General features: G+C 61.9%; 60 protein-coding genes, 1 tRNA gene and 1 pseudogene (2 of these 62 running past the window's edge). 34 read left to right on the top strand and 28 right to left on the bottom strand.

The window, feature by feature from the left end; all coding sequences use genetic code 11:
- A protein-coding gene (locus tag B7Y43_RS01895; protein ID WP_374129916.1) for a glycosyltransferase family 1 protein crosses the window boundary here: on the bottom strand, positions 1–255 show its beginning. The gene continues 894 nt to the left of window position 1, outside the view; the window shows 255 of its 1,149 coding nt (coding positions 1–255); it begins with the start codon at positions 253–255; the stop codon falls past the left edge of the window.
- 72 nt (positions 256–327) lie between these two features.
- On the opposite strand from B7Y43_RS01895, the gene B7Y43_RS01890 reads away from it, so the two are divergent.
- From B7Y43_RS01890 to B7Y43_RS01865, 6 genes are all read left to right on the top strand, one after another.
- Complete coding sequence (locus tag B7Y43_RS01890) at positions 328–1,032, top strand: glutathione S-transferase N-terminal domain-containing protein (protein ID WP_374129915.1); 705 nt, start codon at positions 328–330, stop codon at positions 1,030–1,032.
- A 90-nt stretch (positions 1,033–1,122) separates the two neighbouring features.
- The gene (gene radA, locus B7Y43_RS01885) at positions 1,123–2,496 is read left to right on the top strand and encodes a DNA repair protein RadA (RefSeq protein ID WP_374129914.1); all 1,374 of its coding nucleotides are present in this window, start codon (positions 1,123–1,125) and stop codon (positions 2,494–2,496) included.
- A 51-nt stretch (positions 2,497–2,547) separates the two neighbouring features.
- Positions 2,548–3,114: a CvpA family protein gene (locus B7Y43_RS01880; protein ID WP_374129913.1), complete on the top strand. Its 567-nt coding sequence runs from the start codon at positions 2,548–2,550 to the stop codon at positions 3,112–3,114.
- Positions 3,111–3,560: an iron-sulfur cluster assembly scaffold protein gene (locus tag B7Y43_RS01875; RefSeq protein ID WP_374129912.1), complete on the top strand. Its 450-nt coding sequence runs from the start codon at positions 3,111–3,113 to the stop codon at positions 3,558–3,560. The genes B7Y43_RS01880 and B7Y43_RS01875 overlap by 4 nt, the downstream gene beginning before the upstream one ends.
- Positions 3,557–5,311: a cation:proton antiporter gene (locus B7Y43_RS01870; protein ID WP_374129911.1), complete on the top strand. Its 1,755-nt coding sequence runs from the start codon at positions 3,557–3,559 to the stop codon at positions 5,309–5,311. The genes B7Y43_RS01875 and B7Y43_RS01870 overlap by 4 nt, the downstream gene beginning before the upstream one ends.
- Positions 5,308–5,646: a DUF423 domain-containing protein gene (locus B7Y43_RS01865; RefSeq protein WP_374129910.1), complete on the top strand. Its 339-nt coding sequence runs from the start codon at positions 5,308–5,310 to the stop codon at positions 5,644–5,646. Before B7Y43_RS01870 ends, B7Y43_RS01865 begins: the two co-directional genes overlap by 4 nt.
- A 4-nt stretch (positions 5,647–5,650) precedes the next feature.
- Here B7Y43_RS01865 and B7Y43_RS01860 read toward each other — a convergent pair whose 3' ends face one another.
- The 4 genes from B7Y43_RS01860 to B7Y43_RS01845 all read right to left on the bottom strand — a co-directional run bounded on the left by B7Y43_RS01860 (position 5,651) and on the right by B7Y43_RS01845 (position 9,360).
- Positions 5,651–7,387: a GAF domain-containing protein gene (locus B7Y43_RS01860; RefSeq protein ID WP_374129909.1), complete on the bottom strand. Its 1,737-nt coding sequence runs from the start codon at positions 7,385–7,387 to the stop codon at positions 5,651–5,653.
- 178 nt (positions 7,388–7,565) lie between these two features.
- A complete protein-coding gene (locus B7Y43_RS01855; RefSeq protein WP_374129908.1) occupies positions 7,566–7,709 on the bottom strand; it encodes a DUF2256 domain-containing protein in 144 nt (47 codons plus the stop codon).
- Positions 7,709–8,806: a 3-dehydroquinate synthase gene (aroB, locus tag B7Y43_RS01850; protein ID WP_374130183.1), complete on the bottom strand. Its 1,098-nt coding sequence runs from the start codon at positions 8,804–8,806 to the stop codon at positions 7,709–7,711. The genes B7Y43_RS01855 and aroB overlap by 1 nt, the downstream gene beginning before the upstream one ends.
- Entirely contained in the window at positions 8,806–9,360 is a 555-nt protein-coding gene (locus tag B7Y43_RS01845; protein ID WP_374129907.1) for a shikimate kinase, read from the bottom strand. The genes aroB and B7Y43_RS01845 overlap by 1 nt, the downstream gene beginning before the upstream one ends.
- Before the next feature lie 83 nt (positions 9,361–9,443).
- Between B7Y43_RS01845 and B7Y43_RS01840 the strand changes: the two genes are divergently transcribed.
- The 4 genes from B7Y43_RS01840 (at position 9,444) to B7Y43_RS01825 (ending at position 13,245) form a co-directional block, all read left to right on the top strand.
- Positions 9,444–9,581 (top strand): hypothetical protein, encoded by a 138-nt coding sequence (locus tag B7Y43_RS01840; protein ID WP_374129906.1) that lies wholly within the window; start codon positions 9,444–9,446, stop codon positions 9,579–9,581.
- A gap of 202 nt (positions 9,582–9,783) precedes the next feature.
- Positions 9,784–11,382: a hypothetical protein gene (locus B7Y43_RS01835; protein ID WP_374129905.1), complete on the top strand. Its 1,599-nt coding sequence runs from the start codon at positions 9,784–9,786 to the stop codon at positions 11,380–11,382.
- Entirely contained in the window at positions 11,379–12,284 is a 906-nt protein-coding gene (locus tag B7Y43_RS01830) for a tyrosine recombinase (RefSeq protein WP_374129904.1), read from the top strand. The genes B7Y43_RS01835 and B7Y43_RS01830 overlap by 4 nt, the downstream gene beginning before the upstream one ends.
- A 13-nt stretch (positions 12,285–12,297) precedes the next feature.
- Complete coding sequence (locus B7Y43_RS01825; RefSeq protein WP_374129903.1) at positions 12,298–13,245, top strand: acetyl-CoA carboxylase carboxyltransferase subunit alpha; 948 nt, start codon at positions 12,298–12,300, stop codon at positions 13,243–13,245.
- 85 nt (positions 13,246–13,330) lie between these two features.
- Here the strand turns inward: B7Y43_RS01825 and B7Y43_RS01820 are convergent, their stop codons facing one another.
- Together B7Y43_RS01820 and B7Y43_RS01815 are read right to left on the bottom strand one after the other, a co-directional pair.
- Positions 13,331–13,498, bottom strand: coding sequence for a Flp family type IVb pilin (locus B7Y43_RS01820; RefSeq protein ID WP_374129902.1), 168 nt, complete (start codon positions 13,496–13,498; stop codon positions 13,331–13,333).
- Between the two features lie 127 nt (positions 13,499–13,625).
- On the bottom strand, positions 13,626–13,808 hold the full coding sequence (locus tag B7Y43_RS01815; RefSeq protein ID WP_374129901.1) for a Flp family type IVb pilin: 183 nt from the start codon (positions 13,806–13,808) through the stop codon (positions 13,626–13,628).
- A 61-nt stretch (positions 13,809–13,869) separates the two neighbouring features.
- Between B7Y43_RS01815 and B7Y43_RS01810 the strand changes: the two genes are divergently transcribed.
- A complete protein-coding gene (locus B7Y43_RS01810; RefSeq protein WP_374129900.1) occupies positions 13,870–14,316 on the top strand; it encodes a (deoxy)nucleoside triphosphate pyrophosphohydrolase in 447 nt (148 codons plus the stop codon).
- Here B7Y43_RS01810 and B7Y43_RS01805 read toward each other — a convergent pair.
- Positions 14,308–15,153, bottom strand: coding sequence for a class I SAM-dependent methyltransferase (locus B7Y43_RS01805; RefSeq protein WP_374129899.1), 846 nt, complete (start codon positions 15,151–15,153; stop codon positions 14,308–14,310). The genes B7Y43_RS01810 and B7Y43_RS01805 overlap by 9 nt on opposite strands.
- On the opposite strand from B7Y43_RS01805, the pseudogene B7Y43_RS01800 reads away from it, so the two are divergent.
- The 6 genes and pseudogenes from B7Y43_RS01800 to B7Y43_RS01775 form a co-directional block, all read left to right on the top strand.
- A pseudogene (locus tag B7Y43_RS01800) lies at positions 15,096–15,344 on the top strand (double zinc ribbon domain-containing protein); the annotation flags it as partial. The gene B7Y43_RS01805 and the pseudogene B7Y43_RS01800 sit on opposite strands and share 58 nt — an antisense overlap.
- A gap of 57 nt (positions 15,345–15,401) precedes the next feature.
- Positions 15,402–15,929, top strand: a complete 528-nt coding sequence (locus tag B7Y43_RS01795) for a ComF family protein (RefSeq protein WP_374130200.1) — start codon at positions 15,402–15,404, stop codon at positions 15,927–15,929.
- Between the two features lie 31 nt (positions 15,930–15,960).
- Positions 15,961–16,218, top strand: coding sequence for a glutaredoxin 3 (grxC, locus tag B7Y43_RS01790; RefSeq protein WP_374130182.1), 258 nt, complete (start codon positions 15,961–15,963; stop codon positions 16,216–16,218).
- On the top strand, positions 16,215–17,042 hold the full coding sequence (locus B7Y43_RS01785) for a carbon-nitrogen hydrolase family protein (protein WP_374129898.1): 828 nt from the start codon (positions 16,215–16,217) through the stop codon (positions 17,040–17,042). Before grxC ends, B7Y43_RS01785 begins: the two co-directional genes overlap by 4 nt.
- Positions 17,039–17,470 carry a DUF1178 family protein gene (locus B7Y43_RS01780; RefSeq protein WP_374129897.1) on the top strand — a complete coding sequence of 144 codons (432 nt, stop codon included), beginning with the start codon at positions 17,039–17,041 and terminating at the stop codon, positions 17,468–17,470. Before B7Y43_RS01785 ends, B7Y43_RS01780 begins: the two co-directional genes overlap by 4 nt.
- A gap of 53 nt (positions 17,471–17,523) precedes the next feature.
- A tRNA-Arg gene (locus B7Y43_RS01775) sits at positions 17,524–17,600 on the top strand.
- A gap of 330 nt (positions 17,601–17,930) precedes the next feature.
- Here B7Y43_RS01775 and B7Y43_RS01770 read toward each other — a convergent pair.
- Entirely contained in the window at positions 17,931–18,212 is a 282-nt protein-coding gene (locus B7Y43_RS01770; protein WP_374129896.1) for an SWIB/MDM2 domain-containing protein, read from the bottom strand.
- A 281-nt stretch (positions 18,213–18,493) separates the two neighbouring features.
- Here B7Y43_RS01770 and fghA point away from each other — a divergent pair, with 281 nt between their 5' ends.
- Positions 18,494–19,336 carry an S-formylglutathione hydrolase gene (fghA, locus tag B7Y43_RS01765; protein WP_374129895.1) on the top strand — a complete coding sequence of 281 codons (843 nt, stop codon included), beginning with the start codon at positions 18,494–18,496 and terminating at the stop codon, positions 19,334–19,336.
- 98 nt (positions 19,337–19,434) lie between these two features.
- On the opposite strand, the gene B7Y43_RS01760 is transcribed toward fghA, so the two are convergent.
- Positions 19,435–22,008, bottom strand: coding sequence for a TonB-dependent receptor (locus tag B7Y43_RS01760; RefSeq protein WP_374129894.1), 2,574 nt, complete (start codon positions 22,006–22,008; stop codon positions 19,435–19,437).
- 229 nt (positions 22,009–22,237) lie between these two features.
- Here B7Y43_RS01760 and folE point away from each other — a divergent pair, with 229 nt between their 5' ends.
- Genes folE through B7Y43_RS01745 form a run of 3 tightly spaced genes read left to right on the top strand, consistent with a single transcriptional unit; the run spans position 22,238 to position 23,991 of the window.
- Positions 22,238–22,858, top strand: a complete 621-nt coding sequence (gene folE, locus B7Y43_RS01755; protein ID WP_374129893.1) for a GTP cyclohydrolase I — start codon at positions 22,238–22,240, stop codon at positions 22,856–22,858.
- 7 nt (positions 22,859–22,865) lie between these two features.
- Positions 22,866–23,636 carry an SDR family NAD(P)-dependent oxidoreductase gene (locus B7Y43_RS01750; RefSeq protein ID WP_374129892.1) on the top strand — a complete coding sequence of 257 codons (771 nt, stop codon included), beginning with the start codon at positions 22,866–22,868 and terminating at the stop codon, positions 23,634–23,636.
- On the top strand, positions 23,629–23,991 hold the full coding sequence (locus tag B7Y43_RS01745) for a dihydroneopterin aldolase (RefSeq protein ID WP_374129891.1): 363 nt from the start codon (positions 23,629–23,631) through the stop codon (positions 23,989–23,991). Before B7Y43_RS01750 ends, B7Y43_RS01745 begins: the two co-directional genes overlap by 8 nt.
- A 10-nt stretch (positions 23,992–24,001) precedes the next feature.
- Here the strand turns inward: B7Y43_RS01745 and miaA are convergent, their stop codons facing one another.
- A complete protein-coding gene (gene miaA / locus B7Y43_RS01740) occupies positions 24,002–24,934 on the bottom strand; it encodes a tRNA (adenosine(37)-N6)-dimethylallyltransferase MiaA (RefSeq protein ID WP_374129890.1) in 933 nt (310 codons plus the stop codon).
- Between miaA and serB the strand changes: the two genes are divergently transcribed.
- On the top strand, positions 24,933–25,814 hold the full coding sequence (gene serB / locus B7Y43_RS01735) for a phosphoserine phosphatase SerB (protein WP_374129889.1): 882 nt from the start codon (positions 24,933–24,935) through the stop codon (positions 25,812–25,814). The two genes, miaA and serB, sit on opposite strands and share 2 nt — an antisense overlap.
- On the opposite strand, the gene B7Y43_RS01730 is transcribed toward serB, so the two are convergent.
- Entirely contained in the window at positions 25,811–26,875 is a 1,065-nt protein-coding gene (locus B7Y43_RS01730) for an SPOR domain-containing protein (protein ID WP_374129888.1), read from the bottom strand. The two genes, serB and B7Y43_RS01730, sit on opposite strands and share 4 nt — an antisense overlap.
- Before the next feature lie 195 nt (positions 26,876–27,070).
- Here B7Y43_RS01730 and B7Y43_RS01725 point away from each other — a divergent pair, with 195 nt between their 5' ends.
- Genes B7Y43_RS01725 through B7Y43_RS01715 form a run of 3 tightly spaced genes read left to right on the top strand, consistent with a single transcriptional unit; the run spans position 27,071 to position 29,733 of the window.
- Positions 27,071–27,784, top strand: coding sequence for a ParA family protein (locus B7Y43_RS01725; RefSeq protein WP_374129887.1), 714 nt, complete (start codon positions 27,071–27,073; stop codon positions 27,782–27,784).
- A gap of 13 nt (positions 27,785–27,797) precedes the next feature.
- Entirely contained in the window at positions 27,798–28,364 is a 567-nt protein-coding gene (locus B7Y43_RS01720) for a hypothetical protein (RefSeq protein ID WP_374130181.1), read from the top strand.
- A gap of 4 nt (positions 28,365–28,368) precedes the next feature.
- Positions 28,369–29,733, top strand: coding sequence for a tetratricopeptide repeat protein (locus B7Y43_RS01715; protein ID WP_374129886.1), 1,365 nt, complete (start codon positions 28,369–28,371; stop codon positions 29,731–29,733).
- Here the strand turns inward: B7Y43_RS01715 and B7Y43_RS01710 are convergent, their stop codons facing one another.
- Genes B7Y43_RS01710 through B7Y43_RS01700 form a run of 3 tightly spaced genes read right to left on the bottom strand, consistent with a single transcriptional unit; the run spans position 29,734 to position 32,628 of the window.
- On the bottom strand, positions 29,734–30,954 hold the full coding sequence (locus B7Y43_RS01710) for a dihydroorotase family protein (protein ID WP_374129885.1): 1,221 nt from the start codon (positions 30,952–30,954) through the stop codon (positions 29,734–29,736).
- Positions 30,951–31,940, bottom strand: a complete 990-nt coding sequence (locus tag B7Y43_RS01705) for an aspartate carbamoyltransferase catalytic subunit (RefSeq protein WP_374129884.1) — start codon at positions 31,938–31,940, stop codon at positions 30,951–30,953. Before B7Y43_RS01705 ends, B7Y43_RS01710 begins: the two co-directional genes overlap by 4 nt.
- Before the next feature lie 58 nt (positions 31,941–31,998).
- Positions 31,999–32,628, bottom strand: coding sequence for a carbonic anhydrase (locus B7Y43_RS01700; RefSeq protein WP_374129883.1), 630 nt, complete (start codon positions 32,626–32,628; stop codon positions 31,999–32,001).
- Positions 32,629–32,694: 66 nt separating this feature from the next.
- Here B7Y43_RS01700 and lipA point away from each other — a divergent pair, with 66 nt between their 5' ends.
- Both lipA and B7Y43_RS01690 read left to right on the top strand, forming a co-directional pair.
- A complete protein-coding gene (lipA, locus tag B7Y43_RS01695) occupies positions 32,695–33,627 on the top strand; it encodes a lipoyl synthase (protein WP_374129882.1) in 933 nt (310 codons plus the stop codon).
- Positions 33,627–34,118 carry a type II toxin-antitoxin system RatA family toxin gene (locus B7Y43_RS01690; protein ID WP_374129881.1) on the top strand — a complete coding sequence of 164 codons (492 nt, stop codon included), beginning with the start codon at positions 33,627–33,629 and terminating at the stop codon, positions 34,116–34,118. Before lipA ends, B7Y43_RS01690 begins: the two co-directional genes overlap by 1 nt.
- Here B7Y43_RS01690 and B7Y43_RS01685 read toward each other — a convergent pair.
- The 3 genes from B7Y43_RS01685 to B7Y43_RS01675 are packed head-to-tail and all read right to left on the bottom strand — an operon-like array spanning position 34,061 to position 36,319.
- Positions 34,061–34,582 (bottom strand): CinA family protein, encoded by a 522-nt coding sequence (locus tag B7Y43_RS01685; protein WP_374130180.1) that lies wholly within the window; start codon positions 34,580–34,582, stop codon positions 34,061–34,063. The genes B7Y43_RS01690 and B7Y43_RS01685 overlap by 58 nt on opposite strands.
- Positions 34,583–34,589: 7 nt before the next feature.
- Entirely contained in the window at positions 34,590–35,135 is a 546-nt protein-coding gene (locus B7Y43_RS01680) for a hypothetical protein (RefSeq protein ID WP_374129880.1), read from the bottom strand.
- Positions 35,132–36,319: a bifunctional 2-C-methyl-D-erythritol 4-phosphate cytidylyltransferase/2-C-methyl-D-erythritol 2,4-cyclodiphosphate synthase gene (locus B7Y43_RS01675; protein ID WP_374129879.1), complete on the bottom strand. Its 1,188-nt coding sequence runs from the start codon at positions 36,317–36,319 to the stop codon at positions 35,132–35,134. The genes B7Y43_RS01680 and B7Y43_RS01675 overlap by 4 nt, the downstream gene beginning before the upstream one ends.
- An 89-nt stretch (positions 36,320–36,408) precedes the next feature.
- Here B7Y43_RS01675 and dusB point away from each other — a divergent pair, with 89 nt between their 5' ends.
- The 7 genes from dusB (at position 36,409) to hflX (ending at position 45,549) form a co-directional block, all read left to right on the top strand.
- Positions 36,409–37,407 carry a tRNA-dihydrouridine synthase gene (dusB, locus tag B7Y43_RS01670; protein WP_374129878.1) on the top strand — a complete coding sequence of 333 codons (999 nt, stop codon included), beginning with the start codon at positions 36,409–36,411 and terminating at the stop codon, positions 37,405–37,407.
- Between the two features lie 5 nt (positions 37,408–37,412).
- Positions 37,413–38,489 carry a nitrogen regulation protein NR(II) gene (locus B7Y43_RS01665; protein WP_374129877.1) on the top strand — a complete coding sequence of 359 codons (1,077 nt, stop codon included), beginning with the start codon at positions 37,413–37,415 and terminating at the stop codon, positions 38,487–38,489.
- Positions 38,486–39,919, top strand: a complete 1,434-nt coding sequence (gene ntrC / locus B7Y43_RS01660; RefSeq protein WP_374129876.1) for a nitrogen regulation protein NR(I) — start codon at positions 38,486–38,488, stop codon at positions 39,917–39,919. Before B7Y43_RS01665 ends, ntrC begins: the two co-directional genes overlap by 4 nt.
- A gap of 91 nt (positions 39,920–40,010) precedes the next feature.
- The gene (locus B7Y43_RS01655; RefSeq protein ID WP_374130179.1) at positions 40,011–42,260 is read left to right on the top strand and encodes an ATP-binding protein; all 2,250 of its coding nucleotides are present in this window, start codon (positions 40,011–40,013) and stop codon (positions 42,258–42,260) included.
- Positions 42,260–43,636, top strand: coding sequence for a sigma-54 dependent transcriptional regulator (locus B7Y43_RS01650; RefSeq protein WP_374129875.1), 1,377 nt, complete (start codon positions 42,260–42,262; stop codon positions 43,634–43,636). Before B7Y43_RS01655 ends, B7Y43_RS01650 begins: the two co-directional genes overlap by 1 nt.
- A 132-nt stretch (positions 43,637–43,768) precedes the next feature.
- On the top strand, positions 43,769–44,260 hold the full coding sequence (gene hfq, locus B7Y43_RS01645; protein WP_374129874.1) for an RNA chaperone Hfq: 492 nt from the start codon (positions 43,769–43,771) through the stop codon (positions 44,258–44,260).
- On the top strand, positions 44,257–45,549 hold the full coding sequence (gene hflX, locus B7Y43_RS01640; protein ID WP_374129873.1) for a GTPase HflX: 1,293 nt from the start codon (positions 44,257–44,259) through the stop codon (positions 45,547–45,549). Before hfq ends, hflX begins: the two co-directional genes overlap by 4 nt.
- Here the strand turns inward: hflX and mazG are convergent.
- The 10 genes in view from mazG to B7Y43_RS01590 are tightly spaced (at most 53 nt apart) and all read right to left on the bottom strand, a layout consistent with a single transcriptional unit that may run on beyond the window.
- Entirely contained in the window at positions 45,530–46,285 is a 756-nt protein-coding gene (mazG, locus tag B7Y43_RS01635) for a YabN family protein (protein ID WP_374129872.1), read from the bottom strand. The two genes, hflX and mazG, sit on opposite strands and share 20 nt — an antisense overlap.
- Before the next feature lie 53 nt (positions 46,286–46,338).
- Entirely contained in the window at positions 46,339–46,950 is a 612-nt protein-coding gene (locus tag B7Y43_RS01630; protein ID WP_374129871.1) for a TIGR02281 family clan AA aspartic protease, read from the bottom strand.
- On the bottom strand, positions 46,947–47,711 hold the full coding sequence (locus B7Y43_RS01625; protein WP_374129870.1) for an MBL fold metallo-hydrolase: 765 nt from the start codon (positions 47,709–47,711) through the stop codon (positions 46,947–46,949). Before B7Y43_RS01625 ends, B7Y43_RS01630 begins: the two co-directional genes overlap by 4 nt.
- Complete coding sequence (locus tag B7Y43_RS01620) at positions 47,708–48,487, bottom strand: TatD family hydrolase (protein WP_374129869.1); 780 nt, start codon at positions 48,485–48,487, stop codon at positions 47,708–47,710. The genes B7Y43_RS01625 and B7Y43_RS01620 overlap by 4 nt, the downstream gene beginning before the upstream one ends.
- Positions 48,484–50,049: a methionine--tRNA ligase gene (metG, locus tag B7Y43_RS01615; protein WP_374129868.1), complete on the bottom strand. Its 1,566-nt coding sequence runs from the start codon at positions 50,047–50,049 to the stop codon at positions 48,484–48,486. The genes B7Y43_RS01620 and metG overlap by 4 nt, the downstream gene beginning before the upstream one ends.
- Positions 50,050–50,086: 37 nt before the next feature.
- Positions 50,087–51,070, bottom strand: coding sequence for an AAA family ATPase (locus B7Y43_RS01610; RefSeq protein ID WP_374129867.1), 984 nt, complete (start codon positions 51,068–51,070; stop codon positions 50,087–50,089).
- Entirely contained in the window at positions 51,067–51,708 is a 642-nt protein-coding gene (tmk, locus tag B7Y43_RS01605) for a dTMP kinase (protein WP_374129866.1), read from the bottom strand. The genes B7Y43_RS01610 and tmk overlap by 4 nt, the downstream gene beginning before the upstream one ends.
- The gene (locus tag B7Y43_RS01600; RefSeq protein ID WP_374130178.1) at positions 51,705–52,877 is read right to left on the bottom strand and encodes a D-alanyl-D-alanine carboxypeptidase family protein; all 1,173 of its coding nucleotides are present in this window, start codon (positions 52,875–52,877) and stop codon (positions 51,705–51,707) included. The genes tmk and B7Y43_RS01600 overlap by 4 nt, the downstream gene beginning before the upstream one ends.
- Positions 52,878–52,908: 31 nt before the next feature.
- Positions 52,909–53,766, bottom strand: coding sequence for an SPOR domain-containing protein (locus B7Y43_RS01595; protein ID WP_374129865.1), 858 nt, complete (start codon positions 53,764–53,766; stop codon positions 52,909–52,911).
- Positions 53,750–54,330, bottom strand: the 3' portion of a protein-coding gene (locus tag B7Y43_RS01590) for a lytic transglycosylase domain-containing protein (RefSeq protein WP_374130177.1). Its footprint extends 412 nt past the window's final position; the window shows 581 of its 993 coding nt (coding positions 413–993); its start codon lies off the right edge, out of view — the gene reads right to left on this strand; the stop codon is at positions 53,750–53,752. Before B7Y43_RS01590 ends, B7Y43_RS01595 begins: the two co-directional genes overlap by 17 nt.

The following is a 54,330-nucleotide window of genomic DNA, read 5'->3' as shown; positions in this document are numbered from 1 at the left end:
ATCGCGACGCAGCCGGGTCGGTAAGCCCATTGCCACGCGGTATTCACTGCGACCGGGCAGCGCGAAGGACGGCGCGCTGACCAGATCACCCGTTGGTTCGAACGCGGGCTTCGCTACTGTTGGTGCATAAACGCGTACGGCGGCGCCCTGAGAAAGCAGATAGCCCACCAGGCGATTAAGTGCCTGGGTGGGCCCGTCGCGTGTGTAATTATAGTTGCCGCTGAAAAGGGCGATGCGGAGGTTAGACGGGGTCATTACCGATGCCATAGCGCGCCATGCGCTGTGTGACTATCGTCGGCGAAACAATCCTGCGCTGGAGAATCGCTCATGGCCGACCTTTCCGCTTTTCCCATCACTGCACGTTGGCCCGCCCAGCATCCGGACCGGCTCCAGCTCTACTCCTTTCCCACGCCCAATGGCGTGAAGGTGTCGATCATGCTCGAAGAGACCGGCCTTGCTTATGAACCGCACCTAATCAAGATCATGGCGAACGAGAGCCATGATCCTGCCTTTCTCTCGCTCAACCCCAATGGCAAGATTCCCGCAATCCTCGATCCGGATGGCCCCGGCGGGCAGCCCTTCGTGCTGTTCGAAAGCGGCGCGATCCTGCTGTACCTCGCCAATAAGTCCGGCCTGTTCCTGTCGAGTGACCCGACCAAGCGCTTTCAGACGATCCAGTGGCTGATGTTCCAGATGGGCGGCGTTGGGCCAATGTTCGGCCAGATGGGCTTTTTCGTGAAATTCGCCGGCAGCCAATGGGAGGATAAGCGCCCGCAGGAGCGATTCGTCGCTGAGGCGAAGCGTATCCTGGGCGTGATGGACACCGTGCTTGCAGAGCAGAGCTGGTTCATGGGCGATGACTATACGATCGCAGATATCTCGATGATCGGCTGGGTGCGGGCGATCGATGCGTTTTATGGGGCTGGGGAGTTGGTGGGGCTGGCTGATTTTGCCAATGTCACTGCCTGGCTGGAGCGCGCATTGGCGCGGCCTGCGGTGCAGCGCGGGCTGGGGATACCTGCTATGGCGTAGTTTTTCCTGATGCCGGGTCTCTCCCGCCTGCTTCAGGCGGGAGAGAAGGATTTTGTTCCCCTATCGTTCTCTTGCTGCTAGCCCCAGTTCATGGCCAAACCTCAAAAGCGATACGTCTGCCAATCCTGCGGTTCAGTGTCGCATCGCTGGGCGGGGCAGTGTGTCGATTGCAGTGAATGGAACACACTGGTTGAGGAATCGACCGGCCCCGTCACCCCTTTTGCCGCCAAGCATAACTTACAGGGCGGCGGGCGGGCGCTTCAGTTGGTGGGGCTCGATAGCGAGATTGCGCTGCCGGATCGACTCCCCACCGGCATTGCCGAGCTTGATCGCGCGCTGGGCGGCGGTTTTGTTGAGGGGAGTGCGACGCTGATTGGCGGCGATCCGGGGATCGGCAAGTCCACGCTGCTGCTCCAAGCTGCCGCAAAGCTGGCGCTGGCTGGGCATTCGGTCGCTTATGTATCGGGCGAGGAGGCGGCGGATCAGGTGCGGTTGCGCGCGCGGCGGCTGGGCCTGGGCACCGCACCGGTCATGCTCGCGGCGGCGACATCGGTCCGCGATATTCTGACTACCTTATCTCAAGGGTCACCGCCCGCCCTGGCGGTGATCGATTCGATTCAGACGATGCATTCGGATTTGATTGAGGGCGCGCCGGGGACCGTCAGCCAAGTCCGCGCTTCCGCCCAGGAATTAATCCGTTTTGCCAAGGAACGCGGCACCGCCGTCGTGTTGGTTGGTCATGTAACCAAGGACGGCAGCATCGCTGGTCCGCGCGTGCTGGAGCATATGGTCGATACCGTGCTGAGCTTTGAAGGCGAGCGCAGCCACCAATATCGCATTCTGCGCGCGATCAAGAACCGCTTTGGCGGCACGGACGAGATCGGTGTTTTCGCGATGGTGGAAGAAGGGCTGACTGAGGTCGCCAACCCCAGCGCCTTGTTCCTGACACAGCGTGATGAGGGGGTGACCGGGACGGTGGTGTTCCCGGCGCTGGAAGGGACGCGCCCTGTGCTGGTCGAAATCCAGGCGTTGGTGGTGCGGCTTGCCAGCGGTGCCACGCCGCGCCGGGCGGTTGTCGGCTGGGATTCGGGGCGGCTGGCGATGATCCTGGCGGTGCTGGAGGCGCGCTGCGGGCTGAGCTTCTCGAGTTCGGAAGTCTATCTGAACATTGCTGGGGGATACCGGGTGCAAGACCCGGCCGCCGATCTTGCTGTCGCAGCTGCGCTGATTTCAGCGCTCAGCGAGCGGCCAGTGGCGATCGATTCGGTCGCCTTTGGCGAAGTAGCCTTGTCCGGAGAGATCAGGCCGGTCGCGCATGGTGGGCTGAGGCTGAAGGAAGCAGGGAAGCTGGGTTTTGAACGCGCAATGGTGCCAGCGGCGCTGACGGGCGAAAAACAGCCACTGAAACTCAGCGGTTTCAAGAACCTTGGCAGTTTCGTTGACCATATGCTCGGGCGTGGCTAGCGATCACCTCATCGGCACACCATCTTCCCGCAGGGGGTAAGGGACAGGCATATGGGATTAACCGCACTTGATATCGTCGTGCTGCTGCTGGTTGGCGGCGGGGCGGTGCTTGGGCTGATGCGCGGCTTCGTCACTGAAGTGCTGTCGCTGATGGTGTGGATCTTCATCGTTTTCGGGTTGAAGCTGTTGCACGGCCCCGTGGCGACGATGTTGACTGGCGTTGTCGGCACCTCGGCTGGCGCGGCGGTACTCTCCTTTGCGGTCGTTGCCGGGGCGATTTATTTCGGCGGGCGTGTGGTTGCCAATATGATCGGTGCGCGGACGCGGACATCGATATTGGGGCCGCTTGATCGCGCACTTGGCTTTGGTTTTGGCGGATTAAAGGGTTTAATTCTGGCCAGCCTGGGCTTTTTGTTGATCGTGTTGGTCACCGATACGATCGGCGGGGGGCCGAACCGGCGGCCAAGCTGGATCACCAAATCGCGCACCTATCCAGTGCTGAGCCAGACCAGCAAGGGCATTTCGGAATTTGTCGATCGCCGGCGGCGGGGCGAAAATGCCTTTGGCCCCGACGGGAATAGCGCCACACCTGCCAATAGCAGCGACCCAACGCCATGAATGCGCCCCTCTATAACAATGAGATTCTGCGGCTGGCCGCCGCTGCGCCATTTAGCGAGCGGCTGCCCGATCCGATGGCCAGCGTGGAAAAAAGGTCGCCGATTTGTGGCAGCCGGGTGACGGTTGACTTGAATGTCGACACTGCCGGTCGCGTGACTGACATCGGCTTGCTGGTGCGGGCCTGTGCACTGGGCCAGGCGTCGTCGTCGCTGATGGCGGCGCAGGCGACGGGAAAGACGGCGGACGAATTGGCGGCGGCGCGCGATTCGCTGGCGGCTTGGCTAGCCGGTGATGCGGCGCTGCCTGAATGGCCCGGCCTTGATATTTTTGAACCCGCTCGCCCGCATAGCGCGCGCCACGCCTCAATCCGGCTGGCGTTTGAGGCGGCGGCTGAAGCCGCTGCAACTGCCGCTGCGGCGATCGAGTCGGGCAGCACCGCCACATGATCGGCGCGAACCTGCGCGACGGGGTGATCCTGCTTGGCTTTGCGCTGGCCTTTGTGCTGCTATTCCGCAAGCTGGGCCTGGGCGCGACGCTGGGGTTTTTGATCGCGGGTGCCGTGGTCGGGCCGCAGGTTATGGGGCTGGTCGGCGACGCTGAACAGAAGATGGGGATCGCCGAACTCGGCATCACCCTGCTGCTGTTTCTGGTCGGGCTGGAGCTTAATCCGGCGCGGCTCTGGCGGCTGAAAAAGGATATCTTCGCGCTGGGGCTCCTACAGGTCAGCCTCTGCGGCGTTGCTGTGGCGGGCATTGTTTGGCTGATCGCTGGTTTTTCACCCGCTGCCGCGCTTGCGGTCGGGCTGCCGTTGGCGCTGTCCTCAACCGCGCAGGTGCTGCCGATGCTGCAATCGGCAGGGCGATTGAAGACGCCCTTTGGGGAGCGCGCATTTTCGATCCTGTTGTTCCAGGATTTGTCGATCGTCCCGATGATTACGATCGTCGCGGCACTATCCCGCGCGCCCGCTGTGCCCAATGCGCCACCCGGCTGGCTGCTTGGTCTTTACACCGTGTTGGCGATTGTCGGCCTGGTGGCATCGGGGCGTTTCCTGCTGCGGCCCTTGTTCCGGCTGATCGGTAATCTGGGCGAGCGCGAGATGTTCGTTTTTGCCGCGCTTTTCACCGTTATCGCCAGTGCAGCGGTGATGGAGGCGCTGGGGCTGTCGACGGCGCTGGGCGCGTTTATCGCCGGGGTGATGCTGGCAGATAGCCCGTACCGCCATGAGCTTGAGGCTGATGTCGATCCTTTCCGATCGATCCTGCTGGGCCTGTTTTTCCTGAGCGTGGGCATGATGCTCGATCTGCATGCCATTGCCGAACGGCCGCTTTTCGTGATCGGCATGGCGTTGATGCTGATCGCCGCCAAGACGGGGATCATGATGGCGATCGGCTTGGCCTTCAAGATGAACTGGCGACCGGCGCTCGCGCTGGGGTTGTTGCTTAGCCAGGGCGGCGAATTCGGCTTTGTGTTGTTTGCCCAGGCCAAGGATGCTCTGCTGATCGAGCCCCAGGCGGCCAGCCTGTTCGGTGCCGTGGTGACCTTGTCGATGGCGACCACGCCGTTTTTGATGATGTTTACCCGACGCATCCGGGCAGCCCCCGTGGCAACGGGCGAGGGGCTTGATGCGCCGAAAAGCGATGGGGCAAGCGCGCTGGTGATCGGCTATGGCCGTTTCGGGCAAACCGTGGCGCAGATGCTGATCGGACAGGGCATTACCGTCTCGTTGATCGACCGCGATCCGGAGATGATCGAGACCGCCGGCACCTTTGGCGCCAAGGTTTACTATGGTGATGGCACCCGGCTTGATCTGCTCCGCCAGGCGGGGGCCGGCAGCGTACAATTACTGCTGTTCTGCGTCGATGAAGATCAGGTCGATACCGCATTGTTGCACGCGGTGCGGGAGGCTTTCCCCAATGCGGCAACCTTCGTGCGCGCTTATGATCGCCGCAGTATGGTCAAGCTTAAGGATGCGCCGATGGTTGGCGCTTTTCGTGAAGTCATGGAATCTGCGGTGGTAATGGCGCGCGGCGCGCTGGCTGAGGTTGGCGTCGATAATGACGAAATTGCCCGAACCGAGGCCGCCTATCGCGCCCGCGACATTGAACGGCTGAAAGCCCAGGCTGTGGCCGGGGACATGCATGCCGGTGATGCCCATCTGATTCGGGGCCGGTTGGAACAGGCAGGAGAATCGGGATGAATTGGCTGTTGGCATTGGCCGCGCTGTCGGGTGTGCTGGCGGTGGGGGCAGGGGCCTTTGGTGCGCATGGCGCATCCGGCCCGGCGATCGACTGGCTGAAAACCGGTTCGCACTACCAACTCATTCATGCGCTGGCCGCGCTTGTGGCGGTGCAGCTTGGCGCGCGCGGCGCCGGCTGGCTATTCGTCAGCGGCGGCGCGATCTTTGGGATTTCGCTCTATCTGATGGCAATCGGCCTGCCGCGCTGGCTGGGCGCAATCACCCCGATTGGTGGGGTTTTGCTGATTGCCGGCTGGCTCTGGCTCGCCTGGGTTGTGCTGCGCACGCCGCACTGATCCCTCAGGCGGCGATTGCAGCCAATTCCCGTTCGAGCAATCCACCCAGATCGGCCAATCGTTCGCGATCTTCGGTGCTGAATTCGCGTGGTCGATCGTCAAGGATGCACAATGTGCCGATCGCATGCCCGCTTGGCAGCATCAACGGCGTACCGGCATAAAAGCGCACATTGGGCGGGCCGACCACGGTCGGGTTGTCGCCAAAGCGCGAATCGGTCAGCGCATCGTTGACGACCATGACATCCGGATGGTGGATGGCATGCGCGCAGAACGACACGTCGCGCGGGGTTTGCTCAATTTCCGTGCCATATTTGGCCTTGAACCATTGGCGGTCATCATCGACGATCGACACCAACGCATAGGGCACCTTGAATAGGGCGGCGGCGATGCGGGTATAGCGATTAAACTGCTCATCACCGCTCGATTCGACCAGATTGAGCGCGCGCAGCGCCTGCATCCGCTCGGTTTCATTTTCGGGCATGCTGGCGCGCAGCCAGCGAAATGCGCCACGCATCGTCCAAGTGCGAATGCGCGATCGGGCATATTCGACCGAAAAGGGTGCGCGGAGCCATTCAGTATTTTCGCCGAAATTGCCCAGTTCAGGCGCCGTGCCGCCCAGAAACAGGATGGGGACAGACTCCATATCCGGCATCGCCCGCAGTGTTGTGGCGGCAGCGACAGCACCCGACGCCAGGTCACCATCAATCAACACCAGGCCGGCCGTTGTTGCCCCGTCGCCAATATTCGCCACGTCCTCAATCGCCTTGAGCAAGACCGGTTCATCTGACACGGCTTGCTTCATTTTGCCGCGCAACGCTTCGTCCTGCGTGACAAGCAGGACGATCGCTTCCCGCTTGCCGACGGCCTGGTCCATCAGTGCTTCGTCACCCTCGGCCAGGCTCACCCGATCGCCGCGATAGTCGAGGATCATCCCTTCGGCCGCGGCAAAAACGTGAAGCGGCGAATCCGGGCCGAGCGAACTGCGCAGGCCATCGATCATGGTATCAATGGCATCGTCATTGCGCAGCGGATCATGGTGGGTAATCGCCAGCTGTTTGACGCCGGCCGTCTTACAGACCTGAAGCGAATATTCGACCGTGCTGTGTCCCCAGCCGATTTTGCCGGCATATTCAGAAGCCAGATATTGCGCGTCGTGAATGACAAGATCGGCGTCGCGCAGGAATTCTGCATGGGCCAGATCCTGGCCATCGAGCGGGCTGATGCCGTCTGCCGCCTCGCGCGAATGGGGTTCATGGTCGCAAGCATAAACGACCACAGCGCCATCAACTTCGATCCTGAAGGCGATCGTCAGGGCTGGATGGTTCAAATAGCGGGTACGGATGACGACATCGTCAATCCGGAACACGCCTTCGGAAAGGTTATTATAGTTCAGCTCAGCGCCAAAGGCTTCGGGCGTGATCGGGAAATAAGTATATTCCATTTGCCCGGCGAGGGTCTCGCGCAGCGATTCGCCAAAGCCTTTTGGCGCGTAAAAATCCCATTTGTTTCCAGGGATGAAAAAGGGCGCAAAGAACGGGATGCCCTGAATATGGTCCCAATGGGTATGGCTGATCAGCACATGGCCGCGGGTGGGCTTTGGCCCTTCTTTCATCAGCATCTGGCCAAGGCCGTGCGCGCCGGTGCCGCAATCGATAATCAGCAGCGTTCCCGCCGCCGATGTCACTTGGACGCACGACGTGTTGCCGCCATAGCGAATTGTGTCGGGGCCAGGCTTTGCCATTGACCCGCGGGTTCCCCAGAACCGCACTTGCATATGCACCCCCCTAGTTTGCGAATCGATCAAACACGCGATCTGGCATTGATTCAACTATCATTTGTGCACCGGTTGTGCGGACAGGTCTATCCGGAGGACTCAGAAAAACCCAAACCGGGTAGGGATTCGCCGTTTGCTGACGCCGCTATCGGGCCGATTTTCTGCATCTGTCCGAACAATAGCGGACATTGTCCCAATCGCGCGCCCATTTCTTGCGCCAGCTAAAGGGGAGCTGGCAGGTGGCGCAAATTTTTGTCGGCAAATCGCGTTTCGCCACCCCATTGGGCATCAGCGGGTCTGACGATCAAGATATCGGGCGACATCGGCGAGATCCACGGCGCTATCGAGATAGGTTTCGCCAATTCCGCGGCTGAGTAGAAAGGGCAGGCTGCCCCCGGCCATCTTCTTGTCGTGGCGCATATGATCGACAAGCGCCGTCCCGCTGGCGACGATACCGGCAGCGGCCAGGCCATCGGGCAGGCCGACACCGCGCAAATGCTTGCCAATTCTAGCTGCATCGTCAGCCGGGCACAGGCCGCGATCAGCCGAATAGCCATAGGCCAGCGCCATGCCGGCGGCGACGGCTTCACCGTGCAACAGCGCTGCGGAAAAGCCGGTTTCGGCCTCTAGCGCATGGCCGAACGTATGGCCAAGGTTGAGCAGCGCGCGCTTTCCGGAGGTCTCACGTTCGTCTTCTGCAACGATTCGCGCCTTGGCGGCGATGCTATGGGCGATGGCGGTCGTGCGCAGCGTGATATCGCCAGCGATCAGCGCCGGGCCGTTGGTTTCGCACCAGGCGAAAAAATTAGCGTCATCGATCAGGCCATATTTGACGACTTCTGCATAGCCCGCGCGGAGTTCGCGCAGGGGCAGGGTCGCCAGCGTTTCGGGATCGATCAGCACCAGTGAGGGTTGATGGAAGGCGCCGATCAGATTTTTGCCGGCGCGCGTGTTGATCGCGGTCTTGCCGCCGACGGAGCTATCAACCTGTGCGAGCAAAGTGGTGGGGATTTGGACAAAATTGCAGCCTCGCTTCAGAATCGCGCAGGCAAAGCCAACCAAGTCACCGATCACGCCGCCGCCGAGCGCGATGACATGGTCGCCGCGTTCAATCCCCAGTTCGAGCAACTGGTTGGTCAGTGATTCGAGCGTCGCCCAGCTCTTGCTGCCCTCACCAGGGTCGAGCTCGATCACCGTTGTGGCAATATCAGCCGCAGCAAGCGCGGTTTGCAGCGTTTGCCGGTGATGGGAGAGATTCGAATCGGTGACGATCGCCATCGATCGCCCCCGGGCGAGCGGTTTGAGCCATTCCGCCGCGCGACTGAGCAGCCCGGCATCGATCACCACGGGATAGCCGCGGGTGCCCAGGTCGACATCTATTTGAATCACTGATCATTCGCCCTTGTCGCCAGTGCCTTCAGAATCGCCGCCACGGTGGTCTCATGCGGTGCCTGTTGGCTCGATATATGGATCGGTGCCAGCGCATAGATAGGATTGCGGATGCGCGCGAGTTCGGTGAGCACCTCGGCGGGATCACGATTACGGAGCAGTGGCCGCGTATCGCGGCGCCGGACGCGGTCCGCCAGCACCTTTGGGTTGGCATCAAGCCACACGGCCAGCGCAGAATCGAGAATCAAGGCGCGCGTTTCTGCATTGATGAAAGCACCGCCGCCCGTCGCGATCACCTTTGGGGTGCCGTCGATCAATCGGGCGATAACGCGGCGTTCGCCGTCGCGGAAATATTCCTCCCCGAATCGTTCGAATATGTCGGCGATCGACATGTCGGCCGCCGCCTCAATTTCGCTATCGGCGTCGACAAAAGGCAGCGCCAGCCGCGTAGCCAGCCGCCTGCCAACGGTGGATTTGCCGACGCCCATCAGCCCGATCAACACGATCGGCCGCCCGTGCCAATTTTTGAGGAGAAGCTGGTTTTGCAACATTATCCGCGGGGCTATACAGCGACCCAGCCGCTCGGGCAAAAAAGCCTATCGCTTCGCTTACTCAGACTGCCAAGGTACTCGCCATGACTCGCCTGCTGATTGTCATCGCCATTGTGGTCATTGCCCTGGGGGCTGGGCTGGTTGTGCTCGCGGGCCGTAACGGCGAGCGTCCGTTGACGCATGTTGAAAAGGTTGTGCCGCTTGCGTCTCTCCAGAAATAAAGTTGGTACGGGCGCGCTTGCGCTCGGTCTGATTGCCGCTGGAATTCCAGCGGTTGGTCAGGAGAAGCCCGAATCAATTCTGCCACCCGGCTTTGCCGATCCGGTCGCTGTGCCGACGCCTGCGCCCTCATCAACTCGTGCGGCCCCGGTGCCAGCGCCAACGGACGGTGCCGGGCCGCCTGTAAGTGCCGTCACGGACCCTTTGAGCAGTACCTTGGCGCCTGACGATGCGTTGGCATCGGTCTCCGATTCGGTCGGCACTCCGCAGGAGATCGACCCCAAGCTGCTCGCTGCGTTCGACATCCCTGGCTATGCGCGCCGGTCGCCGTCTCTAGCGGGGGTGGTTGGCGTTGCCGAAGGCGGCATGAGTCCTCGAGCGTTTGGCAGCGCCGATGGCCGTTTTTTGCAGACGCTGATGCGCAAACTGAATGCGCCGGTGCCGTCGCGCTGGGTGTCGATTGGCCTGCGTCAGGCGCTTGCAACGCAGGTTGTCGCGCCGCCAGGGGTGAATGGCGCTGATTTTGCCGCGGAACGGGCCTGGCTGCTGGTGCGGATGGGCGAATCAGCAGTTGCGCGGGCGATGGTGCAGAGCATTGATCCCAATCGCTATACGCCAAAGCTCTATCAGGTCTCGATGCAGGCTGCCCTGGCATCGGGCGATCCGGCCGTGGTCTGTCCCGTCGTTGGCGCAGCCCGTGCGATTTCGAGTGAGCGCGCCTGGATATTGGCGGAAGCGATGTGCGCATCGCTGTCGGGATCGTCGACCAAAGCCAGCACCCAGATAAAGGCGGCGCGCCGATCAGGGGCTGCGCGCGGGATCGATCTGCTGCTGGCCGAAAAGGTCGTTGGCCTGGGATCGAAGGGCCAGGGCGCGGTGACCATCGAATGGGAGAATGTCGATCGGCTAACCATCTGGCGCTATGGCCTGGCGATTGCGACCGGGGCTGAAATTCCGCCTGCGTTGTTCGGCACCGTTGCGTCACAGGTCCAATATTGGCGCGCCCAGGCGCCGCAACTGACCGAAACCGCGCGGGCACCGGCGGCCGAACTGGCGGCGGCGCAGGGCGTGCTGTCCAACGCCGCGATCGTCGATTTATATGGCAAAATTGATAGCGATGATGATCAGGGCACGGCCGAACTCGGCGTTGCCCGTGATTTGCGCGCTGCCTATGCCGATCCCAGCCGCGATGCTCGGCTCGTTGCGATGCGAACGCTCTGGGACGAACCCAAGCAACCCCGCGCGCAATATGCTCGGCTAGTGTTGACCGCGCGCGCGGCGACGACGATCGCCCCCTATCGGGATGCGCCCGATGCTGATCGCCTGATCGCATCGATGCTCAGCGCCGGGCTGGAAGGCCCGGCCTTGCGCTGGCAGCCCGATGTGGTTCGGGGCAGCAATGGCTGGGGCATGCTGGCGCTGGTTGAAACCGGCGGGATGATTAGGCGAAGTGACGTCGATACCTATCGCAGCCGCGCGACTGATATCAGTGGCGTGAAGGTCAAAATGCTGGTGGCCGGGCTAGCTGGCCTGGGCCGGTTGAGCGCGAGCGATACTGATGGTTTGGCCAATGGGCTGTCGATCAACTTCGCCAGCAGCAACAGCTGGACCCGCGCAATTCATCGTGCCGCCGAACAGCGCCAGCCGGCCACGGTGATGCTGTTGGCGGCGGTGGGCATGCAGACACCCAATTGGCACGGCGTGTCGCCGGAAGCACTGTATCACATCGTCTCCGCCCTGCAGCAGGTTGGGCTGGAGGGACAGGCGCGGATGATCGCCGTAGAGGCGCTGGCCCGGCTTTGACGGGGGCGGGCGATAGGGCGCTGATTGAGCGATTTTTGGAGATGATGGCGGCAGAAAGCGGTGCCGCCGCCAATACGCTGGCTGCCTATCGTAGTGACCTTGTCCTCGCTTCGACCTTTTTGGAGCGGGGATTGGCAGAAGCATCGTCGGATGATCTTGCCCGATTGTCTGGCAATTGGGCCGAGTTGGCGCGCGCATCGGTTGCGCGCAAAGCGGCGGCCCTGCGGCGATTCTATGCCTTTCTGGTCGAGGAGGGGCACCGCGCCGATGATCCTGGTGCGAGCCTTCCCCGGCCCGGCGCGGCGCGGCGATTACCCAAAACACTCGCCCATGGCGATGTCGATCGCTTGTTTGCGGCGATTGCGGAGAGAATGGCGCAGGAGCCCGTCAATCCGCTCGATCTGCGGCTCGCTGCCCTGGTTGAGTTGCTTTACGGGTCGGGATTGCGGGCGAGCGAACTGGTGTCGATCCCGCGCAACGCCGTGTCCCCCGATCGACCATTTCTGATCATGCGCGGCAAGGGCGGGCGCGAGCGGCTGGTGCCGATCTCTGACCGTGCACGCGCTGCCGTCGCACGCTGGCGCGATTTGCTGCCGGCAGGATCCGCCTGGCTTTTCCCAGGCGGAAAGGCGCATTTGTCGCGGATCAGGCTCTATCAATTGCTCAAGGAACTGGCGGCCCAGGCCGGGATTCCACCCGAACGCGTAAGCCCGCACGTGTTGCGCCACGCCTTTGCCACCCATTTGCTTGAAGGGGGCGCAGACCTGCGCGCGCTGCAACTGATGCTTGGCCATGCCGACATCGCTACGACTGAAATTTATACCCATGTTGATAGCAGTCGGCTGGTCGCTTTGGTCAATGCGCGTCACCCGCTCGTTGACCTTCCGCGCCGTCCGGCCTAACCGAAGCGGCCACATGGCAAGCTTTCTAGATTTTGAAAAACCGATCGCGGAGCTTCAGGCCCGGATCGACGAGTTGCGGGAAACCGCAGCCGGCGGGAGTGTCGATCTCGATGCCGATGTCGCCCGGCTGCAGGTCAAATCCGATAAATTGCTGCGCGACACCTATGCGCGGCTGACCCCGTGGCAGAAAACGCAGGTCGCCCGGCACGGTGATCGACCGCATTTCAAGCATTATGTCGCCGGTTTGTTCAGTGATTTCATGCCGCTGGCCGGTGATCGGGCCTTTGGTGATGATCAGGCAATCCAGGGCGGACTTGCGCGCTTCCGGGGACGCGGCGTTGTTGTCATCGGCCACGAAAAGGGGGACGATACTGCCAGCCGGCTTCGTCACAATTTCGGCATGGGCAAGCCTGAGGGGTATCGCAAGGCAATCCGTTTGATGGATCTGGCCGACCGCTTCGGTCTGCCCGTCGTTACGTTGGTGGATACGTCGGGCGCGTTTCCTGGGATCCAGGCTGAAGAGCGTGGCCAGGCAGAAGCGATTGCTCGCAGCACCGCCCGTTGCCTGTCGCTGGGCGTGCCGATGGTGAGTGCAATCGTCGGCGAAGGCGGATCGGGCGGCGCCGTCGCGCTGGCGAGTGGTAACCAGGTGTTGATGTTCGAAAACGCGGTCTATTCAGTGATTTCGCCCGAGGGCTGCGCCTCCATTCTGTGGCGGACATCGGATCGCGCGGCTGATGCGGCAGAGGCGATGAAGGTGACCGCGCAGGATTTGAAAGCGCTTGGCGTGATTGATACCATCGTTCCTGAGCCGCTGGGTGGGGCGCAGCGCGATCCGAAGCGCGCAATTGCGGCACTGGGCGATGCCATTGCGCTTTCTCTTGGCGATCTCGACAAGGCAAGCCCTGGGCAACTGCTTGCCGGGCGTCGAAAGAAATTCCTGACGATCGGGCGCCTCTAGCACGCCGTCTTGCGTGACGGGCCAAACGAAAAGGGCGGCGGTCTTGCGACCGCCGCCCTTCGTCACGTAAGCAGCTGGGAGAAGCTTACGAAGCCTTCATGTTGGTCGTAACGTTCGAGAAGGTCGTCTTGAGCTGGTTGCCCAGGCCCTGCATGGCTGCAATGGCGGCAACGGCGATCAGCGCTGCGATCAGGCCATATTCAATAGCCGTCGCGCCCTTGTTGTTCTTGATGAACTTGCGAATGGTCTGCATTTTCCGGTCTCCAATTGATGATGTGCTTCAGTACCCGGCTGACCGGGTTCCCGGCCTGCATCATCAAAATTAGAGCTGTGAGGTTGATAAAGGTTTAAGTTGCGGCGCGGGGATGCCAGTTTTTTTTTCAACGGTTGTTCCGCGCGTCATCAATCTTGGTATTCACATTGCTCCACATGCCGGTGGTGATGTTGCCAAGCGCCGTTATTGACGCAATCAGCGAGACAACAATTACCGTCGCAATCATGCCATATTCGATTGCCGTCCCGCCCTTGCGGTCTTTCAGCAATGATTGCAGCAGTTTCAACATCAGCGTCGCGAGCTCTACAATGCTTCCAAGGACACCAGAGATAAATGATGAGGGTTAACGAATGACGAATGCGGCGCAGGGGCAGACCGGGTCAGGCACGGCGGCGAGGGTAGATTTGTTTCCTGTCGTGGCGGCTGCATTGGTCGATCAGGATGGTCGCATTTTGCTGCAACAGCGACCGGCCGGTAAAGAATTGGCCGGGTTATGGGAATTTCCTGGCGGCAAGATCGAGCCTGGCGAGTCGCCTGAGGCCGCCCTGATTCGTGAGCTTGCCGAAGAACTGGGCATCAGCGTCTCCACCGCCTGCCTGGCACCGGCGACCTTTGCCAGTGCCCCGCTGGGCGGTCGCCATTTGCTGCTGTTGTTATATGTGTGCCGCAAATGGGAGGGGATTCCGCGAGCGATAGAGGCAAGTGCGCTTAAATGGGTGCGACCGGTTGAGATGCATGCGCTGCCCATGCCGCCGGCTGATCGCCCGCTGATCGGCCTGATTGAGGCATTAGTCTGACGGCGTCGGCGGGCGCAATGCGTTGGCGAGCGACTGGGTCGCGCTACCACGGCGCGCTGGCTTGGGCTGTGAGGGGGCAGGGGACCAGCCCGTCATGAAGACAATCTCCAGTCGTTCGGTCGTCCGCCCATCGGGATCGGCGCGATCGGCGAACAGGTCCGCGGCGCGCGCCAAGACATCGCGGCGAAGCGGGGAGCGCCCCTGCATCACATTGCTGCCCGCCATGCCGCGCAGATCGCGCAGCAGCCCGAACAGGCTCGCATAGCGGATCGTGAGCGTTTCCGTGTCGGCCACGGGCAGCGCGAAACCGGCCCGCATCAGCAAATCACCGGCAGCGCGGACATCAACCTGCGGGTGAATGCGCGCACCCGGACGGTCGCCCTCTGCATCGCGGAGTGCTCCCCGCAAGGTGGCCAGGCTGCCAGCGCCGACAAAGGCAGCAAGGAATAACCCATCGGGCCTTAGCACCCGTCGCGCTAAAGTGAGTGCACCCGGCAAATCATCAATCGTGTCGAGCGTGCCCGCTGCCACAACTAGGTCGAATGCATGATCTGCAAATGGCAGCCGATCTTCATCGCCCTGCACGCCCTGCGCCGCGGCGGCAAAGCGATACCCCGGATCGAGTCGGGCAACCCGGCTGCCGGTCGGCGGGACAAAGGCAGCATCAAAACAGCCAAGATCAAGGACATCGCGAAATTCACGCGCGATCCCGGCCAGCCGATCGGCGATGCCCTCTATCATGTAATCCCGCAGAAAACGGGCATCGCCATAGCTGGTGAATGCGCGGTCGCGGTGAAGACGACGGGCGGCGCGGTCAAAGATGCCTGGGCTCTCCATGGCGGCGCTTGTGCCGCTCCTGTCGTCGCGCGACAAGGGTGACGATGCGCTTGCTTGCTCCCCTGGCGTTTGTTGCCGGCCTGGCCCTGCCGCCGCGATGCCCCGGTTGCGGTGCGGTAACGGCAGAGGATCATCGCTTTTGTGCCGCATGCTGGGGACAATTGCGTTTTTTGACGCCGCCTTGGTGCGCGACCTGCAACCAACCCTTTGCTTTTGATCGCGGGCCCGGTGCGCGCTGCGGCGATTGTATGGCATCACCGCCGCGCCATAGCGGGATCCGCGCTGCCGTCGCTTATGGCGACATTGCCCGTGCCTTGGTGCTGCGCTTGAAATATGGCGGCCGGACCGGGCTTGCTGATACGGCCGCCCGGTACATGACGCGGCTGATCCCCGAGGGGAGCGACCTGATCGTGCCCGTGCCTCTCCACCGCTGGCGGCTATGGTCGCGCGGTTTCAACCAGGCGGCATTGCTGGCGCGGTCGCTGGCGCGCGACACCGGCATCGACTGCGAGATTGATTTGCTGAAACGAGCGCGTGCCACCCCTTCGCTGCGTGGGCTGGGCCGCCGGGCCAGGGCCAAGGCCGTTCAGGGCGTGTTTGCGATAAGCCCGGACGCGCGGGCACGGCTGCGCGGCAAGGCGATCGTGCTGGTGGATGACGTCTATACCAGTGGGGCGACCAGTGCCGCCTGCACCCGCCTGCTCCTGCAGGCGGGCGCGTCGCGTGTGACCATTTTGGCATGGGCGCGGGTGATTGATGCCGATGTCGGTGATTGACAAGCACCCGGCGCGAACTCACTTGTTAGGGATGGCAAAGATCGAAATTTATACCAAAGCATTCTGCCCTTATTGCACAAGGGCGATGAAACTGCTCCGCAGCAAGCCCGTGGAGATTGAGGAATATGACATCACCATGGGCGGTCCGCGCCGTTTGGAGATGCTCGAACGCGCTAATGGTGGCACGACGGTGCCGCAGATTTTCATCAATGGCCGCCACGTTGGTGGATCTGATGATCTCGCCGCGCTTGAGGAGATCGGCCAGCTGGATGCGCTGATCAGCGCATGACCAAAATTGCGCTCCTCCAGATGTGCAGCGGGATCGACCCCGTCCAAAATGCGGCGACGGTGCGGGATGGCATTGCGGCAGCCGCGGCAGGCGGGGCGGCGATGATGTTCACGCCGGAGATGAGCAACCTGATTGACCGCGATCGCGCCCGAGCAGCGCTCTCTATCGTGAGCGAAGACCAGGATGTGGTGCTGGCCGCTGCGCGTGCGGCGGCGGCGGCCCATGGAATCTGGGTGCATATTGGTTCGCTGGCGCTGAAGGGAGTCGACGGAAAGTTCGCCAATCGCGGCATTGTGATTGATGCGACCGGCGCGATCCGCGCGCGCTATGACAAGCTGCACTTGTTCGATGTTGATTTGCCGACTGGTGAAAGCTGGCGTGAATCGGCGGCCTATGCGGCCGGGCAGGGGGCGAGCGTCGTGTCCAGCCCGATCGGGCAGATTGGCCTGTCGATCTGTTATGATTTGCGCTTTGCCGATCTCTATCGCGCCCTCAGCAATGCGGGGGCGACAATATTGACCGTGCCGGCCGCCTTTACCCGCCCAACGGGTGAGGCCCATTGGCATATTCTGCTGCGTGCCCGCGCGATTGAGGCCGGCGCCTTTGTGATCGCTGCCGCGCAGACCGGGGTGCATGCCGATGGCCGCGCGACCTATGGCCATTCACTGGTCATCGATCCCTGGGGCGAGGTGTTGCTTGATATGGGCGACGCGGAAGGACTTGGCTTTGCCGAAATCGATCCGCACCGGGTTGATGACGTCCGCGCGCGCGTGCCGGTGATCGCGCATCGTCGGCCAATTCCTGCCGTCGAGTTGGTTTCATGATCGTCTTCGATCTGCGGTGTGGCACTGGCCATGTTTTTGAAGCCTGGTTCGCATCCTCGTCGGCCTATGAAGACCAACGGTCGCGCGCGCTGGTGCACTGCCCGATTTGCGATGACGGCCAAATCGAAAAGGCGGTGATGGCGCCCAATATCGCGCCCAAGGGCAATCGCATGGGTGCATCGGTGCCTGCAGAAATCATGCCGACGGCGCTGGCCGCCTTGGCCGAAGCGCAGACCAAAATGCTCGCTAAATCCGAATGGGTTGGCCGGGCCTTTCCTGATCGGGCGCGGGCTATGCACCTGGGCGATGAACCCAGCGCGTTAATTCATGGAGAGACCAGCGCGGCCGAAGCGCGGGAGTTGGTCGATGAGGGCGTCCCAATTACGCCGCTCCCGTTCCGCGTCGTCCCGCCATCCACGGTGAACTGAGTGCAACCGGTGCGTTGACCGGATTTGCGGGAGACCTTAGGAGTTCGCCGCGTGCCCCCGTAGCTCAGCAGGATAGAGCGACGGTTTCCTAAACCGCAGGCCGGAGGTTCGACTCCTCTCGGGGGCACCAATTTTGCCTGCTGGCCTTAAAGCGTGGTGACGTTAGATCGATTCAACCTCACACCCGTTCGGGCTGAGCCCTTCGACTGCCTGCCAAGGCAGGCGCTCAGGACTGGCTTCAGCCTGAAGGGCTGAAGTCGAAGCCCACACGCTCCGCATGCCCTTCGACTTCGCTCAGGGCGAACGGCGTATGGGTTGGACCAATCCAAAGTCATCACACTCTCAATCGATCGCCTGTTGCCTTGTTCAGCGGCGCGAAACGGGCAACGACCTGAATCGACTGGAAGAACGGTCGGGCATCAAGCAAGCGTCCGTGCTGCTTGATGCCCGCCAATAGGGATCACGCCTTGACGTGGGCCGCAATATATTTGTTCATTTCGAACATGGTGCACGATTTGCGGCCGAACACTTTTTCAAGTGCTGCATCGGCGAGAATCTCACGCTTGTTCGCTGGATTCTGCAAATCGTGCTTTTTGATATAAGCCCAGACCTTGCTGATCACTTCGCTGCGCGGCAGCCGGTCATTGCCGACAATTGCCCCAAGCTCAGGTGATGGCTGGACTGGCGCGTGGATGCCGCCGGTTTTCGGGGCTGCCGCCTTGGTTGCAGGTTCTTTCGCCATCGCTATCCTCCCAATCATAGTCGGCAACAGGCCGACCTTTAGAAATTACGCCTTAGCGCGCACCGCTTGTGCGCCGCCTTATCGTCATTGTCACGCTCTACAGTCGATTGTTACGGGGATGGCAACGCTTTCCGTGAGGAAATATGCAAATTACCAAAGGGACTTGCAGCGGCGCTTGCCGGCTTGCTGCACAGCAAGGCACCATGCGACGGTAAATTGCGCCACTATTGGCCAGACCCCGTGACGTTGATGGCATCAGTTCATTGTGAAGGATCACCTGTATGATATTGGAAACACTCGTTACAGCCCGCGCCGATGACGGTGTGCAGGGGATTTATCGCCATGCATCGGGCGCCACGGGCACAGATATGACCTTTTCGGTCTTTGTCCCGCCGCATGCGCCGGGGACAAAGCTGCCGGTGCTTTGGTATCTCTCGGGTTTGACCTGCACCCATGCCAATGTGACCGACAAGGGCAGCTATCGGGCCGCCTGCGCTGAGCATGGGATCATTTTCATTGCCCCTGACACGTCACCACGTGGCGACGGGGTGCCGGATGTCGATGTCTATGATTTCGGGCAGGGGGCTGGCTTTTACGTCGATGCGACGCAGGCGCCCTGGGCCACGCATTTCAAGATGCGCCGCTATATCGAATCCGAACTGCCTGACGTGATCGCCGCCGCGTTTCCCCAGGCGGACATGGCGCGGCAAGGCATTACCGGCCATTCTATGGGTGGCCATGGCGCGTTGACGATCGCGCTGCGGACGCCGGAGCGGTTCCGGAGCGTCTCGGCCTTTGCGCCGATCGTCTCGCCAATCCATTGTGCGTGGGGACAAAAGGCGTTGGGCGGCTATCTGGGCCAAGACCCGGCGAGCTGGCGGGCCTATGACGCTTGCGCCCTGATCGAGGATGGCGCGCGACTGCCTGAATTGCTGATTGATCAAGGGGATGCCGACAGTTTTCTCCCGGAACAACTCAAGCCCGAACTGCTGACCGCAGCATGTGCTGCAGCGGGGATGCCGCTGACGCTGCGGATGCAGCCCGGCTATGACCATAGCTATTATTTCATTTCGACCTTCATGGCCGATCATATTGCCTGGCATGCCGAGCGGTTGACCGCCTGACCGCTGCACCACGCCTTATCAACGAAAGAAGGGGCCGCGACACTGTGTCGCGGCCCCCTTTTTGTTTCAGCCGATCAAGGCCGCTAATCGTTACCCGATCAGAACTTGATCCGGACCGTGCCACCATAGGTGACTGGCTGGCTTGGATAGCCCGACAAGCTGCCTGCCTGAGCGACCGATGGGAAGATCGTCGTCAGATACTGGGCATTCGTCATGTTGCGGCCCCAGGCCGAGATTTCGATGCCGTTGCTGAACTGGCCGGTGAGCGACATGTTGAGCGACTGGACTTCGCGGGTGAGCGTTGAGCCTTCAGAGATGAGGACCGGGGTATTGTACTGATAGTCACCGCGCAGCGTGAGCTTGAAGTTGTCGTTGACTTCATGCGTGTACGAACTGCCGACCGAGAACGCGAATTCAGGAATGCCCGCCGGACGACGGCCCGTCAGGTTTGCCGGAACCACACCGAAGGTGGCGTTGAAGGCCGAACCATTGACGAACGAGTCAAAGATTGGATCAAGATAGGTCACATCCGCGTTGAACGACAGGTTCTTTACTGGCGTTATGCTGCCGTCAAATTCGATACCGAAGGTCGATTGCTGGCCTGCATTGTTCAGAATGAAGCCGGTACCGGTGAAGATATTGCCCTGGAAGCCCTTAATGTTCTGCTTGAACACGGCAATGTTGAAGGCCGCCTTGCCGAACTTACCCTTGATACCGCCTTCATAGACTTCTGACTGCTCAGGACCAGCAAAGCGTGAGCCCGAGGTGAGGTTGACGACGGCAAGACCCGCTGTCTGCAACCGGGCAAGATCGGCGACCGTTGGGCGGCTGTCGCGCGACAAGTTGATCGAGCTTGCCTTAAAGCCCGATGCATAGGTGACATAAAGGCTGAGATTGTCGGTTGCCTTCCATGACAGGCGACCCGTGTAGGAAAGGTTGGTGTCACCCGTCCGCCCCGGTTCAACAGCATTCGGTACGTTTTGGCCCGGCGGCAGGAACTGCAGCCCACGCAGTCCGTTCAGCGGGTTAGCCGCTGGGTTGTTCTGGTTGGCCAATGCCCCTGCCTGCGCCTGTGCAAGGGGCACACCCTGTGCGAGCAGGCCACCCAAGATCAGCTGGTTGCGGAACGGCGCGTACCGCGGGTCATTGAAATTGATGTTCGAAAAGACATCATTGCTAGCAACGTTGGTCGCAAAACGCTTGCGGTCATCGGTATAGTTGATGCCACCGGTCAAGGTGACCCGATCAGTGATCTTGTAATCAACCGTCGCGAAAACCGAGAAGGATTCATCGGTTAAACGGTAGCGCTCGTTCAAGCCATCACCGCGACGGAAAAATGTGTTGAGATAGCGGGTCGGCGCCCCTTCAAGCGCGCCGAATGTTCCCTCAAGCAATGCTGCGTTCAAGGCGCCGCCGGTGCCTGCCCGGATCAGTGCGTCGCCATAAGGGCGGAACGACTGGCCATAGGTGATCGCATTGTTCTGGTTGATCTTTTCGTTGAAGTAGAAACCACCCAGAATGAAGTTCAGCGGCCCATCGAAGTTCGACGTCAGGCGGAGTTCCTGGGTGAAGGTGTCGATCAACAGCGCTTGGCTGTTGTTCCCGATCAAATCAGCACTGGTGAAATCCGAATCCTGATTGGTGAACGACCGGACCTTGCGATAGGCACTGATCGAGGTCAGATCGAGATTGCCCAGCGAGTAATCACCCTGCAGCGAGAAGCCATAGTTGGTGATGTCGTTGGACGATGGGAAATTGCTGAACGTGACATAGGAGAACGGACGGGCGGCATCGATTGCGCGCCCGCCAGCCGCCAGCGAATTGATGATTGGCGTGGTTGGCCCGGCGACGATATTTGCGATCGCGCAGCAATTTTCCGAAATCCGGTCATAATCGGCGATCAGGCGGAATTTCAGGTCGGCACTGGGCTGGAACAGCAACTGGGCGCGGAAGCCATAACGATTGCGCGTGCTCGAGTCCGTCTGCAGGCCGGCATCGAACACATAACCGTCGCGACGGTTATAGTTGCCAGCCACCGAATAGGCGAGCGTATCGGTGATCGGGCCGGAGATATCGCCCTTGGCAATGAATGCGTTGTAATTGCCATAGGTCACTTCAGCGCTGCCGCGCGTCGTGAAGCTCGGTTCGGAGGTGACGATGCTGATGATACCAGCCGATGCGTTCTTGCCGAACAGGGTCGACTGCGGACCGCGCAGCACTTCAACGCGCTTCAGGTTGGGCAGATCGGCGATCTGGGCAGCAGAGCGCGAGCGATACACGCCGTCGATGAACACGCCGACCGAAGGCTCGATGCCGGCATTGTTGGCGCCGTTACCGAAGCCGCGAATGATGAAGTTGGTGTTGGCCGAGCTCTGCAACTGCGAGACGCGGAGCGAAGGGACGACGGACTGGAGATCGATCAGATCGCGGATCTGCGCTTCCTGAATGGTGGAACCGGAAACGACCGACACTGCGATTGGCGTGTCGAGCAGCGTTGCTTCGCGCTTGCTGGCGGTAACGACGATGTCGCTATCTTCGGTGTCGTCGGCTTCCTGGGCTGGCGCCTCTGCCTGCACAGGCGCATTCGCCGGGGTCGGCGCATTCTTCGCATAGGCAGGTGTCACGGCCAACATCGCGATGGCGGACGCGGCAAGCAATTCAAATTTCTTCATGGTATAACCCCTCCATGCCCGCCACCGGTCTCCGCCGGTTTCACGATGCTTCTGTCAATGTTGGCGTGAAAATAGCGTCCATCAAAGGACGGCGTCAATGGAGGATCGACGGGAAACTGCGGACTTGCGCCGATGTTGCCCAAATGAGACAGTTTCAAAATCGAACTGGTTTGGCGCGAAATCACGGTTGACGTAGCGTTTTTCTCGAATCGGGCGATGAGGAGGTTGAATGATTGACGATAAGGACCCGGTGGACGACGGCGATATTATTGCCGCTCCGGCGAAAATTCCCGTGCCGGAAGACGTTGCCGATGCCGTCCGTACGCTGATTCGGTGGGCAGGGGACGATCCGACGCGCGAAGGATTAATCGATACGCCGCAACGCGTCGCACGCGCCTGGAAGGAATATTGCGCGGGTTATGGCGATGATCCGGTTTATCATTTGTCTAGAATTTTCGAAGAAGTCGGCGGCTATGACGAGATTGTCCTGTTAAAGGACATCCCCTTCCAATCGCATTGCGAACATCACATGGCCCCGATCATCGGCCGTGCGCACATCGCCTATCTGCCGAGCAATTGGGTGGTTGGCATTTCAAAACTGGCGCGGGTGCTTCACACCTATGCACGTCGCCTGCAGGTCCAGGAACGGCTGACGGCGGAAGTCGCCAACTGCATCTGGGAAAATCTGAAGCCGCACGGTGTGGCCGTGGTGATTGAGGCAAGCCATGCCTGCATGACCGCGCGGGGCGTTCGCACGCCAGGCGTGACGATGACGACCAGCCGGATGATGGGCGTATTCCGCGACGATGAGCGCAGTCGTAAGGAAGTGCTGACGCTGATGGGGGTGTGAGGCAGTGATGGCTGACAGCCTTGGCTGCGTCATCGTCACTGGCGGCGCGCGGAGAATGGGGGCAGCGATTGCCCGGCGGCTCATTGCCGACGGGCATCGCGTGATCATCCATCATCGCCAATCCGCGCCAGAGGCTGATGCCATCGTCGCCGAGCTTGGCGACCGCGCCGTTGCGATCGATCAGGACCTGTCGGTGGATGGTGCCGAAATCGCCTTGATCACCGCAGCGCGCGCGGCATTTGGCGTGCAGGTCAGCGGGCTGGTCAATAACGCCTCGCTTTTTGCCTTTGACCGACCGCCGTTGCCCGATGGCCAATCTATTGAGCAGCACATGCGCGTCAATCTGACAGCGCCAGTGCTGCTCGCTTCGGCAATGGCCGGGCAAAAGGATTTGCGCCACGGGGCGATCGTCAACTTGCTGGACCAAAAGCTGGCCAACCTCAATCCCGATTTCTTTTCCTATAGTTGCAGCAAGGTGGCGCTGGCTGGTGCGAGCATCATGTTGGCGCAAAGCCTTGGCCCCCGGATCACTGTCAACGCCGTAGCGCCGGGGTTGACTCTGCCCAGCATGGACCAGACCGAGGCCGAATTTGATGCCACGTGCCGGATGAACCTGCTTCACCGACCGGTCGGGGCGGATCAAGTGGCCGGTGCGGTCGCTTTTCTGCTGGGTGCGCAGGGCATCACTGGCCAGACGATTTTCGTCGATGCCGGGCAACGTTTCATGCCAACGGCCCGCGATGTAATGTTTTCGACCCGAGAGGCGGTTAATGGCTGAATTCACGACGCGATTGGAAGGGCTCTCGCTGCCCATGCGGATCGGCATCCACCCCGCAGAACGCGCAGCGCCGCAGCGGGTGATCGTTTCCGTGTGGCTCGACTGCCGCTATCCTACCGCTCCCTTTCCGGACGAAATTGATGCGGTGGTGGATTATGATTTTCTGCGCCGGGAGATCATGGCGCTCGCCGACAGTCGCCATTTCAATCTGCAGGAAACCTTTTGCGAAGCGATCGCAGCGCTTGCGTTGGCCGATGATCGCGTCTGGCGCGTCCGGGTCAGCTCGCTAAAACCCGATATCTATCCCGATGCCGCTGTCGGATGCGACATTGTGCGAGAACGAGCCGGCGGCTGATCGCCGATATTTAATCGGGATAGCGCAATCGGAAGATGGCAAGCAATTTCCCCGGATCGCACTCGGCCAAGCGCGGCCAATCGGGCGGCGGCTGATTGCGAAACCAGGTATATTGCCGCTTGGCGTAGCGACGGGTAGCCGCTTGCGCCTCGGCCAGGGCTGTCTCTCGATCGGTATGCCCATGCAGCCAGCCAGTGATTTCCCGCACGCCAATGGCGCGCATGATCGGTGCCGTTTCGGGGATGTCCGATCGCGCGAGCAGAGCACTGACTTCGCCAGCCGCCCCTTGGTCAAGCATTGCCGCCAGCCGGGCATCGCAGCGCGTGAATAGCCAGTCTCGATCGGGCAACAGGATCAACGGCTGAAGCTGGATCATGGGCGCAATGCCGCCATGCCGTTCGGCTTGCCAGCTCGCGAGGGTTCTGCCGGTCGATTGGACCACCTCAAGCGCGCGCGCGACCCGCGTGGTATCCGCCGGGGAAAGCCGCGCAGCCGCGGCCGGATCGGCCGCCTGGAGCAGGCGATAGCTGTCGGCAACGGGCAATGCCCGTACCTGCGCCCGGATTGCCGGGTCAATATCGGGAACCGGGGCAATGCCGTCGAGCAGGGTCCGGAGATAAAGGCCGGTGCCCCCCACCAGAATCGGGCGACGACCAGCGGCTTGAGCTTCGGCGATGCTGGCCGATGCTTCAGTCGCCCAGCGCGCGGCGGAGTAAATCTCCGTTGCGCCGACATGACCGAAAAGCCGGTGTGGAACCTGGGCTTCGTCGGTTGGCGACGGGCGCGCTGACAGCACGCGGAGATCAGCATAGACCTGCGCTGAATCAGCATTGATCACGGAGCCGCCAATCGCCTCGGCAAGCGCCACGGCAAGAGCGGACTTGCCGCTGGCCGTCGGCCCTGCAATGAGCGCAACCGGGGAAGCCGGAGGGGATTTTGCCATGTTCATTGCAACGCTGATAGCAGCAGACCGGCTCGATGCAGGGCAAATTTCTGAGGCGCTCGATCGGCTCAATGCCGCTGGCTGCGTGACGCTGGGGTCGGGATGGATCGATGCGGCGCGCGCGGCTGACCTAATGTTCGGGCAGTTCCCCGATCGTGCCCGCACCGCGCTGGAGGGGGCGTTTGGTCGTGTCGATGTTGTTGTGCAGGGCATGATGGCGCGGCCCAAATCGCTGCTGATCGCGGATATGGATTCAACGATGATTACCGTCGAATGCATCGACGAACTGGCCGATTACGCTGGCATTAAACCGCAGATCGCCGCCGTTACCGAAGCCGCGATGCGCGGTGAGATGGATTTTGGCGAGGCGCTTGATGCGCGCGTGGCGTTGCTTGCTGGGCTTGACGAACGGGTGATCGAGCAATGTCTTGCCGAACGCGTTCAGATCATGGCCGGCGCGGTCGCCTTGGTCCGGACGATGCGCGCGCGGGGAGGGCGGAGCATCTTGGTGTCGGGCGGTTTTACCCGCTTTGCCGATCCGGTTGGCAAGGCGATTGGCTTTGATCAGGTGATCGCCAATCGGCTTGGCATTGCCGATGGCAAGCTTGATGGTCGCGTCGACAAGCCGATCGTCGATTCAGCCACCAAGGAAGCAACCTTGCTGGCCGCCATTGCCGCACAAAACCTGCCGCCGGAAGCAACGATGGCGGTTGGCGACGGGGCTAATGACCTGGCGATGATCAAGCGTGCCGGGCTTGGCTATGCCTATCATGCCAAGCCAGTCGTCGCGGCCGCAGCGGCGGCGCGCATCGATCACAATGATTTGACCGCCTTGCTTTATGCGCAAGGAATTCCGGCCAGTGAATGGGTAACCGACTAGGGCGCGATTGGTACGCACGGGGTGCCGGGCATCCGGCCCTGCACTTCGGCGCACAGCCGTGCTGCGTCCGTTCGTGACGCGATTGGCCCGGCCTGCAGCTTGGTGAGCGTGCCGCTGGGGGTATAGATGGCCTTGAACGGCGCAATGCCGGGGACCTTGCTCTGCAGTTGCTGCCAAAGGCCGCGCGCATTTGACGAGTCACGGAAGGCGCCAAGCTGAATGCGCCAGCCGCCGCCCGCAACGGGCTGCGGGGCGGTGACGGTTGGGCGCGCCGCGACCGGCGCGGCATCGTTCGTTGCACGTTCTACCGGAGGCGCCTTGGTCGGTCGGGCGGCCGGCTTTGATTGAGCATTAAGAATAGGACGCGTGTCACTCTCACCGGCATAGGTAGAGGCTGGCAGCTCGGCACTGCGCATGCCGCTGGATCCCTGGCCAGCAATGTCGGGTGTATCGACTGGCCGGTTGGCACTTGCTTCATATTGACGGGCCAGCGCGATGCCCTGCTGGCGAACGTCGCTGGGGATATATTGATCCATTTGCGCCATTGTCTGCGCGCCCTGGGGCAGCCCCGACGCTGACGAGCGGGTCAGGAGCGCATAGGCGCGGACCCAATCCTTTTTGACGCTATCCCCGTTGAACAACATAGTGCCGAGTACCAGTTGGGCGCGGGGTTCACCCCGCCCCACGGATCGTTCAAGCCACGGCAAAGCCTCAGCGCGCTTGTTGTTTTGAAACAGCGTCAGCCCATAGGCGTCTTCGGCCTGGAAATGCCCCTGAATTGCTGCCTTGCGATACCATTCTTCTGCCAGCGCAAGATCGACCGGGACACCGCGCCCCAACTTATAGGCCTGGCCCAGATTGAACTGCGCATCGGCATCGCCCGCAATCGCTAGCGGCCGCCAGCTTTCAACGGCCTTGCGATACTCGCCGCGGCTCCAGGCATCGACACCTTCCTTGACATCGGCCCAGGCCGGCGCGCTGCCGACCACGGCAAGCAGTATCGCCGTTGCCATCAGACCGCGCTGCATCGCGCGCCGCTTGATCCCGTTTCGCGTCAACATCGCCGCATCATCCCTCAACCCCAGGCTCTAATAATTCGCTTTAAGCCAAAATTGGGAAATATTTGGTTATCCAATTGTCCCGTCCGGGATCAGTTGGGGCATCGCTGCGTTCCCAGGGCCGAGCGCGTTCGTTTACCACTTCTTATCACTCGGCGTGGCATTTTCCGGTTTGAAACAGGAAAGACCGGGGAAATAATGCGCGTTCTCGCGATGGCTTCTCAAAAAGGTGGTTCGGGAAAGACCACATTGTCGGGGCATCTGGCCGTTCAGGCGCAGCGCTCTGGCGGTGGCCCTGTTGTGTTGATCGATATCGATCCGCAAGGGTCGCTTTCTGATTGGTGGAACGAGCGGGAAAGCGAATTTCCTGCATTCGCCCAAACCACCGTTGCCCGGCTTGCTGCTGATCTTGAAGTATTGCGCCAACAGGGTTTTCGCCTGGCGATGATCGATACGCCGCCCGCCATTACGATGGCGATCCAGAGCGTTATTGCGGTTGCCGAACTGATCGTCATCCCAACGCGCCCTTCGCCGCATGATCTCCGGGCCGTCGGCGCGACGGTTGATCTGTGTGATCGCGCCGGCAAGCCGCTGATCTTCGTGGTCAATGGCGCGACGCCAAAGGCCAAGATCACCAGTGAAGCAGCCGTCGCCCTATCGCAGCATGGCACGGTTGCACCGATCACGGTGCACCACCGCACTGATTTTGCGGCGTCGATGATTGATGGCCGCACGGTGATGGAAGTGGATCCGGGTGGCCGGTCGGCTGCCGAAATCGAACAACTGTGGAACTATATCGCCGATCGGCTTGAGAAGAATTTTCGCCGGACGGTGTTTAGCGCGCCACAGGCCCAGGGTAATTTGGCGGCGAGCCGCCAGATGGGCGGCTTTGGCCGCCGGGTTGTGAGCTGAGGTGGCGGCGATGATGGGTCAACCCAAACCTTTTGCCTCCCTGTCTTCAGGGCTGCTCGCGCGCAAGGGCCAGGCCAAGCCAGCGATGCGGCCGCAGGGCTTTTCGGGCTTCGGCGCCGTATCGGAGGCGATCGACGATCTCGGCTGGAACGATATGGGCCATAACGACAGCCAGCCCGGCCCAGCACCAATTGAACAGATGCCCTTGCCGCCGGTATTGCGTCAGCGCGAAGCCTTGACGGTCGAAATGGCGACCGCCGCGCCTGAACCAATGCCGTCAGCACCTCTGGCGGCGCCGCCAGTCCAAAAGAGCGAGCCACGCCTGGCCCGCCGTTCCAAGCCGACGCGTGGCGGCGGCGGTAACGGTGATGCCAGCGATCGCGCAAAGGCTGCCTTTACGCTTCGCCTGAACGCCGATCGCCATTTGCGGCTGAGGCTGGCGAGTGCGCTGCACCATCGGTCTGCCCAGCAGCTGGTGACTGAAGCGCTTGATGATTTTCTGAAGACGCTGCCCGAGGTGGAAGCGATGGCCAGCCGGCTGTCGCCTGGGGCGGACGCTAATGTGGTTGATGGGGGCTAATGCGATGACGAGCAAAACACTTGTGACGCTGGGGCTATCTGCCCTGATCATGGGCGGTGCCGCGATGGGCACGGCCATCACCACTGGCAGCATGGCCATTGCAAATGCCCCGAATGCAGCCGGGCTGAAACAGGCGGCAAGCGACGCGGCCAAGGCGCAACGGGCGCTTGGTAAAGGCGATCTGCGGGCAGCGATCGGTTACGCCGAACGCGCGGTGAAATTCAGCCCGCAGGATGCCAGTTACCGGGCGCTGCTGGGCAATAGCTATTTGAAGGCTGGTCGCTTTGCATCGGCGCGTGATGCCTTTACCGATTCGCTTTCTCTGTCGCCCGCCGATGCGGCGACGGCCCTCAGCCTGGCGCTTGCGCAGACGGCGACGGGCGACTGGGCATCGGCGCGCAAAACGCTAGAGGACCATGCCGAGATGATCCCGGTTGCGGATCGGGGGCTGGCACTGGCGCTGGCCGGTGATCCGGGCACGGCGGTTGATCTGTTGACAGAGGCGGCACGCGCAGCTTCGGCAGACGCCAAGACCCGCCAGAATCTTGCGCTGGCGCTGGCGCTTTCAGGCCGCTGGGCGGAAGCCAAGACGGTCGCGCAACTTGATGTCGCCGCCGATGAAGTCGATCAGCGGTTGCGCGAATGGGCGAGCTTTGCCCATCCAAAGGCCGCCTCCGATCAGGTGGCGAGCCTGCTTGGCGTGCGCGCTGTGGAAGATCGGGGACAGCCTATGGCGCTCGCGCTGAACGCAACGGTTGCGGCCCAGCCGCAAATGGCGAGCGCAATTGATGCCTATATGCCAGGCAAGCCTGGCGAACCCGTTCCAGCCCCGGCTCCGGCCCAGCTTGCCGCTGCGGCCGAGACAAATGCTGAGCCCGAACCGGTGCCAGCGATGGCCGTTGAGGTGGCATCGTCGCGTCCGACCATCGTGTTTGGCGAACGCCGCCCCGTCGTGCAGGCGCTTCCGGCCAATTATCGGCCCTATGGCGCAGGGCGGCAGGCCATGGCTGCCGTAACGTCGGCCCCGAAAATTATGTCAGCGCCGAAATTGGCAATGGCGAACAGCCCGGCAAAGGGCGGCTATTTCGTGCAGATCGGTGCCTTTGCGAATGTTGCAGTGGCGCAGGATGGCTGGGCACGCGCCACCCGCCGCTATGCCGAATTTGCCGGACAGACGCCGTCTGGTATGGCCATCAAGACCGCTGCGGGGAGTTTTTATCGGCTGTCGGTTGGCGGTTATACGCGTGAGGCTGCCCATGCGCTTTGCGCTGGCTATCAGGCCAAGGGGGGCAATTGCTTCGTTCGGGTAAGTGCTGGCGATCAGGTCGCTCGCTGGGTTCAAAAGCCAGTGCAGCTGGCTTCACGCTAATTAGAGCAGCCGCGCACCGCCCTTGAAAAGCTGCACGGCCTTGCCCTGAACCGGCAGGCCGTCAAACGGCGTGTTACCGGCGCGACCGACCAGCGTCTCAGTGCCGATCTGCCACGGGGTTTCGCTATCGATCACCACGAGATCGGCCGGCATGCCGGGCGCGAGCATGCCGGCATGGATGCCGAGCAGCCGTGCCGGATTGACAGCCAATAGCGCAAAGAGGCGATCGAGCGAGATATACTCATCGCGCACCAGGCCAAGGCCAAGCGCGAGGAGCGTTTCGGCCCCAGCCATGCCCGGTGCGGAATCGGCGAAGGGCAGGCGCTTTTCCTCGGGTCCCCGGGGATCATGGCCCGATGCCAGCACGTCAATCGTGCCATCGGCAAGTGCTGCGAGCGCCGCTTGGCGGTCGCTTTCCGCCCGTAATGGTGGGGAGAGATGCGCAAAACTGCGGAAATCAGTCATCGCGATATCGGACAGCAGCACATGCGCAGGGGTGATCCCGCAGGTGACCGCCACCCCGCGCGCCTTGGCGGCCCGCACCAGCGCAAAGCCTGCTGCTGTGGTCACCTGGCGAAGGTGCAAGCGGGCGCCAGTTTCTTCGGCAAGCAGTAGATCACGAGCGATGGCCAGCGCTTCGGCAATGGCCGGCGCGGCGCTCAACCCCAATCGGGTCGCGGTTTCGCCCTCGGTCGCGACAGCCCCGGCTGCCAATCCGCCGTCTTCGGCATGGGCAATGACGGCCAAGCCAAGATCATGTGCGTAAAGCAGGACTTTGCGCATGACGGCGGCATCAGCGATCCAACCGCGCCCGGTGCCGACGGCGCGGGCACCAGCGGCCTGATTAATCGCCATTTCGGCGAGGTCCTGGCCTGCCAGCGCTTTGGTCGCGGCGGCGATGGGGTGGATCCACAGATCAGGGCGGCCGATCAATGCCGATCGCTGGACGATGCCGGGATCGTCAAGCACTGGCGTTTGATCGGGCATCAGGCCGATCCGGACGATTCCGCCCGCGTGGCAGGCCGCCAGATCGACCGCAAACACCCCCAAATCAATGATTGCGGGTGCCAGAATCTTGCCGCGCAGATCAATCGTCTCGACGTCGGCTGGCAAATCGATCGTGCCAATGGCGGCAATCGTCCCATCCTGCACCAGCAGCGCGCCGGGCCGGGTTTCGCCTGCCAGGACGAGCTGTGCATTGGTGAAGGCGAGGGCGGTCATGCCCAACCCTCAATCCCGCGCGCGCGGCGGGTGAGCACGTCGAGGCACGCCATCCGCACCGCCACGCCCATTTCAACCTGTTCGGTGATTGCGGAACGCTCTGGGTGATCGGCGACGCTTGAGCTGATCTCAACCCCGCGATTCATCGGCCCGGGATGCATCACCAATGCATCGGGCTTGGCGCGGCGCAGCCGTTCCGTGTTCAGGCCGTAGCGCAGATGAAATTCGCGCGAGGAAGGGATGAAGCCGCCATCCATCCGCTCATTCTGCAAGCGCAGCATCATCACGACATCAGCGCCCTCAAGTGCTGCATCGAAATCGGTGAACGGGGTTACCCCCATGCGGTCAATCGCTGCTGGCATCAGCGTCGATGGAGCGACGACCCGCACTTCGGCGGCAAGCGCCGTCAGCGCTAGGATATTCGATCGCGCGACCCGGCTGTGCATCACATCGCCGCAGATCACGACGCGCTGCCCGGCAATGCTGCCGCGCCGCCGCCTGATCGTCAGCGCATCGAGCAGTGCTTGGGTGGGATGTTCATGCCGTCCATCGCCGGCATTGAGCACCGGGCAATCGACTTTGCTGGCAATCAGCTTCACCGCGCCAGAGCTTTGGTGGCGGATCACCAGCATATCGGCCCGCATAGCGTTGAGGGTAACGGCGGTGTCGATCAGCGTTTCGCCCTTTTTCACGCTGGATTGGGCGGCGTGCATGTTGACGACATCGGCACCCATCCGCTTGCCGGCGATTTCGAACGACAGCAATGTTCGCGTACTGTTTTCGAAAAAAGCGTTGATCAGGGTGAGCCCTTCAAGCCGCTTTTCGCTCTTGGCGCGCCGACGGTTCACCTCCACCCATTGTTCGGCCTCATCGAGCAGAAAAGTAATTTCATGCGGCTGGAGGCCGTCGATACCGGTCAAGTCCCGGTGCGGGAAAACAGCGCGTCCCGAGATGAGGGATGCGGGGCGATGATCGACGGGTTGCATTAAAGCGGCTGCGTAGCGGGGCGGTGGACGGCGCGCAAGCAATCGATCCCGTGACTGGTCAGGCCGGGCTGAAATCGCCCTTGTCGTCCATCACGTGCAGCACCCCGTCTGCGATGGCGAAATAGGCGCCGCGCAGGATCAGCCGACCATCGGCTTCACGCGGCGGTATAAACGGAAAGCTGCGCAGATTGGCGAGGCTGACGCGCACGGTTTCGAGTTCAAGCGCATGCACGGCGGCAGGTCCGGTGCCGTGATCGGCAATGATGCGATCGCGTGCTTCGTCAAGCAGATCGACCCAATGCGCGATAAAGCCGCCATCGCCGGGCGCGCGTCCTTCAAAGCTGCGCGACAGGGCCGCGCTGACCCCGCCGCACGACCCGTGACCAAGCACCACGATCTGGCGCACTTCGAGCTGAGTGACGGCGAACTCGACGGCAGCGGAGACGCCGTGGCGCGCCGCATCCGCTTCGAACGGCGGCACCAGATTCGCGACGTTGCGGACAACAAAAATTTCACCGGGTGAGGTGTTGAAGACCTGGGCCGGATCAACCCGGCTATCCGAACAGGAAATGACCATTACGGCGGGGCGCTGACCATCGCTTAGTTCCGCCCAGCGTGCGCGTTCGCGAGGCCAATCGGTGGTGCGGAACCGGTGATAGCCGTCCACAAGTTTTTTGAAATCAGGCATGGCGGTGAGTAGTGCAAGCTCGCGGCGGGGCTGGCAAGCTGTGGGAAGCGGCGCTATGTGCAGCCGATGACCGAATTGTTACCGCTCGCCCCAGAAACTGCCCGGCCTGAGCGCCAGCGCAAACCCGATTGGATCAGGGTCAAAGCGCCGACCGGCTCTGCATTTGCCGAAACAAAGGCGCTGATGCGTCGGTTGAATCTGGCCACGGTGTGTGAAGAAGCGGCCTGCCCCAATATCGGCGAGTGCTGGACCAAGAAGCACGCGACGGTGATGATTCTGGGCGACACCTGCACGCGGGCCTGCGCGTTCTGCAATGTGAAGACCGGTATGCCGCGTGCCGTTGATGCGCTAGAGCCGCAGCACACCGCCGATGCCGCCGCTGAACTGGGGCTCGACCATATCGTCATTACTTCGGTCGATCGCGATGATCTGCCCGATGGCGGCGCGAGCCAGTTTGTGAAGGTCATTCAGGCGCTGCGCCGGACGACGCCCGATACAACGATCGAAATCCTCACACCCGATTTCAGGAACAAGGCGCAAGCCGCTGTTGAATCGATCGTTGAAGCGGGCCCGGATGTGTATAATCACAATCTGGAAACGGTGCCCCGGCTTTACCCGACTATTCGGCCGGGCGCGCGCTATTATGCCTCGCTTCGCCTGCTGGAGAGCGTGAAGCGCCACGATCCGTCAATCTTCACCAAATCGGGCGTCATGCTCGGCCTGGGCGAAGAACGGCTCGAAGTGCATCAGGTAATGGACGATATGCGCTCTGCCGATATCGATTTTCTGACGATGGGCCAGTATCTTCAGCCAACCCCGCGCCATGCCAAGGTGATGGACTTCGTGACGCCGGCGGCGTTCGATGCCTTTGCGGCCATTGCAAGGGCCAAGGGTTTTCTGTTGGTCGCCAGCTCACCGTTGACGCGATCAAGCTATCATGCCGGGGATGATTTCGCCCGCCTGCGGGCTGCGCGAGAGGCCCAGATCGCGCGCGCCTGATGCCCCGTCACACCGAAACCCGCCGTTTGCCCTATAGCCCCGAACAAATGTTCGCGCTGGTTGCTGATGTTGCGCGCTATCCGGATTTTCTGCCCTGGGTGTCAGCGATCCGGGTGCGGTCGAACACCGATACGCAGATGATCGCTGATATGGTGGTTGGCTTTAAGGGCCTGCGCGAAACCTTTACGTCAAAGGTGCAAAAGGTTCGGCCAACCGCGATCAACGTCGATTATCTCGATGGACCGCTGAAATATCTGCGCAACGAATGGGGTTTTCGGCCGGATGATCGGGCAGGGGCGGCGGGCGGCTGCCTCGTCGATTTTTCAGTCGATTTCGCCTTCAAGAACCGGGTGTTCGAAGCGTTGGCCGGCCAGGTGTTCGATCGCGCGTTGCGCCGGATGATCAGCGCATTCGAAGAGCGCGCGGCGGTGCTTTATGCCGATGCCGGTTCACCGGGCAGCAGCAGTTCGAGCGCACATAGCGCCGCCTGAAGCCTGATTCCGCCCCGGCCAAGATCGCCAAAATCGCGGCGATCGGCGACGACATCGGCAGGATCGCCGCCTTTTTCAGCACGCGCGAATACAACTGTGCCAACAGGTTTCTTGTCGGTGCCGCCGCCAGGCCCGGCAACCCCAGTGATGGCCACGGCGACATCTGCACCGGTTGCTTCCAGCGCGCCGCGGGCCATGCTCCACGCCACCGCGATCGATACGGCGCCAAAGGTATCAAGCACATCCGTGCTCACCTTCAGCAGCGCAGTCTTGGCGTCATTGGCATAAGTGACGAAGCCAGTGTGCATCACCGCTGACGATCCGGGGATTTCGGTGATAGCGGCGGCGACGAGGCCACCGGTGCAGCTCTCCGCCACGGTGATGACCCGCCCAGCCGCAAGATTGGCCTCCACGACCCGCCGAGCGGCTTCGACCAATGCTGGGGGCAGGACGGTATCCATCATATCCATATCAGCGCGTTCCCTGGGGACAGATCGGCAAACGGGGCTTTTGACGATCGGTGTGCTTGGCATCGACCAATTGGATAACCGACACAAACAACGCCGCAGCATTGCGGGGCGGCAAGGGCTGGGCAAGTTGAACAATGCGTTCGATAGCAGCACAATCGCCTGGTTGGATCCCACGCGTCAGCATGGGCGTGACCAACGTCCCGAGCAAGGGCCGAGCAAAGGCACTATCAAGCATAGAGGCAATATCGGGCCCCGTGATTTTGCCGATCGCTGTGCGACCGCGCGGCCAGGCCAGTTCGGCTTCGGCCCGGTAGCGATCAATGAACGGCCCGCTCGTCTGGCGGAGCAGCGCCGAGGGCGGCAGCGCGTTGGCACAAATGCCGCCGACATTGGTGATCAGTTCGGGAATGACTGCGCCGACCAGCGCTTCGGCCTCGGACGGGGTGACGCACGGCACAGCAATCGCCACCGCGACCTCCTGCGCCACGGTCGCGCTTGCGCCGACCATCAGCATCAGGCTGGCAGGCAGAACAGTCCATTTGCTCACCGCGCCGGGACCCGGATGGTCGCAACAGCCTGCGCCGCAATGCCTTCGCCACGCCCCGTAAAGCCGAGTTTTTCGGTTGTGGTCGCCTTGATGCTCACCTGATCGGGATCGAGCGCGAGGAGGTCGGCGATCCGGGCGCGCATCGCTTCGCGGTGCGGGCCGATCTTGGGCGCTTCGCAAATCAGCGTCAGATCGATGAAATCGATGATGCCGCCGCGTTCGGCGATCAAATGCGCGGCATGTTGCAGGAATTTATACGATGCTGCCCCGCGCCATTGCGGATCGCTGGGCGGGAAATGGGTGCCGATATCACCCGCGCCAATCGTGCCGAGCAACGCATCGGTGAGCGCGTGCAGGCCGACATCGGCGTCGCTATGGCCCGACAGGCCCTTGTCATGCGGCACCAGAATGCCGCCCAGCCACAATTCTTCGCCAGCCTCAAGCCGGTGGACATCGAACCCCATCGCTGTCCGTGAGACAAGCGTCGCTTCGTGACGCGCTTCTGCGGCGGCGAAATCGGCTGGATAGGTGACTTTTTCGAGCATCATATCCCCTTCGACGATTGCAACTTCATGGCCGAAGCGCCGCGCCATCTGGGCGTCATCGGTTGCCTCTTCACCCGTCGGCCACTGACGGTGCGATTCCACTATAGCATCGAAATGAAAGGCCTGCGGCGTCTGGATTCGAAACAGACCGTCGCGGGGCACGGTTGCGCCCAATATTTCCATGCCCCGTGCGAGCGTATCGGCAACGGGCAACACCGGAACGGCGCCCACACTTTCAGCCAGCGCGTCGATCAGGCGATCAATCGTTGCCGCGGGGAGGAAGGGGCGCGCTGCGTCATGAATCAAAACGATATCGGCGCCGCCATTGGCGGCAATCGATTCGAGTCCCGCGCGCACCGAATCGCGCCGTGCCGCGCCACCGGCAACGCGCGGGCAGGGGCCGATTGCCGCATCGAGCAAGTCATCCTGCCCAGGACCGATTGCAACCAGCACACTGGCAATGCGGGGGTGGCTAGCCAGCGCTGCATAGCTATGTGCGATCATCGGCTTACCGGCGACCATCGCATATTGCTTGGGCACATCGCCACCCGCGCGGGTGCCGCTGCCGGCGGCGACAATGAGGGCGACGACGCGCTGCGGTAACTGGGGCACCCGGGGTGAGGGAGAGAGAGACGTCATGGTTTTCGCCTAGCGCAAGCCATTGCCGCTCGCCAGTCTTGCCAGCATGGTGAGCCGCCGCTAGATGCTGCCTGTTTTTCAGGCAGATCATGACGACACTCGCCCCTATCCAGATCGGTCCGGTGCGGATCGAGAGCCCCGTGCTCCTCGCGCCGATGACCGGCGTCACCGACATGCCGTTTCGGCGGCTGGTGCGACGCTATGGTTCGGGCCTCAACGTCTCCGAAATGATCGCCAGCCAGGCAATGATCCGCGAAACGCGTCAGTCATTGCAAAAGGCGGCGTGGGACCCGGTTGAGGAGCCGATCTCGATGCAGCTTGCCGGCTGTTCGCCACGCGAAATGGGCGAAGCGGCGAAACTGAACGCTGATCGCGGCGCCGCGATCATCGACATCAACATGGGCTGTCCGGTCAAGAAGATCGTCAATGGCGATGCCGGTTCCGCGCTGATGCGCGATTTACCGCTCGCCGCCGCGATCATCGAGGCGACGGTGAAGGCAGTGGATGTGCCCGTCACGCTGAAGATGCGGATGGGCTGGAATCATGACAGCCTGAACGCCCCCGAACTTGCGCGGATTGCCGAGGATCTGGGCATTAAGCTGATCACCGTCCACGGTCGGACGCGGTGCCAAATGTACAAGGGCAGTGCCGATTGGGCTTTTGTCCGCAAGGTGAAGGAAGCGGTAACGCTGCCCGTCATCGTCAATGGCGACATCTGCTCGATCGAAGATGCTGAAACCGCGCTTGCCCAATCGGGGGCGGATGGCGTGATGATCGGGCGCGGTGCCTATGGACGGCCCTGGCTGCTTGGCCAGGTCATGGAATGGTTCGCCAGTGGTCGGCGGGTTGCTGATCCGTCGCTGGATGAACAATATCATGCAATTATTGGGCAGTATGAAGAGATGCTGTCACTCTATGGCAGCGAAACGGGTGTTAATCTGGCCCGTAAACATATCGGCTGGTATACACGCGGGCTGCACGGGTCTGCCGAATTTCGCAATCGCGTAAATCAGCAAGCCGATCCCAAGACGGTGCTGGCGATGCTGGCCGAATTCTATGCCCCCTATCGTGCGCTGAAAGCCGCCTGATCGGTTTGCCGGCACCCCAGACGCCGTCACGGCCGCATTTCGCCGAACTGCTGGCCGCATTGCCAGTGCCAGTGGTGCTGGTAAATCCAGCGGGGCTGATCGCCTATGCCAATAGCGAGGCCGAATTGCTGCTCAACATTTCCGAACGCGCCATGCAGGGGCAGGAATTGGGGGCGATATTAGCGCTGCCAGCGGGCTATCGGGATCGCCGTGCCGGGCTTGGTTTCGCGGCCTATGACTCGGTCATCGACATCGCGCGCGGCGGGCGGGTCCGCATCGACTTTATCGAAGCGATGGTGGCTGATCACCCTGGCTGGCGGATTATCACGCTGCATCATGGCGGCGCTTCACGGCGGCTTGGCCAGTCAGACCGCGTCGCCGCGCGATCGGCGGTTGGCGCAGCGGCAATGCTGGCCCATGAAATAAAAAATCCGTTATCGGGCATCAGGGGCGCGGCGCAGTTACTGGCTAACGGGGTGGATGCTGGCGATTCGCAGGAACTGACGACGTTGATCGTTACCGAGGTCGACCGGATCGCCGCCTTGATCGACCGGATGCAGGATTTCACGGATACCCGTCCGCTGGCGCCCGCGCCGCACAATATTTATCCAATGCTCGATCATGCCCGGCGCGTCGCGCTTGCCGGTTTTGCACGCGATGTGCTGATCGACGAACGGTTCGATCCGTCGCTGCCCGAGGTTATGATAGATCGCGATGCGATGCTGCAAGTCGTGCTCAACCTGCTCAAAAATGCCTGCGAGGCCACGAATCGCCAGGCGGACAGGCGGGTCATGCTGACCACCGCCTATCGCCACGGAATGGCCCTGCCAGCATCGCCGGGAAAGCCACGCCAGCGCCTGCCGATCGAACTCTGCGTGATCGATAACGGCCCAGGTGCGCCCGCTGATATCGCCGATCATCTGTTCGATCCATTCGTGTCGGGCAAGCCAGAGGGGCAGGGGCTTGGCCTGGCGCTGGTCGACAAGCTGGTGCGCGATATGGGGGGCATCATCCAATATGCGCGCGAGGGCGCGCCCGAACAGACCGTTTTCCGGCTGTTGTTGCCGGCAGCAGCGCGATGAGCCGGCGGATCTTGGTCGTGGATGACGATGGCGCCATCCGTACCGTCGTTGGCCAGGCGCTGCGCCGGTTGGGTCATGACGTCAAAACAGTGGGTACGCTGGCCGATATGCATGCGCAGTTGGCCGCCGGGCTGCCCGATCTGCTGATCACCGATGTCGTGTTGCCCGATGGCAATGGGTTGGACATGGTGGCGACGCTGCTGGCGCAACACCAAAACCTGCCGATCATCATCTTGTCGGCGCAAAACACGCTGACCACTGCGGTGCGCGCCACCGAAGTCGGCGCGTTTGATTATCTGCCCAAACCGTTCGATCTTGATGTGCTGGCGCGGGCGGTAAAGGGCGCGCTGGAGCGCAGCCAGCTGCCGGAAGTCAACCTTGATCCGGTCAGCGATGGCTTGCCGCTGATCGGCCGGTCACCAGCGATGCAGGACGTTTACCGGATCATCGCCCGCGTTGTTTCCAACGACCTCACCGTGCTGATTTCAGGTGAATCAGGCACCGGCAAGGAACTGGTGGCGCGCGCCGTGCATGATCTGGGGCCAAGGCGGCAAGCGCCCTTCCTGGCGATCAATATGGCCGCAATCCCGCGCGAGCTGATCGAAGCCGAGCTGTTCGGACATGAGCGCGGTGCCTTTACCGGCGCCCAGGCGCGGTCAGCAGGACGCTTCGAACAGGCAGCGGGGGGCACGCTGTTTCTCGATGAAATCGGCGATATGCCAATGGAGGCGCAGACCCGCCTGCTGCGCGTGTTGCAATCGGGCGAGTTTACGACAGTGGGCGGCGCGCGGACGATCCGTGCCGATGTGCGCATTGTTGCCGCGACCAATCGCGACCTTTCCCTGTTCGTGGCGCAGGGCAGGTTTCGCGAAGACCTGTTTTACCGGCTTAATGTGGTGCCGATTGCGCTGCCGGCGCTGCGTGAACGACGCCAGGATATCGCCTTGCTCGCGCGGCATTTCCTTGATGAGGCGGCGGTGCAAGGGCTGCCGCGCAAGCAATTGAGCGACGCGGCGGTGGTCCTGCTGGAGGGCTATGATTGGCCAGGCAATGTGCGCGAGCTGGAAAACACCATGCGCCGGATCGCCGTGCTCACGCGCGATGAAGTGATCGGCGCAGAAGGCGTGCAGGCAATGTTAGGCGCGGCAAGCCCGGCAGCGTCGCCGATCAACGCCGATGCTGATATCGGCGCGGCGATCCGCGCACGGCTTGATCGGCTGACGCGGGAAGACCCGGCGGCGTTTGATGATGGCTCGCTCTATGATCGGATCATTGGTGAGGTGGAACGCCCGTTGATTGAGGCCGTCCTTGCCCGTCATGGCGGCAATCAATTGCGCGCCGCCCGTGCCCTGGGCATCAACCGCAATACGTTGCGTAAGCGGCTCGACACGCTGGGTATCGACGTACTGACGCCGGATACCCCCTCCTGACCCTTTCCGGCACGACCGTACGACGCTGATACAGGTTGACCTGTGGTTTTGTGTGTTCTCGATGCAACGATTGTGTTGTATTATGGCCACGATGACCACCGCCACCGCACTCGCCGACGTACCGATACGCCCGAAAAGCATCTTTTCGGTGACGCCGGTTGTCGAGCTTGCCGTGCTGGGTGGCGCGGTCGCAATTGGAATCATTAGCTATTTTATCATCACTGGGGAGAGTTCCCCCCAAAGGCTATTGTCGCCGCCGCTGGTCGCCCTGTTGTTGGTTGCCAATTTGCTGCCGGGCATTGCCTTGCTCGTGCTGTTTGGCCGCCGCGTGGCGATGCGACGCGCAACGCTGTCACCGATTGGCGGCACGGGGCGATTGCATGTCCGTCTGGTCGCGATGTTTTCCGTGATCGCCGCAGTGCCGACGCTGCTGGTTGTGATTTTTGCCTCGCTGCTGTTCCAATATGGTGTGCAATTCTGGTTTTCAGACCGCGCCCGCAACATGTTTGAGGATGCCGCGATCATCGGCCAGAAAAACTATCATGACGAACTCGATCGCGTCGATCGCGCGCTGGTGGCGATGAGCGGTGATCTGGCGACATCGCTGCGTACCAATCCAATCGACAGCAAGGAATTCATCCGCGATCTTTTCCTGCAAACCTATAAGCGCGAACTTTCCGAAGCGATTATCGTCCATTTGACCGCTGATGGTCAGCCGATATCGCTGGCGCTGGTTGATCCCTATGATCGCGATCTGAATAAGGTCGTGACGCCGAAGATGGTCGCGCAGCTAAAGGCTGGCAAAAAGACCGTTCTGATAGAGAGCCTTGAGGCGCCGGGCGCACTGGCGCGGCTCGATTATGGGCAGGACAATTATCTCTACGTCACGCGCGTGTTTGATTCGCGGACAACGCAATTGCTGAAACGGGGCAACGCGCTTGTCGGTGATTATCGCGCTTTGTTGAAGCGCTCTCGGTCGCTCCAGCTCCAGTTTAACGCGGCGCTGTTGGGCATATCGCTGTTGATTATCGGCATCGCGGTGTGGATTGCGCTGACCGTTGCGGACAGGCTCGTGCGGCCGGTGGGTGAGCTTGTTTCGGCGGCCCGGCGCGTTGAGCGTGGCGACCTGACGGCGCGTGTTGCGGCGCCAAAGACCGAGGATGAGGTTGGCACGCTCGCCAATGCCTTTAACGCTATGACCGGGCGATTGCAGGAACAGACCAGCGCACTGGTCGCCGCTAATGATCAGCTCGATAGCCGGCGTGCACTGATTGAGGCGGTGATGTCGGGCGTTACCGCAGGGGTGATCTCGATCGATGAAGATCGCGCGATCCGGCTGATCAACAGCTCGGCGATGACCCTGCTTGGCACTGGCGAGGCTAGCCCGGTTGGTCGCGTCCTGACCGAGGTTTCGCCCGAACTTGGCGCGCTGCTCGATGGGGAAGCGAGTGAGGCGGTGGTTCAGGTGACGGCGCGCGGCGAAGCGCGGACATTGGCGGTGAAGATCACCGGCGATGAACACGGGCAAGTGCTGACCTTCGACGACATCACGCAGCAATTGCTCGATCAGCGCCGCGCTGCTTGGTCGGACGTGGCGCGGCGGATTGCGCATGAGATCAAGAACCCGCTGACCCCAATCCAGCTTGCCGCCGAGCGGCTGCAACGCCGTTATGGCAAGCAGATTGCCCAAGATGACGGCACCTTTACCCGGTTGACCGAAACGATCGTGCGCCAGGTGGGCGATCTGCGTCGGATCGTCGACGAGTTTTCGTCCTTTGCGCGGATGCCAAAGCCTGTGTTCCGCGAAGAATCACTGGTCGATATCGCGCGGCAGTCGCTGTTCCTGCACGAGGTCGCACACAGCGATATCCGCTTCACCCTTGTGCACGACGATCCATCGCCCGTGCTCACCTGCGATCGCCGCCAAATTGGCCAGGCACTGACCAATATCGTCAAAAATGCCGTCGAAGCGCTTGAAAATGTGTCGGTTGACGGCGAGCGGGAGGTCACCTTGACGCTGGCCAAGCCCATCGGCAGCCGCCAGATCACTATTTCGGTGGCCGATAGCGGCGTTGGACTGCCGATTGAGCGGGATCGGATCATCGAGCCCTATATGACGACGCGCGCGCGCGGTACCGGGCTGGGTCTCGCCATCGTCAAGAAGATCGTTGAAGAACATTTCGGTACCATCAGCTTTGCTGATCGCCCCGGCGGCGGCACGATTGTGACTTTGTGCTTCGACGCGGCGCTGCTCGCCGGCCTGAGCGACGGCACGGAACCGGATAGCCCGGCGAGCGATGAAAGTCGCCTCACCGCCCTTACCAGAAATCGGAACAGCTAATGGTGATCGACATTCTCGTCGTCGATGACGAACTCGATATCCGCGAACTTGTCGCGGGCGTGCTTGAGGATGAGGGCTATGAGACCCGCTGCGCCGCCGATAGCGATGCCGCGCTTGAAGCGATCGCGGTGCGCCGCCCATCTTTGGTCCTGCTCGATGTCTGGCTGAAGGATTCGCGGCTCGATGGGCTGGAACTGCTCGATGAATTGAAGCGCCGCGATCCAACCATTCCGGTGCTGGTGATTTCGGGGCACGGCAATCTCGACACCGCTGTTTCAGCGATCCGCCGCGGTGCGGCCGACTTTATCGAAAAGCCGTTCGAAGCCGAGCGGCTCTTGCTGCTTGTCGAACGCGCGACCGAAACCGAGCGACTCAAGCGCGAAGTGGCGTCGCTCAGGGCATCAGCGGGGCGTGAGGATGATCTGACCGGCAATTCGGGCGCGATCAATGCGGTGCGCGCGACGCTGAAGCGCGTTGCCTCGACCGGCAGCCGCGTGCTGGTGATGGGCGGCGCGGGGGTTGGCAAGGAAGTCGCCGCGCGCCTGCTGCATGGCTGGAGCCTGCGTGCGGCCGCCCCGTTCGTGGTGGTGAGCGCCGCGCGGATGACGCCCGAGCGGGTTGAGGAGGAGTTATTCGGGGTGGAGGAGGGCGGCAATGTCGTTCGCCCCGGCCTGCTCGAACAGGCGCATGGCGGCACGCTTTTCCTCGACGAAATTGCTGACATGCCGCTGGCGACGCAGGGCCGCATTTTGCGCGTGCTGACCGATCAAAGCTTTACTCGGATCGGCGGACAACGGCTGGTTCGCGTCGATGTGCGTGTGGTGTCCGCAACGGCGCGCAATCTGACTGAGGAAATCGCTGAAGGGCGGTTCCGCGAGGATCTCTATTACCGGCTCAATGTGGTGCCGGTGGTGATCCCGGGCCTGAGCGAGCGGCGCGAGGATATTCCAGCGCTGGTTGAGCATTTTGTCGCCCATTACGCGGCGCAACGCCGGGTGCCGACGCCCGAGGTCGCTCCCGATGCGATGGTCGCGCTGCAAAGCTATGAATGGCCTGGCAATGTCCGCCAATTGCGCAATGTCGTGGAGCGTACCGTTATTCTGGCACCGGGGGATCGGATTGGCCGGATCGACGTCGATCTGCTACCGGCCGAAGTGTTGGGTGGTCAGGCCGATTTGAGCGCGGGCGGCACCACCGCAATAATGGGATCCCCGCTGCGCGAGGCGCGCGAGACGTTCGAGCGCGAATATCTGCGGGTTCAAATCCGCCGGTTTTCCGGGAATATATCGCGCACGGCGACATTCATCGGCATGGAAAGATCAGCGCTGCATCGCAAATTGAAGCTGCTGGGGATAACGGACACGCGCGACGACTAACCCGTATTTTTGCGCTCTGGACGCGCACCTGTTCGATGCCTAAATTAAAAGGGCGCGCCTTTATGCGCTCAATCCGACGCTGGGAAACGGCGCATCGCGGGGAATCCCCCGCCAATAACAAGGACGCCAACCATGGCCGACAAACAAACCTCGCTTCAAGACCTGTTCCTCAACGCCCTGCGCCGATCCAAAGCGCCGGTCACTATGTTCCTCGTCAAGGGCGTCAAGCTGCAGGGCATCGTGACCTGGTTTGACAATTTTTCGGTGCTGCTGCGCCGCGATGGCCAATCACAACTGATCTACAAGCACGCGATTTCGACGATCATGCCGTCGGGCCCCGTTGATGTGGAGAGCATCCTTGATGCGGTCGGCGAAGCGCAGAAGAAGCAGCCCTTGCTTCAGGAAATCTTCCTGAACGCGGTGCGCAAATCGGGCGATCCGGTGACGATGTTTCTGGTGAACGGGGTGATGCTGCAGGGCCATATCGCCGCTTTCGACCTGTTCTGCATGCTGCTGCAGCGCGACGGCATGGCGCAGCTTGTCTATAAACATGCGGTGTCGACCATCCAGCCCGCTCACCCGCTGAACCTGGCCGAAGAATCAACCGATTCGATGGACGATTGAGTAGCGGTTTCGAGCGGGACCGGGATGATTTCGCCCGCGGCGCCCGCGCCATTATCGTGCTGCCCGAACAGGGCCTCAACCCGCGTGACAGCGACGCCCGCCTTGCCGAAACGGCAGGGCTGGCGGCCGCGATCGGGCTGGTCGTGGCCGACAAGATCGCTGTGCGCGTTCGCCAGCCTAAACCGGCAACGCTGATCGGCAGCGGCCAGATTGAGGCGATCGCCGCCACTGTCCGCATGGAAGAGGCGGGGTTGGTGGTGTTCGATGCTGCACTGACTCCAGTACAGCAGCGCAATCTGGAAAAGGCGCTGGATGCCAAGGTCATTGATCGGACTGGCCTGATCCTGGAAATCTTCGGCGAACGCGCCGCGACGGCCGAGGGACGCTTGCAGGTTGAGCTGGCCCATCTCGATTACCAGGCCGGCCGCCTCGTACGAAGCTGGACCCATCTTGAGCGCCAACGCGGCGGCTTCGGCTTTCTCGGCGGCCCAGGCGAAACCCAGATCGAGGCGGATCGACGGCTGATCCGCGACCGGATGGCGCGGTTGAAACGCGAGCTGGAGGCGGTGACGCGGACGCGCGGGCTGCACCGCGACCGGCGCCAGCGCGCACCGTGGCCAGTCATCGCGCTGGTTGGCTATACCAACGCCGGAAAATCGACGCTTTTCAATCGGGTAACCGGTTCTGACGTCATGGCGGAAGATTTGCTGTTTGCCACGCTTGATCCCACCCTGCGGCAGATCTCCCTGCCCGGGATCGACAAGGCGATCTTGTCCGACACGGTCGGTTTTGTGTCTGATCTGCCGACCCAATTGGTCGCGGCTTTCAAGGCAACGCTTGAAGAGGTGGTGTCGGCCGATCTGCTGATCCATGTCCGCGATATCGCCCATCCTGACAGTGCGGCGCAGTGTGCTGATGTGGAAAAGGTGCTTCGCGAAATCGGTGTCGCCGAGACGACGCCGCGGTTTGAGGCGTGGAACAAGCTTGATCTTCTGGATGAGACTCAGCGCGCGGATACGATCGGCGATGCGGCGCGACGCGACGACGTCATGCTGATTTCGGCGCTGAGCGGGGAAGGGGTGACCGACCTGCTCACGCAGGTTGCTGCGCGGCTGACCGAGGGGCATCGGCGCTATGCCATTGTACTTGCAGCTGGCGATGGGGCGGGCGCGGCCTGGCTTTATGCGCATGGAGAGGTGCTGAACGCCACCGTCGATGGCGATCAGGCGATGTATGATGTGCGATTAGCACAACGCGATTTTGAACGGTTCAATCAGCGCGGCTTTTGATCGATTGCCATAAGGCTTCCTTGTCGGCGAGCGTCATAGCTTCGAACTCGGTACCTGCTTTGGCTTCCATCGCCTTGAATCGACGTTCGAATTTTGCGTTTCCTTGACGCAAGGCCGCTTCAGCATCGATGCCAAGATGGCGCGCCCAGTTGACGACGGCAAAAAGGAGATCGCCGATCTCTTCGGCCTGATGGTCGGGGCTGGTGGCGGCATCAACCTCGGCCAGTTCCTCGACGACCTTGGCACGGGGGCCACTGGCATCGGGCCAGTCGAAACCCGTGCGCGCGGCGCGCTTTTGCAGTTTTTCGGCGCGCATCAGCGCGGGCAGGCCGAGCGCAACACCATCAAGCGCGCCCGATGCCGCCTTGGCGGCGCGCTCCTCGGCCTTGATTTGTTCCCATGGGCGAGGAGGGGGCGCGTCAGGATCGCCGACTGTTTCGCAAAAGATGTGCGGGTGCCGGCGTTCCATCTTGTCGCAAATCGCGGTGACAACATCGTCCAGCGCGAAATGGCCGGCTTCTTGAGCCATGCGGCTATGAAAGATGACCTGGAGCAGCAGATCGCCGAGTTCATCCTTTAGATCAGCCATGTCATCGCGCTCAATCGCATCAGCGACCTCATGCGCTTCTTCGATCGTATATGGCGCGATTGAGGCGAAATCCTGCGCCAGGTCCCAGCTGCATCCGCCAATCGGATCACGGAGACGGGCCATGATGGTTACCAACCGATCAACCATGAAAGGGCCCTTTCGCCTTGATCGGCACTATCGATCCGATAATAAACATTATGTTAAATAGGAGAAGTGGTGGGATAGGGCTCCAAAACCATCTCATTCCCCTCCACCCGCCAGCTTTTGAGGTTTGACAGAAAGTTCATGCCGATCATGCCGTCGCCAAAGCTCGGTGCAACCGTTAGGGCCAGATCGCGCGCCTTGATCGGTCCGATAGCGATCGACGCGGCCGTCGCCCGATGCGCGGTGATCGTGCCATTGGCGGTATCAACGAGCATGCCGAAATCGTCGTCGACCAGAATGCCCGCCGCTCGTGCCGTTTCAACAGAAATCGCCGTGGTCGTGGCGCCGGTGTCGATCAGCATGCGTTGCCGGTAGCCATTAATCGAAACGGTCGTCCAAAAATGCCCGTCAGGGCCGCGGGGAATCCGAATGCTGTCGCCCGTCACCACCTGATCGCTCAGGCCCAGTGCAGCGGTGATATCCGTCGCGCGGAATCCGCTGCGCTGGAACGCGGTGACTGCCAGCAACGCCAGCGCGAAGATCGCCAGCCAGCCGGCTGCCATTTTCAGGGTGGCACTGATTGGCAATCGCCGTGCCACTAGCGCGGACAGCGGAAAAAGCAGCATCAGCGCGAGCATCACCGCTGAAAAGCCGGTGTCACCATTCATTGGCCTAGCTCCAGCCCGTCATACCCCGGCACCACGCCCTCAGGCAGTTCTGTGCACAACTGGCCATAATCCAGCGTCTGGTCCATGTGAATCAGCGCGGCCTTGCCAGGTTTCAACGCCTCGATCTGGGCGAGCGTATAGGCCAAATGCGGATGGGTCGGATGCGGCGCGCGGCGCAGCGCATCGACCACCCAAATATCGAGGCCGCGATACAAATCGGCCATCGCCGGGGTCACGATATGGAAATCGGTCGCATAGCCGATGGCGATGCCGTCTGCCTCAAAACGCAAGCCTGCACTGGTGATGGTGCCGTGTGGCTGATCAACCACGCTGACGGCAATATCGCCAATTACGATCCGGTCGGGCAGGATTTCCGCTGAAATGGTCGCTGGATAGCCAGCGGCACCGGTGAAGCTATAGCCAAACCGGTCTGTCAGGACGGCCATGGTGGCGGGACGGGCGAGCCCGCGGACGGGCGAACCGCGGGCATGAAATAGCTGGCGGAGATCATCGATGCCGTGGGTGTGGTCGGCATGGTCATGCGTCCAGATCACCGCATCGACTGCTGCCACCCCAGCGGCAAGCAACTGTTCGCGCATGTCGGGGCTGGTATCGATCAAAATGCGTGTGGACGCGGTCTCAACCAGGATTGAGGCCCGGGTTCGGCGGTTTCGCGGTTCGCTGGGGTCACAATTGCCCCAGTCATTGCCGATCCTTGGCACGCCGGAAGATGTGCCGCTGCCAAGGATGCGGACCTTCATGCGGCGGCTTTGGTAAATAATCGGTGAAAATTGGCCGATGTCGCCTCAGCTAGCGTCATGACGTCAATGCCGCGCAACGTGGCCAAAAAGCGTGCGGTATCCGCAACAAAGGCAGGTTCGCCGGTTTTGCCGCGATGCGGGATTGGGGCGAGAAAGGGGGAATCAGTCTCTATCAACAGCCGATCGATCGGCAGCCGCGCGGCGGTTTCCTGCAAATCCCGCGCGTTCTTGAAGGTGACGATCCCTGAAATCGAAATGTAGAAACCAAGCTCAAGCGCGATATCGGCAAAGGCGCCACTGGCAGTGAAACAATGGATCACGCCGGGATAAGCACCCTTCCCCATCTCCTCGCGCAGGATCGCGGCCGTATCCTCTTCGGCATCGCGGGTGTGGACGATGATCGGCAGCTGCGTTTCCCGCGCAGCCGCAATATGCGCGCGAAAGCTGGTCTGCTGGCGCGCCCGGTCGCTATGGTCAAAATAATAATCGAGCCCGCTCTCGCCGATGCCCACAACGCGGGGATGTTGCGCGCGTTCGACCAGCTTGGCGGTATCGATATGCGCGTGGCTATCCGCCTCATGTGGGTGGATGCCGATCGTCGCCCAGATATCGGCCTCACGCTCGGCGATGCTGATCACGTCATCCCATTCGCTTTCGCGGGTTGAGATGGTCAGCATCGTGCTGACCCCGGCGGCGCGCGCACGTTCCAGCACATCCTGCTGTTGTTCAACCAAGCCCTTGTAATTCAAGTGACAATGGCTGTCGATAAAGCTCATTCAGCGTCCTCCGCCGGCAGCTCCAGCCTGGGAAATAGCGGTACAGGCTGATCAAGCTTGAACCCGCCTACAGCGAGCGGCGAATACCAGTGGGCGCCGATCGCTTCGGGCGTCCGCAGCGCTTCGCCGACGCCCATCGCGCCAAGCAACTTGGCCGCGCTCGCCGGGATGACCGGGCTGATCGCGACGGCCAGCTGCGCGATGCATATATACAACGTCGCCAGTACCGTCTCCATCCGCTCAGCGTCGGTCTTGCGCAGCTTCCACGGGGCCTGTTCGTCGATATAGGCGTTGCAGGCGAACACGGCCTGCACCCAGGCCTCGGTTGCTTGCGACAAGGCGAGCTCGTCATAGGCGCTGGGCATGATGTCCCGCACGGTTTTGTCGACCAAGTCGAACAGTGCTGCGTCAGCAGGCGTGTGGCCATGAATGGCAGGGAGATAGGCGTCGCAGTTCTTGAAAATCTGCGACAATGTCCGCTGGGCGAGGTTGCCAAAGCTGTTCGCGAGATCAGCATTTGCCCGTAATACAATAGCTTCGGCTGAATAGCTCCCATCCTGTCCGAAACTAATGTCGCGCAGCAGGAAATAGCGCAGCGCGTCAACCCCAAACGCCTCCGCCAGCGCCAGCGGATCCGCGACATTGCCAGCGGACTTGGACATCTTGCTGCCATCGCGGGCCAACACAAAGCCATGCCCGAACACCGCTTTGGGCAAAGCAACCTTTGCCGACATCAGAAAGGCCGGCCAGTACACGGCGTGGAAACGCACAATATCCTTGCCAATCAGATGCAGGTCGGCTGGCCAATAGTCCGCCAGATCGCCGTCCATTGCCGGATAGCCGATCCCGGTGAGATAATTGGTCAGCGCATCGACCCAGACATACATGACATGCCCCGGGCTGCCCGGCACCGGCACCCCCCAGTCAAAGCTGGTCCGCGATACCGAGAGATCGGAAAGCCCGCCCTCAACAAAGCGCAGCACCTCGTTGCGTCGGCTCTCGGGGCGGATGAAGTCTGGATTGGCCGCATAATGATCGAGCAATGGCTGCTGATATTTTGAGAGGCGGAAGAACCAGGTTTCCTCCGCCGTCCAGTCAACCGGGGTGCCCTGCGGCGAGAGCTTTACGCCCCCTTCCCCCTCGACCAGTTCCTTCTCGTCGTAAAACGCCTCATCGCGGACCGAATACCAGCCTTCGTACCGATCGAGATACAGATCGCCCGCATCGGCCATTGCCTGCCACAGAGCCTGGCTGGCGGCATAATGGTCAGGGTCAGTGGTGCGAATGAAGCGATCGAAGCTGATGTTCAGCTTGGCGGCCATTTCCTGGAAATAGCCCGACATTTCGTCAGCGAGCGCGCGCGTCTCGATACCGCGGTCGCGCGCGGTCTGCACCATTTTCAGGCCATGTTCGTCCGTGCCCGTCTGAAAGCGCACGTCGCGTCCGGCCATGCGCTGAAAACGCGCGATCGTGTCGGCAGCGATCGCTTCATAAGCATGGCCGATATGCGGCCGCCCATTGGGGTAATTAATCGCGGTGGTGATATAAAAGGGGTCGGCCATGCCCGGTCCCTAGAGCATCGCGCCCGCCAATTGAAGCCTAAGCCGTGGCCAGTCGCGCGACCAACCCGGCCATTTCATAAACGGTGGCTTGCTGATCCAGCGAGAGCGCCCGCGCGCTGATCGCCAGCGCCCTGGCGCCGTCATAGGCATCAAGCGCGATCTTCAGCGAATCGCCCTGTCGCGTTGCGCTGGCCTCGGCAATGAAGCTCGGCACACGATCAAGAAAGGCTTCATAGCGTGGCTGGGCGGCTTTTAGCGACAGCGCCTTGGCAAGCTTGGTTCGCTGCGCATTGGAATGATCGCCATTGGCGGCGATCGTCGTCATCACGCTATCAAGCGCGGCCATATCAAGCCCGGCATAGCCCAGCGCGCGCCCTGGCGATCCGTCGCCAGCGCGGACCAGCGCGGCAATTTCGGCAGAATTGGCTTGTGGCAGGGCCGCCTGCAAAACCGTCGTCATCGCTTCATCGTCAAGCGGATTGAAGCGCAATCGGCGACAGCGTGAGCGGATCGTCGGCAATAACCGGCCGGGCGAATGGCTGATCAGCAGGAAGATCGTCCCCGCCGGCGGTTCTTCGAGATTCTTGAGCAAGGCGTTGGACGCGCCAGGGCGTTCAAGGTCATCAACCGAATCGATCAGCACCACGCGGCGCGGCGACATTGACGGGGTCGTCGCGAACAAGGGCTGGAGCGCTCGAACCTGCGCAATCGGGATCGATCGCGCCAGATCCTGCCCGGGCTTGTCCGGGTCCTTCGCCATCCGCACCAATTCGCGGTAATCAGGATGCGAGCCAGCGGCGATAAGCGCGCGGGTGCGGTCATCGTCGGGCACGTCGAAGCCAGGCGGCAGCACGCCCGGCCGAGCGGCTTCCGCCAGCAGGCGCAGCGCCGCCGCGCGGGCAAAGCTGGCCTTGCCGACCCCTTGTGGCCCCGTGAACAGCCAGGCGTGATGCAGCGATCCGCTCGCCATCGCAGAGAGAAAGGCCTCATGCGCGTCTGCGTTGCCAATGGGCAGCGTCATGGCAGCAAGTCGGCAAGCTGGGCATGGATCGCCGCTGCCACAATATCGGCGCTGGCGGAGGCGTCGACCAACCGGCAGCGATCGGGCTCCTGCGCGGCAAAGCGGCGAAAGGCGGCGGCGACATCGGCATGAAAGTCATTGCCGCGCGCTGCAAATCGATCAGCGGCGGCACCGTCGCGGCGGGCGGCGCGGGCGCGGCCTTCTTCGATCGAGACTTCCAGGATCAGCGTGCGGTCGGGCAGCATGCCGCGCGATCCAAAGCCGTGCAGTGCCATCACCGCTGCGTCATCAATCCCGCCAGCGACGCCTTGATAGGCGCGGCTGCTGTCAATGAAGCGATCACAAATCACCCATTGGCCAGCGCCGATCGCCGGACGGATCAGCTTTTCGACATGATCGGCCCGCGCTGCTGCGAACAACAGCGCTTCGCTGTGCGCGCTCCAGCGATTGACCCCGCCCTGCATCAGCAAGGTGCGGATCGCCTCTGCTCCTTCAGTGCCGCCGGGTTCGCGCGTGACGAGCGCGTGGATGCCCCGCGCGGCGAGCAGTTCCGCCAATCGCGCCACTTGGGTCGACTTGCCGGCGCCCTCGCCGCCTTCAAGCGAAATGAAACGGCCCGGGGTGGTCGCTGCGTTCACATCCCGAACAGCGAGAAGAAACCAGCCCAAGCGCGGCCGAAAAAGCCGGCTTCGGCGACATCGTTTTCCGCAACCAGCGGCAGATGCTGCGGGGCCATGCCGGGCGATTTAACCACCAGATCCGCAATATGCTGGCCCTTTTTGAACGGCGCCTTGATCGGCCCTTCATACACGACGCTGAGTTGCAGTTCGGGCACCGCGCCGCCTGGCAGCGTCGCGGTCAGGTCACGCGGGGCGACGAGATTAACACGGCTGGCTGCCCCGCCCTGCACCTCGGCAGTTTCGACAACCCGCCCTGCCTTGACGATCGGCTTGGCCTGCCACGCGCGAAAGCCCCAATCCATGAAGCGCACCGATTCCTCGATCCGCTGGTTGAAACTCGTCAATCCGGCCATCACCATCACGAGGCGGCGGCCATTCTGCTCCGCCGATCCGGTAAAGCCATAGCCTGCTTCCTCGGTATGGCCGGTCTTCAGGCCGTCCGCCCCGGCGACACGTCCCAGCAGCGGATCGCGATTGGCCTGGGTGATGGCAGCACCCGATCCCATCGTCTTGCCCCAGGTGAAATTGGGTTTGGAGTAAAACTCCTTGTAGAGCTTGGGAAATTTCTGGATCGTCGCGGTTGCAAGCTTGGCCAGATCGCGGGCAGTGACATAGGTGACGCCGCCGTCCGGCCAGCCATTCGACGTGCCGAAATGGCTGTTGGTAAGGCCGAGCTTCTTCGCCTGTTCGTTCATCCGTGACACAAACGCCTCTTCGGTCCCGGAAATGCCCTCTGCGAGCACGACGCACGCGTCATTGCCCGACAAGGTGATGATCCCGTAGAGCAGATTGGCGACGCTGACATCTTCATTGACCGACAGGAACATCGTCGATCCAGCGGCCGGCCCATGCCATTTCTTCCAGGTTTCGGGGCGCACGGTGAAGGTCTGGTTGAGCTTCAATTCGCCGCGGCTGATCATGTCGAACGCGACATAGACGGTCATGATCTTGGCCAGCGATGCAGGCGGCATCCGGCGATCAGCGTCCTTGGCATAAAGAATCGCGCCGCTCGACAAGTCCTGCAGATACGCGACGGGGGCAGGCGTGCTGAACGGGGGCTGCGCGGCGAAGACAGGGGTCGCGATCAGCGACGCGGCGAGCAACAGGGCGACGGCAAATTTCTTCATTGGGGTGGTAATGTCCATCAGCTGGAGGAGATTATTCGTGAATGATGCGGGCATCGCCAAACCCACGCTGCACGGCGTCGGCACGCGCGCGATCCGCACTGGCCTGATCGGGAAAGGGCCCGAGCCGAACGCGGTAGAGCCCGCCCCCGGCCATCACTGATCCGGCAAGGCTGTTCGCCAGATCGGATGCGCGCTGGCCGTTGGAAAGAGCGGCGACTTGAACAAAAAAACCGGTGCCTTGGCGGCTGGTGGCTGGTCTTACCGATGGAGCCGCCGCACGGCCCGGGACCGGATAACCGGCACCTGCCCCCAAATTAACGGCAGCATTGGACGCCCTGGGCGGGCGCGGCATCGCGGTGGAAACACTCCGTGGCGGTGCGGGTAAGCGTTTGCGCAGCGCTGCCAATAACACGGCCGGCGCATCGATCCGCGCGCTCGCCGGGCGCCCGTCGCGCAGCGCTTGCTGATCAGCGCCCAGCGGGTTGACCCGCCTGACCCGCACGCCAAGCGCCGCCGCCTCTGGCCGACCCAGCAATTGCAGCGCGCCGGGGGAGAGCGCGATGATCCGGTCTGGCGTTGCGAGGCCTTGCTCGGCAATCACCACCAGGATGGTCTTGCCGCTGTCGATTGCGGTAACCTCTGCAAAGCTGCCAATCGGCAGGGTGGGATGCGCCGCACTGATCGCGCCCGGATTAGCGCCGCCATCATATGGCACTGCATAGCCGATCGCGTCATAGCGTTCGGCGCCAAGCACGGCCTGGGATGTGCCCCGTGGCCCTTCGCCCGCCGGCGGCATGTCGGCCACCTGCGCTGGCGCGGCAGACGCTGCGCCAAAGAGCCCCGTGCTTAGCAGCAATGCGGCGATGCCGCTCTTAATGGTCAACCGCATCGGCCAGCAATCCCACAGACAGCGCATAAAAATTCGAGCAGTTATAATCGAGGATCACCCGGTAATTGCCGGTCAGCAGAAAGCCGCCCTTGCCGGGGCCATCGGGTTCCAGCAGCGTGGCCTGCACTTGATCGCCAGGCCATGGCTTGTCGAGCGGCACCAGGCCCATGGACCGCCATTCGGCCATTGATTTCCATCCGCTATGCCGATCAAACACTCGGCCACAGCGCGGCGAACGCACGCGATTGAGTGCCCGTGAGCGATCAAAGCTTGATGGCACGGCCACGGCGAGCCCCCAGGGCTGGCCAGGTCGCCACCCCGCATCGACAAAATAATTGGCGATCGATGCCAGCGTATCCGCCTCGTTCGTCCAGATATCAGCGCGGCCATCGCCATCGCCGTCCCGCGCAACGCGCATATAGACCGACGGCAGAAATTGCGGGTTGCCGGTTGCCCCGGCCCAGCTGCCCTTCAGCTGTTCGCGCGGCACGCCGCGATCAATCATCTTGAGCGTTGCAATAAATTCGTTCGAGAAAAGCTCGCGCCGCCGCCCTTCATAAGCGA

The organism is Sphingomonas sp. 28-62-20, from assembly GCF_002281505.1.
This window is presented reverse-complemented; position numbering and strand designations above follow the sequence as displayed.

Coding starts and splice junctions, on each gene's coding strand:
- B7Y43_RS01890 (WP_374129915.1), top strand. CDS start 328: ATGGCCGACCTTTCCGCTTTTCCCATCACTGCACGTTGGCCCGCCCAG.
- radA (WP_374129914.1), top strand. CDS start 1,123: ATGGCCAAACCTCAAAAGCGATACGTCTGCCAATCCTGCGGTTCAGTG.
- B7Y43_RS01880 (WP_374129913.1), top strand. CDS start 2,548: ATGGGATTAACCGCACTTGATATCGTCGTGCTGCTGCTGGTTGGCGGC.
- B7Y43_RS01875 (WP_374129912.1), top strand. CDS start 3,111: ATGAATGCGCCCCTCTATAACAATGAGATTCTGCGGCTGGCCGCCGCT.
- B7Y43_RS01870 (WP_374129911.1), top strand. CDS start 3,557: ATGATCGGCGCGAACCTGCGCGACGGGGTGATCCTGCTTGGCTTTGCG.
- B7Y43_RS01865 (WP_374129910.1), top strand. CDS start 5,308: ATGAATTGGCTGTTGGCATTGGCCGCGCTGTCGGGTGTGCTGGCGGTG.
- B7Y43_RS01860 (WP_374129909.1), bottom strand. CDS start 7,387: ATGGCAAAGCCTGGCCCCGACACAATTCGCTATGGCGGCAACACGTCG.
- B7Y43_RS01855 (WP_374129908.1), bottom strand. CDS start 7,709: ATGCCCAATGGGGTGGCGAAACGCGATTTGCCGACAAAAATTTGCGCC.
- B7Y43_RS01845 (WP_374129907.1), bottom strand. CDS start 9,360: ATGTTGCAAAACCAGCTTCTCCTCAAAAATTGGCACGGGCGGCCGATC.
- B7Y43_RS01840 (WP_374129906.1), top strand. CDS start 9,444: ATGACTCGCCTGCTGATTGTCATCGCCATTGTGGTCATTGCCCTGGGG.
- B7Y43_RS01825 (WP_374129903.1), top strand. CDS start 12,298: ATGGCAAGCTTTCTAGATTTTGAAAAACCGATCGCGGAGCTTCAGGCC.
- B7Y43_RS01820 (WP_374129902.1), bottom strand. CDS start 13,498: ATGCAGACCATTCGCAAGTTCATCAAGAACAACAAGGGCGCGACGGCT.
- B7Y43_RS01815 (WP_374129901.1), bottom strand. CDS start 13,808: ATGTTGAAACTGCTGCAATCATTGCTGAAAGACCGCAAGGGCGGGACG.
- B7Y43_RS01810 (WP_374129900.1), top strand. CDS start 13,870: ATGACGAATGCGGCGCAGGGGCAGACCGGGTCAGGCACGGCGGCGAGG.
- B7Y43_RS01805 (WP_374129899.1), bottom strand. CDS start 15,153: ATGGAGAGCCCAGGCATCTTTGACCGCGCCGCCCGTCGTCTTCACCGC.
- B7Y43_RS01795 (WP_374130200.1), top strand. CDS start 15,402: ATGGCATCACCGCCGCGCCATAGCGGGATCCGCGCTGCCGTCGCTTAT.
- grxC (WP_374130182.1), top strand. CDS start 15,961: ATGGCAAAGATCGAAATTTATACCAAAGCATTCTGCCCTTATTGCACA.
- B7Y43_RS01785 (WP_374129898.1), top strand. CDS start 16,215: ATGACCAAAATTGCGCTCCTCCAGATGTGCAGCGGGATCGACCCCGTC.
- B7Y43_RS01780 (WP_374129897.1), top strand. CDS start 17,039: ATGATCGTCTTCGATCTGCGGTGTGGCACTGGCCATGTTTTTGAAGCC.
- B7Y43_RS01770 (WP_374129896.1), bottom strand. CDS start 18,212: ATGGCGAAAGAACCTGCAACCAAGGCGGCAGCCCCGAAAACCGGCGGC.
- fghA (WP_374129895.1), top strand. CDS start 18,494: ATGATATTGGAAACACTCGTTACAGCCCGCGCCGATGACGGTGTGCAG.
- B7Y43_RS01760 (WP_374129894.1), bottom strand. CDS start 22,008: ATGAAGAAATTTGAATTGCTTGCCGCGTCCGCCATCGCGATGTTGGCC.
- folE (WP_374129893.1), top strand. CDS start 22,238: ATGATTGACGATAAGGACCCGGTGGACGACGGCGATATTATTGCCGCT.
- B7Y43_RS01750 (WP_374129892.1), top strand. CDS start 22,866: ATGGCTGACAGCCTTGGCTGCGTCATCGTCACTGGCGGCGCGCGGAGA.
- B7Y43_RS01745 (WP_374129891.1), top strand. CDS start 23,629: ATGGCTGAATTCACGACGCGATTGGAAGGGCTCTCGCTGCCCATGCGG.
- serB (WP_374129889.1), top strand. CDS start 24,933: ATGTTCATTGCAACGCTGATAGCAGCAGACCGGCTCGATGCAGGGCAA.
- miaA (WP_374129890.1), bottom strand. CDS start 24,934: ATGGCAAAATCCCCTCCGGCTTCCCCGGTTGCGCTCATTGCAGGGCCG.
- B7Y43_RS01730 (WP_374129888.1), bottom strand. CDS start 26,875: ATGTTGACGCGAAACGGGATCAAGCGGCGCGCGATGCAGCGCGGTCTG.
- B7Y43_RS01725 (WP_374129887.1), top strand. CDS start 27,071: ATGCGCGTTCTCGCGATGGCTTCTCAAAAAGGTGGTTCGGGAAAGACC.
- B7Y43_RS01720 (WP_374130181.1), top strand. CDS start 27,798: ATGGGTCAACCCAAACCTTTTGCCTCCCTGTCTTCAGGGCTGCTCGCG.
- B7Y43_RS01715 (WP_374129886.1), top strand. CDS start 28,369: ATGACGAGCAAAACACTTGTGACGCTGGGGCTATCTGCCCTGATCATG.
- B7Y43_RS01710 (WP_374129885.1), bottom strand. CDS start 30,954: ATGACCGCCCTCGCCTTCACCAATGCACAGCTCGTCCTGGCAGGCGAA.
- B7Y43_RS01705 (WP_374129884.1), bottom strand. CDS start 31,940: ATGCAACCCGTCGATCATCGCCCCGCATCCCTCATCTCGGGACGCGCT.
- B7Y43_RS01700 (WP_374129883.1), bottom strand. CDS start 32,628: ATGCCTGATTTCAAAAAACTTGTGGACGGCTATCACCGGTTCCGCACC.
- lipA (WP_374129882.1), top strand. CDS start 32,695: ATGACCGAATTGTTACCGCTCGCCCCAGAAACTGCCCGGCCTGAGCGC.
- B7Y43_RS01690 (WP_374129881.1), top strand. CDS start 33,627: ATGCCCCGTCACACCGAAACCCGCCGTTTGCCCTATAGCCCCGAACAA.
- B7Y43_RS01685 (WP_374130180.1), bottom strand. CDS start 34,582: ATGATGGATACCGTCCTGCCCCCAGCATTGGTCGAAGCCGCTCGGCGG.
- B7Y43_RS01675 (WP_374129879.1), bottom strand. CDS start 36,319: ATGACGTCTCTCTCTCCCTCACCCCGGGTGCCCCAGTTACCGCAGCGC.
- dusB (WP_374129878.1), top strand. CDS start 36,409: ATGACGACACTCGCCCCTATCCAGATCGGTCCGGTGCGGATCGAGAGC.
- ntrC (WP_374129876.1), top strand. CDS start 38,486: ATGAGCCGGCGGATCTTGGTCGTGGATGACGATGGCGCCATCCGTACC.
- B7Y43_RS01655 (WP_374130179.1), top strand. CDS start 40,011: ATGACCACCGCCACCGCACTCGCCGACGTACCGATACGCCCGAAAAGC.
- B7Y43_RS01650 (WP_374129875.1), top strand. CDS start 42,260: ATGGTGATCGACATTCTCGTCGTCGATGACGAACTCGATATCCGCGAA.
- hfq (WP_374129874.1), top strand. CDS start 43,769: ATGGCCGACAAACAAACCTCGCTTCAAGACCTGTTCCTCAACGCCCTG.
- mazG (WP_374129872.1), bottom strand. CDS start 46,285: ATGGTTGATCGGTTGGTAACCATCATGGCCCGTCTCCGTGATCCGATT.
- B7Y43_RS01630 (WP_374129871.1), bottom strand. CDS start 46,950: ATGAATGGTGACACCGGCTTTTCAGCGGTGATGCTCGCGCTGATGCTG.
- B7Y43_RS01625 (WP_374129870.1), bottom strand. CDS start 47,711: ATGAAGGTCCGCATCCTTGGCAGCGGCACATCTTCCGGCGTGCCAAGG.
- B7Y43_RS01620 (WP_374129869.1), bottom strand. CDS start 48,487: ATGAGCTTTATCGACAGCCATTGTCACTTGAATTACAAGGGCTTGGTT.
- metG (WP_374129868.1), bottom strand. CDS start 50,049: ATGGCCGACCCCTTTTATATCACCACCGCGATTAATTACCCCAATGGG.
- B7Y43_RS01610 (WP_374129867.1), bottom strand. CDS start 51,070: ATGACGCTGCCCATTGGCAACGCAGACGCGCATGAGGCCTTTCTCTCT.
- B7Y43_RS01600 (WP_374130178.1), bottom strand. CDS start 52,877: ATGAAGAAATTTGCCGTCGCCCTGTTGCTCGCCGCGTCGCTGATCGCG.
- B7Y43_RS01595 (WP_374129865.1), bottom strand. CDS start 53,766: ATGCGGTTGACCATTAAGAGCGGCATCGCCGCATTGCTGCTAAGCACG.